Below are 57671 nucleotides of genomic sequence, written 5' to 3'. Positions count from 1 at the left end.
CCAGTAAGGCGAACTGTAGTTTCCGGTCATCTCTATAGCGATAAAAGCAATAAGTGAGACAGCGGCAAGCGAAATGGCCGCGGACGTCCAAGGGCTTCGCTTGAACATAAGCAGACCAATACTGAGTTCATAAAGCAGGTGTACACTAGCCAGTATTGCCAGATACACGTTCAGCGCAAGCGCAGACTGGATATCGGGCAGCTCAAAAATAGTCGTTAAGCCGTAGCCAGCGACAAAGTAAAGGCTATATAAGCCAAGTGCTAGGCGTAGTCGTGTGAGCCACTTGAGCGGTACATGTTGCATATCTGTTTCGTGGTGCCCGTTGTCTGTTAACCGTTACCATTATGTCACGTTATACTCTGTCAAACAACGGATGTTCTCTTGCCCGCCTGCCTCTGTTATGCTAGGATTTATCAGCTGTCAGCTGATAGTATCAAGTATAAAGTTGAAAGTTGAAAGTAAAAAAGCGACCAGAGGGTGACAGCAAAATATGTTAGTATTTTGCAGAAACCGACCGTCGGTTCTGATAATCGAGCGATTAGCGAGATTATATGCCGAAGCCGAGACAGCCAGTAAATATAAATAGTAGCTGTCCCGGCCTGAAGCTATACGAGGCCTTATACTAAGGTATCAGGCACAAATTTCTCGGATATGTGCGAAAATGTAAACACTTTCGCCCGCATCACTAGAAATTTGGCCTCATCGTCTAACGGTTAGGACATCAGGTTCTCATCCTGAAAATCGGAGTTCGATTCTCCGTGAGGTCACCAAACAAAGTCACCCACCCCGAGTGGGTGTTTTTGTTTGGTGGTCCGTCGACTGGCGGACGAATCGAACCCCAGAGTTCGCTAATCCCCCGTCGCTTTAGCGACAAACGGGCGGATTATATTTCAATATTCTCCGTGAGGTCACCAATCTAAAAACCCCACCTTTCGCGTGGGGTTTTTAGATTGGTTGGCGAAAAAGCTATTTATGATACGGCTGACCAGCAGATATAGTGCTGCCGCGGTAGATGGCCTCTAGTAGTATGACCATCGCTAGATCATGCGGGGATGCCAGGTTTGCAAGGTTAGACCTTGCAAAAAACGTGCAAACCCTGCAAGCCACAGAGTCTATATTCACTGCGCAATTTCTGCAATTTCTGAAGTACCGAGTACGCCAACCATGAGCGGGTTGCAATCGCCTGCTTACGGAACTAATATGGAGTTGCATTTATAATGTAATAGTAAAGGAATAAGTATGAAAAAGTACCTCGGACTGTTGATAGTCGGGGTTTTCGTTGTTGCTGGTGTGCAGTCTATTGTGTTTGCACAAGGCCGCCCTGATATATCGCAAAAGCGCGAACAAGCCCAAGCGACCGCCGCTGAGGCTCGTGAACGGGCACAGCCGCCCAAGCCTGACGTTGAAGAACGCAAGGCTCAGATCCAACAAGAGGTTGCACAAAGAAGAGCAACTATTCAACAAGAAGTATGTGAGCGTCGTCAACAGAATCTAGTACGGGTCATGCCGCGACTCGCCACTGGCGCAACATCGGTTAAGACATCAATCGACACGGTGTATGAACGAGTTCAAGGTTTTTACGAGTCAAATCAGCTGACAGTGGATAACTACGAAACACATCTGTTGAATATAGAATCAGCAAAGGCTAACGCAGAGGCATCGCTACAAGTTGTCAGTGAATACACATTTGAGCTAGACTGCGAGAACCAAAATGTTGGTGATCAATTAGCGGGATATCGCGAAGCGATTGCCGACGCACGAGAAAGTCTCAGGGCCTATCGGACAGAATTGGTCGCCTTGATAAGCGATTTGCGTGCAGAAGCTGTTCAGGAACAAGAGGCGAATTCTGAAGAAAGTGAAGATGAAGTGGAGGTTGAAAATGATGAGGAATAATCAACAAGGTTTTTCCGCTATAGCTATCATCGCTATATTAGTAGTAGTCGCCGTAGTAGCATTTGCAGGCTGGCGAGTATACGATGCTCAGGAAAACGGCACGGAATCGACGCCGGAAGTAACCAGTCAAGAGCGAACGCCTGCTCCTGAGGTGAGCGATAGTCAGGATCTGGAAGAGGCCGAGAGCTACTTAAAAGACATTGATGTCGATAGCGAATTGGACACGTCAGAGATAGACGAAGCGCTAAACGAATAAAAACGATTAGTGTCCTACTAAAAAGAGCCTCCAAGGAGGCTCTTTTCTTATTTATAACAAATAAATACTCTCCAACATAGTGCATTTCCAAGGCATTTCCAAGACCTGGTCTTGGAAACAAGGATAATGTTATATAGTATGTTTTATTTATGATAAGGCTGGCCGGCGCTGACGGTGCTTGCGCGGTAGAGGGCTTCCAGGAGGATGACCATTGCCAGGTCATGCGGGAATGTCATGCGGGATAGACCCATTTGGAAATCTGCGGCATCGATTACCTCTGGTTGCAGGCCGTCCGGTCCGCCGATGAGTAGGCAGACTTCCCTGCCATTCAGCGCGCGTTTGTCTAGAAATTCCGCCAGCTCCTTGCTGGTAAATTGTTTGCCGTCAATGACGAGCGCAATTTTGTACGCGTTGCCGGCTGCGGCCAGCAAGCTATCCGCATTATTATTCTTATCGGCGAGGTGCGTGACGCGCACTTGGTGATAGTGCTGTAGACGGCCTAAATACTCATCCCAACCAGATGCTGCATAGGCGAGTTTTGGCTTGCCAACGGTTACCATGTGTATCTTCATGCTCCTAGTTTACTCTAACTTTTTACGACTAAGCGCGTTTTAGGAGCAGTTCGAAATATTTGGTGCCGCCAAACGGTATTTTTTGCTTGACGACGTTCTTGCCTTCCAGCGAGTTAGCGGCAGCAATCATGAATGTGCCGTAGCGATTGTTTATCTCATCCACAGCAGTAGTTAGCCACTCCTCACGGTTGACTGATTCAAACAAGCTAGACTGGCTGCGGCTGCTTGGTGTGAGCATGTAGCAGGTAATGCCCATGGCGCTGATTATCATGTGCTTGGGGCGCTGGTTGAATAAAAAGAGCGCTCGCTGGTAGATGTCACGGTCGGTATAAAACGTGGTCTTAAACATTTTACGCTGGTACCAACTGTCGCCTGATTGGAAAGTTGCCCAGACTAGCACTCCGCGAGCGTCTACGTTGTTGTATCGCAGCTTTTTGCCGGTGGTGTCACACAAATACTGGAACCGGGGCAAAATGACGCTCTCGTCAGCCGTGCGAGTGTCCAGCACGTATTGCCGGCCAACGTTGCCGAGCTTGGTTGGCACATTGTCTACCTCGTAACCCCGTAACCGCTGGTACCAATCCTCCCCTACCACGCTATGGAACACTAAACGCCGCAGCACATCGGCTGGCGCGTCCAAAAACTGCAGCGGCGTGTAAATACCGGCCGCATTGAGCCGGGCCTCGTAGTGCGAGGCAATGCCGGTTAGATCGGTCAGTTTCATGTCAGCGTATACCTGGTGCAGGTTGCGGTGGTCTATCAGGTCTAGACCGTCGGGTTTGTGTAGTCCAGCTGCTGTTTTGGCCAAAAACCGGTTCGATCCAATTCCGACGTTGATGCGCATCCAGCTGCCGATTTCTTGCCGGACTCGCCGCTTTATTTCATGCCCAATGTCTTTAAGCGGGCGTGGGTTAATGACGCCTCTAGTGCCATGAAAATCAATCACTCCCTCATCAATACTTTTCATTTGCACATCCGGCGAATAATCCTTCATGATGGCGGCCAGTTTTTGGTAGACGTGGTGGTATTTGGGCGGGTCGGTTTCTAGAATAATGAAGTCTGGTATGAGTGCTCTAGCTTCATCTAGCCGCATGCCGACTTTTACGCCTAGTGCTTTGGCCTCGTAAGAGGCTGCAATTACGCAGCAGTATTTGGAGATGCGGTTAGTCACGCCAATTGGTTTGCCGCGCAAGGACGGGTGCGCTTGTTGCTCGGTGGTGGCAAAGGCACTGTTGAGATCGATGTGCATAATCTGAGCTTCTTCCCGGCTGATATCAAGCTGCATAGTGGCCCTCCAGTATGGCAATTAGTGTCCAGGTGAGCATCTCGGCGTCGAACTCTAGCCGGTAATCGTTGGCGCCATCACTCATATCAAACACATGAACCATGCGTTTACCCTTGGAAGTTGGGTGCCGCAGCCCCAGCTCGGTAAACAAGATTTCCTGGTTCTTGTATTTCATTTTGGCGGGCACGCAAATACTGCCTTCACTGCTGTGCGTCCGAAACACAGTAATGACCTCAACCCGCTCGTTAATAAGAATCGAATTATTCATATCTAACTACCAATTACGTGTAATAAAAGAGGTGCAACCAGTGTCCGCGGTTGCGATCGGATATTGTAATTGTAGCGTCACGTTTGTGGTGACGAGAGCCATCCTCCGTTGGCCTAAGCGTAGAAGGAAGACTAGGTAGTTAGATAAGCCTGTAAGTAGAAGTCAGGATATTCCCAAAGTACCTACACGACTACGTTGAGTATATACCCTTTGCCAAGTTCTAGGCAGTTTTTTCGAGGTTTGTCAGGCGCCGCTCATGCGTAGCAGCCTCTGTGTGTATTTGTTCGATTGCCTCGCCTACCCCGGAAAACCCGCTATGCATATCTTTGCTAAGGTCATCGATTCTCTGCTCAAGCCGCGCCTCCGTCTGGGAGACAGTAGCTTCGATAAATTGTTTCAAATCGTCTAATTGTTGGTCATCCATGTATCTATAGTAGCACTCAATTAATACTAAAAACACATATCTCGTCCAATTTCCCTAGTGATTTTTAGTTCATAAAATTTACGGCACTTTCATACGTACGTGTACGATATTTGAGATAGTAGTGAGGTAGAATAGGCTCATGGCGAGTATTAATGAAAAGGTGGCGTGTAAGCGCAAGCGGAGGTTTGGTAGCGACGCTGATGCTCAGGCCGCGCTAAAACGGATCAACCCTACCCGAGAACTTAAAAAGCCTACCCGCGTTTACAAATGCCCTGTTTGTTTTGGCTATCACCTAACAACGCAGCGTTAATAGCCTGTAAAATAAACGCGCCAGACGACTGGCGCGTTTAGTAAAACACCACAAACGAAAGCTTCTGTTAACCTTCTTTTCCAAACCTACTCCGCCATAGCGAACAACAAGATAGTTATACAATATTCTAGCTATTTCCAAGACCAGGTCTTGGAAATACTGGGAATTAGCATTACTACTGCGAAGGCCGGAAGAATCAAATACCCTGTTACTTTTTGTCCGCTAAAAAGTAACCAAAAAGCTCGTCACGACTGAAAAAACAAGAGTACGAAGCAGCACTGGTTGGCCGCGCCGGCAGAACGACAAGCGGCTCCGCCAGTTTTTCTAGTTACTTTGGCGGAGCTTGACTACCGGCTTGACTCGTCCAACCAGCACTCCTTCGCTTCTGTTTTTCAGATGTGACCCTCATTAGTTGTGTTCTTTTTAAAGAACACATAATTAACCGGAATGGCGAAGCCATTCCGGGGTCTGGCTCTGCAAAGTCCTGACTAGATGTTGTGTAAAAGAGGCGCCCTTGGGCGCGAGAGCTGTCTGACCCCTCACCACTCTCGAAAGAGATGGTGAGGGGGAGTTCCGACAGCATTCCCTTTTTGCCTGCCACCAGGCAAAGCCTGCTGCGCCGCAAAAAGAGACGAACCAGCGAGCCTGTTTTGTATCAACAGATACATCAAGGCAAAAACGCAGCCCAGCAGTTTTGCCTACTTTTGCTGCCAAAAGTGGGGAGGATGGAGTGCTGGCTTTTATGCAAAAAGTGATCAGGTTACTTACTCTAAGAGTAAGAGCTTAGGTGTCGAGTTGGTCGAGGAACTTAACGAGCTGTTTTGGGGTTATTTCAGCTTTAACGACGTAACCGTCAGCTTGATTTTCTATCTCGGCTTTGGCTTCATCACCCTGCTCCAGGTTGGTGGTGATGATAATTTTGCCATCCAACTTAGGGGTTATTGATGGATCGCGCAGTCGTTTCAAAATTTCAAAACCGGTCAAATTCGGCACCATCATATCGAGCAATATGATGTCGTATTTGTTTGTCTGGGCTTCTTTTAATCCTTCAACTCCGTCAATAACCACGTTAATTTCATAGCCGGCGCGTGTAAGAGCACGAGTGTATAGCTCGCCAATAAAATGTTCATCCTCAATACAAAGAACTGATTTGCCGGTTTGTGGCTGAGGCGTTGGTGTTGTATCTTGCTGCATACTGCTATTCTATCATCTTAGAGGTTGGAGTGTGGAGTATGGAGTTTGGAATAGCTCGTTTTATCAAATCTCAAGTCTCGAATCTCTTTACTCCTTACTCTTCCTTCCATCCTCTATCGTCTATACAATGAGTGATTTTTTATCCAGCCGTGGGCGTTGCGTACAATATTTTTGTCACCGCTCTTCTTCTGTTCGTCTAGCTGCGCATATGGGAGTAGACTAAAACCAAACGTGCTTCCCTCGCCTTCTTTGGATTTTGCCCAGATCTGACCGCCGTGAGCAGAGATTATGGCCTTACTTAGGTATAAGCCGAGACCCGTACCTCCTATCTGAGCTCGTGTTCGGTGGTTCCGGTAGAATTTTTCAAACAGATTAGGCATGACGCTTTCTGGTATTCCAACCCCGTAGTCAGTAATAGTAGTTTCTATCAATCCGCCTTTGCTGAGTCCGGATTTTATAGTAATTTTATCGGCACCCTGGCTATATTTTATGGCATTATCAATCAGGTTGTTGATGACTTCATAAATACTGACACGGTCTACTGCCACTGTTGGTAGGTTTGGTGCTATTGTGCAGTCAAGCGTTTTTCCGTGCACTTGCGCCTTGAGTTTCATGTCGTCTACCGCATGGCCAAGAACTTCATCCCACTTTTCTTCGCTGAGACTCAATACGAGTTGATTGTCTTCGACACGGGCTACGTTCAGTATGTTGTTCACGAAGGCCGTCAACTGGTTGGCTGAAACTTGCAATTTATACATAAAACCAGCCATCTCCTCTGAGGAGTTACCAAGCTCGTCCTCAAGAACTTCTATATATCCTCGAAGAATTGTCAGCGGTGTCCGTAGTTCGTGTACAGCCAGAGCCACAAAACTGAGTGATTGGTCGTCGACGTTATACCTTTCAGTGCGGTCGAACAGTGTGACAATAAACTCTGTACCGCTTGGATTATCACGGTTGTAATAAGCCGCCATGTCGCATTGCCGCAGCTCGGCTTTATCGCCTTTGGTTCTGATACGAACTCGCTCCCAATATGCGGTGTCGGTAACTTTGTTGGCCTGACAATCAGTAATCCATTTTTCTAGTGTGAACTCGTTTGGAAATTCCATATCAACGCTGTCATATAAGGGTTTGCCGAACATATCTGCGCTGTTCACTCCACAATACTCTACCCCTGCGGCACTAGCGTTGGTGACAAGCTGTTCTTTGTTGAACACAAATAACGGTAGCGGCATGTGGCTGACTATTTGAGCCGATTGTGTAACGTTCTGTAGGCGTTCAGAGTTTTCTTGGCTGCCTTCTTGAGCTTGGCTAGCCATCTGGTATACCTCAAGAGCTAGACTTGTCACAAGCTCGCGACCCGGCTTTATTGTTTCCAGATTTGGAGCTGGAGCACTGCTATGCTCAGGCGAAACGTGTAATATTGCTTGGCGCAAAAACTGCAACGGACGCAGCGCGTAATCTGTTAGAATTTGTGTTACAAAAATACTTGTTATTCCAACGAGCCCAAGCCCTCCGGCTGCTGCCAAAAGCGGGTTGACGCCGAGTATTTCATTTAAAAACCACGATCCGCCGATGCCAGCTGCCGCCACCGTAAACAGACTAATTAAAATTAATGACTTTACATGGCTTTTGAGTCTTGAAAAATTATCCACCCTAATACCTCACATTATGGCGAGTGTGTCACTTGTCCTGCGTTGTCGGCAAGTGTAATCCAGGTCTGACCCGGATTAAGCGCAAGTGGTTCGCCAGATTTTGTTTTAAAGGTTAGTTCGGCACTTCTGTTTGCTTTATGCCACGTTCCTCGGATAACTTTGCCATCCTGGAACACAAATACCTCGCCGCTGCCGCGAATCTTATATCTTGAGTATATGCCGGCGTAGGAGTGTTTGGCAACTAATGCCACCACCACGTCAGGTGAAATGCGCTTACCGCTAGTCTCGTCCATGTGTGGCTGGTTAGCCATGGTTCGCCTATAGGTATTCGACTCTGCATGGTAGTTATAGCTGGAATTATAGTTAAAACTAGAAATGTTGAGGTTTATGGTAGAAGCTTTGGGTGTTTTTGATGGTGCCGGCTCTTTTCGTAGAAAACCTTTGAAATTACTTTTATTAAAACCGGCTTGCTTATGGACTTCAAGCAGTTGTTGGCGGCTGGTGTACATGTTGTGTGGAGCGTATCGAGCATTGGAGCGTTGATAAGCTCCGGGGTATGTGAACTGATTGAGGCTGCGTATGTTTTGGTGGCTAATCTCATTCAGGGCGTGGCCGCTACCACCAACATGTGCGAGAGCTGCGTCAAATGGGACAACAAAGTCAAGAAAATGAGTTCGGGCAGATCTTACTGGGCCTATCGTTTTGGGCTTTGACTCCTGAAAAAGGGCTAAAAACCTGGTAATGCCACCTTCAGTGACTGCTTCAACCACTACACCGGCATCACGTAGACCGGATTGAGGTCGGGCTTCGGGGCTGTTTTCTATCATGATGCCGGTCACTGGTAGTTCCGCGAGTTTAATAGCTACTTCGACACCGGTCAGCGGAGATGGTTTAGTGGTCGGTTCTGGTTCGGGCTCTGGTTCGGGCTCTTGAATAACAACTGGTGCTGGCGGCGGGTCAGATTTAATAAATATAAAATATCCAGCCACACTGCCACCGATGAGTAGTCCGACTAAGCTAGTAAGTAGCAGAATACGCTTTCTTTTTGTGAGTTTATGCCACGTGGAAAACAAGCGGTCTTTAAACGATACGTGACTGATGTGCCCAATTTGGGCTACAGGAATACTGCCGCTTTCGTCAGCTACACTGGCACTGTCGAAGCTGTTGTGGTGTGTGTTATGTGTTTGTGTGTCGTGAGGATGAGGAGGGGGCGACCCCCTTTCACCATCCGTCGGTAACGACGGCTTGATATCGTCTAGCATAGATGGGCTACATTGTAGCAGTGTTTGTCACACAACCACAAGGACTATAAACTATACGTTGTGGCGAAAAATGCCACGCGCAATAAAGTTGTTGAGACTAAGCTTATGCTTGAAAAACAGAGTAAATTATCGTATAATTTTATTTAATGATTTTGAAGAAACAGCAAGACCCTGCTTCTGTAAACGTTGGTTCAGTATTACTGCTACAAGTGCCTCGAACAAACGAGAAGAAAGAGCTGGCAGCCGAGCAGATGTTTGCCAGCCTGCACGGCCTTTTAACATCGGCGCAAAAAAGCTTGTTTAAAAAGCCGGTACACGAACGAGTTAGTTTTGAAATTGCAGTAAAAGCCAAGCGAATCGGTTTTTATGTTTGGGTGCCTGATCACCTAAAAAGCTTTGTCGAGGAACAGATTTACGCACAGTACCCAACGGTTCATATATCTGAAGTTGAAGATTATTCTAAAGATGATGGTGCTCACTTTACCGCCCAGTTGGTTGGTGAATTAAAACTATCTGCAAACTCTGCGCTGCCGATTAAAACCTTTCCGAGTTTTGAGGTAGACCCCTTAGCAGCAATTACAGCTGCCTTAGCCCAATTCGACGAAGATGAAGAAGCATGGCTGCAAGTAGTGTTAAGACCCGCCTCGGAGACTTGGCATAAAAAAAGTGAAAAGTTTGCCGGCGGTATTCGCAACAAGGGTGCTAGTGGCGGCTCATCAGGAATAGCCTCTGCTTTGTGGGCGCCCCCAGAGGCGAAAGCTGGCGGACAGGCAGCCAAACTAGCCGAGCATGAGACTACCAAAGCAAGTGCGGCTGAAGAAAAGAGCCAGAAACTGGCATACGACGTTGCTTTGCGAGTAGTGTATCGCGGCCACGGGACAACCAGCCAGGCAAAAATGCGCTTCCAGGCGATTACTGCAAGCTTTAAGCAATTTAATACGACCTATCTTAACGGCTTTAAACAAAGTTACCTAAGTGCCGATCAAAAAATGATAGATCTGTACAAACGACGAGCCTTTAAGGGTACTGGTTTTATTTGTAATATCGAGGAAGTAGCTAGTCTGTATCACCTGCCGCATACCAACGTAGAAACTCCCAACATACTGTGGGCCAATGCTACTACCGCTGAACCGCCAGCTAACCTACCGTTGGTATCTGACAACAACAGAGACGAAGTTAGCCCGATTGCGGTGACTAATTTTCGCGGTCATAATTCAATGTTTGGCATGCCGCGGTCTGATCGCGGGCGTCATATATACATTATTGGTCAAACCGGTGTTGGTAAGTCCGGTATGCTCGAGCTCTTAACTATATCGGATATTTACAGTCCGTACGGTTTTGCGGTGGTTGATCCGCACGGCGATTATGCTATAAACACCTTAAAACGTATTCCGCCAGAGCGCGTCAATGACGTAATTTACTTTAATCCTGCAGATACAAACTTCCCTATCGCCTTTAACCCCATGGAAGTGTATGATGAGTCCCTTAAGACGCATACCACCTCAGAACTCATCGGTGTACTTAAAAGAATGTTTGAATCTTGGGGGCCACGGCTGGAATATATTTTGCGCTACAGCTTGCTGGCTCTACTTGATTATCCGCAAGCAACCATGCTGGATATTACTCGTATTCTAACTGACAAAAAATTTCGCGCCGAAGTTTTGGAATATGTAGAAGATCCGGTAGTACGGAATTTTTGGCTGGTAGAGTTTGCTAGTTGGAACGATAAATTTGCCGCTGAAGCTGTAGCTCCGGTACTTAATAAGGTTGGAGCCTTTACGGCTAACCCGATTGTACGTAATATCATCGGCCAGCCAAAAAGTAGCTTTAGTATTCGTAAGATTATGGATGAGCGTAAGATACTCATAGTGAACTTAAGCCGCGGGCTAATTGGTGAAGATAATGCCAGCTTACTTGGAGCACTTTTGGTGACAAAAATACAGATGGCCGCTATGAGCCGTGCCGATGTGTCACTTGACGAACGTTTGCCGTTTTATCTATATGTTGATGAATTTCAAAATTTTGCCACTGACTCGTTTGCGACCATTCTTTCAGAGGCTCGTAAATACGGTCTGAATTTAACTGTCGCTAACCAGTATATAGCTCAGATGAGTTTGAGCGTAAAAGACGCCGTGTTTGGTAACGTCGGCTCGATTATTGGCTTTAGGATGAGTGCCGACGACGCCCGGATAATGCAACGTTATTTTGAACCAAAGTTTTTAGAGTACGATCTTGTTCATATGCATAACCGGCATTTTGCATTGAGTATGACCATTGACGGCGAGAAGGCTCAGGCTTTCTCGGCGACAACTCTTAATTTGCCAGATTACGGTGACGATTATAGCTCTGCAATCATAGACAACAGCCGTAAACAGTTTGCGGTTGACCGTGATGAGATTGAGATATTTGTGAAAGACCGTTACTTAACTACCGAGCAACAAAAGGCTGCTGCCAAGAAAGCCGGCGCACCGCCAAAACCCCCTACCCCTTCATTAGAAAAGCCAGAAATGAAAGAAGCATCCGAAGGATCAACAAAACCGAAAGCCCCGCTCAGTAAAGAAGATTTAAACAAGCGGCTCGCTAAAGTCGCTACTGGCCTAAAAGATGCGCCGCAAACCGATAAAAATACTAATGATACCGAGGAAAAACCTAAGAAAAAGCGTCGCCGTCGCCGAAAGCGCAAGAATAAGGACGGAGCTCAGTCGTCTCCCCCTGATGGCACATCCAACCCAAACGATAAACCGCAACCACCTGAAGACGAGACTGTAATCCATCTCCGCTAAAGCTACGACGGACAGGTCCATCTCCGCTAAAGCTACGAAAAGTGTTCCAGGAGCATATACTTGCGCTTTATTACATTATATTGTACTATACATAGCACAATACCCGTTATCATAGGTCTATTTTCGACATACTCGGGATCATGGAGAAATTTATGGATTATGACAAGCCAGAAGCACCTTCGGCAGATTTTGCTATAGAACGTCTCAAAGTGTTATCGCAAATAAACCATACTCAGCGTGAGCTTGACAGGCTGGAGATGAGCTTGAGTGTACTTGAGAGTAGAATTGGAGATGTGGCTACAACAGACGTAGTTGCTGATCAATACGGCGCAGAGTAGTTTCGCGGCCGAGTACGGTCATGGTTTCAGCTAGCCCGGGGCTGGCCGGACTTTGGGTGGTAGCAATACGGATTAGACTAAACAGCACGGCAGGCTTAGTGTGTGTGAGAGTTAGTAAGGCATTGAGGCGGTTCTGTAAATCGTCTGTCGTAAAATCGCTTTGAGCTATCTCTTCCCGGGCGGTTTGCAGTAGTGTTTTTAAGTCGTCTTTTTCAAGCTTCTTAAGCTGTTTATGGCTGCTGATAAGCTCTGGGTTTACCGGTAAATCTTTAAAGAAGAACTCAGTTAGCTGTGGTAGTTCTGCCAAGAACTTCAGACGCTCCTGTACTAAGCCAATCACTTGTTTTTTGTATTCTTCATCGGCATCTTCGGCCTCTTCTGGCCAATAGTCTGTACTCTGGTATTTGGTTTTTGAATTTTCGCCAACTGATAGTGCGTACAGCGTTTTTATATCAAGTTGGCGTAAGAAATGCCCATTGGCCCACAGTAATCGGCGCTCATCAAACCGAGCACCGCTTTTATGTACCCGATCTAGGCTAAATTTTTCGATCAGCTCATTAACCGTAAAGACTTCTTGTTCTGTGCCATCATTCCAGCCTAGTGTGGCGATAAAACTGACCAGCGCCTCTGGTAAGTAGCCTTCTCTGGCGTAATCTAGAATGTCTTTGGCGCCGTCCCGTTTGGATAGTTTCTTGTTGCCTTGTTCGTTCATGATATGTGGTAAGTGCGCGAATTTCGGTGCCTTCAACCCAAGGGCGTGATAAATATCCATATAAATTGCCATACTGCTTAGAAATTCCTGGCCTCTTAATACATGCGTTATTTCCATTTCGGCATCATCAACTATATGGGCAAAATTGTAGGTAGGAAAACCATCTGACTTTACGAGGACAACATCATCGGTAGTATCCGGGTCAATAGTTAAGTTGTTGAACATTTTATCACCCATAACTTCATCAACTACAGGTGCGTTTTCGCCTTCCCAGTTTGAAAGAAACTTCGGATTAGATTTAAAGCGTAGTGGCATTGTGCCATCCCATGCTGGCGGTTTTTTTGGCCGGTGATTGCGGTATAAAAACGGCTGCTTATTCTTGATGGCCTCATCACGGAAGGCCTGAACTTCTGCTGTGGTGTATGGGTCGGCGTAAGCTCGTCCGCTGTCAATGAGCTTCTGCGCCCATTTTTTGTAGATGTCTAGTCGCTCTGATTGCCGGTATGATCCATGTGAACCGTCTGAGTCCGGCCCTTCGTCCCAATCTAGACCAAGCCATTTCAGGCTATCCATGATGTGAGCCTCTGCTCCGCTAACCTCACGCTTTCTATCGGTATCTTCTATGCGTAAGATGAATTGACCGTCATTTTGACGCGCCAAGAGCCATGCAAACAAAGCGGTACGAATACCACCAACATGTAAAAATCCGGTTGGGCTGGGGGCGAATCGTGTCCTAGTCATTGCATAAATCATACCACGACAGGGGTAGATGTGCGAGTTTTACTAGGCTTGGCTTGTGGTTTTTTGATAATCAGCGCTATGAGTTTCTTGTTGTCTTCGCAGTGACGGCGCAAGTCCTGTTGCGCCTGCTGCCAACGATAAGCCTGCCACAGCAATATGAAGGTCTTGTGCTGTTAACTCCAGGATTTGCTGAGTTTCTGCACCTGGGGTTATATCTAAGTCCACAGTAGACACTGCCGTTTCGCTATCTGCATTGATTGCTTGTGCGCCGAAATACGCACCACAGGCAAGAGCAAGGCCGCTCAAAATGTTACGAGACGTCTTTTTCCAATCAACAGACTCCGAAGTGATGGATTCATCGCTATACTCTTTTGACATACGCAAATTATAGCACAAAAATACCGAAATTACAAGCTGCTAGCGATACGTACTAATTGATCAGCGTTTAGAGCTGACTCGCCTTTAATTTGATACCAGGTACCACCGCTAACCCAGGCAGCATTGCTACCATCGTAAATATATATAGTTTTGTCGCCTTTTTGGAAGGTTTGGTACTGGTTTGTTTCGGTTGCTATGTAATTGTTAAGTAAAGTTTGGCTATCCCAGTCAGTCTTCTGCTGAATGAGACGGAACTGCCGTTCATCACTGTTTGACTTGTATCCTATGGCAATCTGCCCGCTACTGTATTGGACTGGACCTTGCAGTGAAAACCCAGCTGGCTGGTAGCTTGGTAATGATGCCCGAACTCCGGCACGAGTCGCAGCAACGTGTACAGCAATACCGGGGGCGCTTCGATAAGCTATGAATCCGCCTACAATCAAGACGACGAGTAGTGCCGCGCTTATGTTCATAGCTTTGGGGCTTAAGCGAAGCTTCCTAGCGACGTGGTGTCGCCTTGGAATCTTTTTAGCGTGCGGTTGCTCGTGGCTAGTTGCACTTTTGAGGGCTTTTTCAAAAGGGCTTATCGTCAGGGTCTGTTTTGGAAACCGAGGAGTATGACTTGGCGTAGGTTGGTCGGCATGGATAGGTGGCTGCTTGAGTGGTAGCTTCTCTACGGTTTGAGTGATCGGTGACGGGTTCCCGCTACCGAACTTACTTACCAACCTGCTCTTTGCAACTGCATGCGCACGAGCTGCTCTTTCGCTGTGCGCGCTAGTTTGTTGCGCCGGGTTGATTTTTGTAACATCCGATTTATTTTCTGCATGATGAGGGCTAGCTTGCGCTGGTTTTTTAACCGCGTGTCGCATTAATGTATTTGATTTGAGTTGTTTGTTATGTACGTCGCGAGCAGTTGTAGTAGCACGTTGACGCGGAGTTTGGGGTTGTTTAGAAGTCGTATGCTTGTTGCGACGCTTTGTAAAGCCGTCGACGTTACCGGCTTTTTGATTTGGGTTTTTAGGAGAACCCACGCCGTGGTTGTTGGCTGTAGACGTTTGTATCGGCTTTCCGGTCGAAGCATCATATTGCTTACCGTTAATTTCGATTATGTTGTGCCGTTGAGCCACAATTTTTACCCTCTTTTTGTAGTTAGTATACACATCTTAAACCTAAACCGTTGTTAGGAGCAAGTCGTTCCTAGTATCTATCTGGGAAAGTCCTGCTTTCATAACGCTTCTCTTGGCGCTATACTACCAATAGACAAAGTAACGTCTAATACGCAATTTATGGATTTTTTAGACCCCAAAAAGAAACGTGCACATAAAATAAGGCTCTATATCGGTTACGGACTGATGGCAGTTTTGATATTGAGTTTGGCGACGTTACTGCTTTTTCAAGCTTACGGCTATAATTACAACTTGCGCACTGGTGATATAACCCAAAATGGTTTGCTGTTTGTAGACGCTCAACCCGAACCAGCCCAAGTTATGTTAAACGGAGAAAATAAAGGAGCAACCGACCGACGCATGGTACTCCCCGCGGGAAGTTACACGCTTGATTTGTGGCGTGAGGGCTATAGAGATTGGAGCCGTAGCTTCCTACTCGGTGGTGGCAATATACAACGATTTGTATACCCTTTCTTGTTTCCTGAAAATCTCAATACAAATGTAGCGCAGCTTTATGGATCGCAACCTCCTAGGTTCATTACGCAAAGTCCCGATCGCCAATGGTTGCTTGCGCAGCGCACCAGTAGCGTGACTGTGTTTGATGAGATTGACCTAAGTGGTGAAACGGTTACAAGCTCTGCATTACTCATTCCGGAAGGTGTGTTTACTAAAGGTCAAAACAGCCGTATTGAGCTTGTAGAGTGGTCAACAAATAACCGCCATGTTCTGTTGAAGCATACGTTTGATGCTGGTACAGAGTATGTCTTGGTAGATCGTGAGCAACCAAACAATAGCGTAAATTTGAGTACAGAGTTTACTCAAACGTTTAGCAAAGTGACGCTTAAAGACAAGAGCCACGACGAGTTTTACTTATATAACAGCGCGAATCTTACGTTGCGAACCAGGACACTGCAAGACCCGGAATCTACACTCGTGTTACAAAATGTTAACCAGTATCACACCCACGGTAACGATGTAGTTCTTTATACGGCTGTTGATCCTAAAGACAATGAGACAGTGTCTTTGAATATACTAGACGGCAACGGCAAACATCAGCTAAAGGAGCTTGCTGACGCTAAAAATAATTTACTGGATATTGCTCGATATGACGGGGCTTGGTATGTGGTGGCTGGAACGCCCAAAGAAGGGAAAATTTATGTCTATAAAAATCCGGTCGATGCCCTTTCTAGAAACCCGGACAAGGCGCTTATTCCAGCGGCGATATTACGGATTGATGATGCGCGCTACGTCTCGTTTTCTGGCAATGCTCGGTCGATTGCAGCTCAGTCAGGCAGTAAGTTTGCAGTGTATGATGCCGAGAAGAAAGCTATTTCTCGTTATGATACAGATCTAGATGTACCAGACCAGCGTCAAGCGACCTGGATGGACGGACATCGCTTGAATCTGGTGAGCGATGGTAATGTTCATGTGTTTGACTTTGACGGCACTAATCAACACGGGTTAGTTCCGAGCTATGGCTCGTACCGTACGTTCTTTGATCGGGACTATGAAGCGATGTTTACCATAGCTCCTGCCCCAGATATTAACGACAGAGCTGCCCTACTCCGAGCTAGTCTAATCGTAGAAGACTAACCAGCTATTCACGTCAACAACCACCCTTTATCTTTATTCCAAACTAGTTCACTTTAGAAATTACCATTTTGCACATATGTGCATTTTTGTAAGAAACTGCGTGTTAGTACAATGTCAACATATGTAGGATATAGGGTACAGGGTGAAGGGTGCAGCACAAAAAGAAGCAGAGTCTACCAAACATGCGAGTAGTTGTGTGTTTTCGTAACCATGAGCTTCTTCTAACCCCTAGCCCCCATACCCCCACACAACCCTAAACCCTAAACCCCAGAACATTTCATCCTAATCTCTCCACCCTAAACCCTTCACCCTTAACCCTGTCTCCACCCTACACCCTATACCCTATACCCTGTACCCTAGCCCTTCCCTCTGCTATACTACCTACCATAAGCAAGTAGGCAAGACAGTAAGACAGCAAGACAGTGGAGCCACTATCAAACGGTTAATACAAACACTAGCCACAGCTACCAAAAAGACACTTAGCTTCATGGGCGAGCGGGTAGTCCCTATCCTGATTGCCGTACTACTGCTTGGTATCGGCGGTGCCGTGTTTGCTAGCCTAAACCCACCAGCCCCACCAACCGACCCATCCAGCCAAAGCTACACCCTAGATGACCTATGCAACCGCCTAGAAACCGGAGCCGCCGGTACTATGGTCGCAACCTTCACCGAACCAACCACCGGCCCAGGCGACACCACCCCAATGTGCAGCCTGGATGAACTGTTCGGCCTGTTGCCGGAAGCAGACGTGGATTGTGCTGAGCCAAGCCAGGTTATACCCGGTACGACCTACTGGAGCTTGTGCGCGGGCAGTGGGTTCGGCCCAAGCTTTAATTCGCCAGCTCGACTCGCAGCTACTGGTCAAAACACCTGCTATGACGCTGCTGGTAGTGTTATATCCTGTGCTGGCACTGGTCAAGACGGGGAATACCAAATGGGCGAAACCGCCAGCCCACGCTTTACCGATAACGCTGACGGTACCGTGACGGATAACCTGACTGGCCTGATATGGCTTAAGAACGCTAACTGTTTTGGTACCCGCACCTGGGAACAAGCCCTGAGTGATGCTAACGGTCTCGCGAGTGCAAGTTGTGGTCTTACGGATGGCTCTGTGGCTGGGGATTGGCGGTTGCCTAACATTTATGAATTGGAATCACTCCTAGACTTAGGTGTAACATCGGCACCACGTATACCCTCAGGCCACCCGTTTTCGGGTGTAGTAACAAACTACTACTATTGGTCGTCTTCTACCTACGTACCGAATGCGTCTCGTGCCTGGTTTGTGTACTATAATAATGGCACCACCGAAAACTACGGCAAGACCAACAACCACTCTGTCTGGCCCGTCCGCGGTGGCACCTCCAGTATCGCTTTCGCGCCACACAATCCGCCCACAGACCATATTGCTATGGATAACAGTCATGGCGGAGCAACCCTAGAAGATGCTGCCTTTGCTAGCTCTACCACTTGGTACCGTTCACTTCTGACCCGGCTCGGGAGTTTTCTGCCACGCAGTGGCGTAGCCCACGCTCAACTCACCCCACCCAGCGGCCCAAATAGCCCTACCTCACAGAAGCCCAGCCTCACCCAAATTTATAACCGACTTACAACCGGCACCTCCGCACTAACCCAAACCGGCTTTGTTGGTCCAACTTCTGGTCCAAGTACCACCACCATGTATAGCCTCAATGACATCATGGGAGTCATGCCAGCAGTAGATGATACCAACTGTGCTCAGCCAAGTGATGTCCTAGACGGACAGACCTACTGGGGGTTATGCAGTAGCGAGTGGGGGTACTTAACCGGAACGGCTGCAGATGTAGAACCTGACTGGCCAGCGCAACCTGCTGCCACCGGCCAAGATACCTGCTACGATGCAGGTGGCACCGTCATCTCCTGTGCTGGCACTGGCCAAGATGGTGAGTACCAGATGGGTCTTGCATGGCCAGACCCACGCTTCACTGACAACAGTGATGGCACAGTGACAGACAACCTGACAGGGCTCATATGGCTCAAAGACGCCAACTGTTTTGGTACACGCACCTGGACACAAGCCCTGAGTGACGCTAATGGTCTAGCTAGTGCAAGCTGTAGTCTTACCGATGGCTCTGTGGCTGGGGATTGGCGGTTGCCAAGCCGCCGTGAGTTTCGCAGCCTTATGAGCCACCAACATTCTACTCCAGCTCTCCCAGTCGGCCATCCGTTTTCTGGTCTGGTGCCCACCTGGTATTGGTCGTCTTCTACCTACGCTCCTAATACGTCTGACGCCTGGCACGTAGACCTGGGCGCCGGCCTCACCAACTCCCGTGGCAAGACCTTCAACAACTACGTCTGGCCGGTACGCTAGCCTAAGAGACAATGCGGGTCTTTTAATGGATAGTTTACAGTTAACAGTGGACAGTTTGAGGTATAGGGTATAGGGTTTAGGGTTCAGGGTGTAGGGTGCAGAAATTAGTGCCACAAACTGTACAAGGACGTTCCTTGTGCAGCGAGGATACAGCTTGTATCTTTTTTTGTGCCAAGGTCTGACCTTGGCATGTTCCTATTGTTAAGAACGTATTTTATTGTGTTTTTGATGCAGGGGGAATAAACGCGCCACTCGAGTGGCGCGTTTATTTTTCGCTTAAAAAACTCTCTAGCTTGAAAGCATGCCGACTATGCGGCTCCATAGGCTCGGAGCATTTGATGGTAAGATAGGCGGTTCTTCTGAAGTTGTTGACGGGGTGACTGAGCTGGCGATATTCTCGGCCGGATCAGGAGTGATTTGCTCACCGATCACCACGAGCCGGTTGGTGCTGGTGCCTGGCGGGTCGCAGGTTATAAGAGATACAGTAGACGGCCTATCTTGTGTCTCAAGTACCGATAAGTCATTTGGACTCACTACTTTCTTTTCATAAATTCGATAGACGTAACGCGTGCCTTCATAGTGCAGCATAAAGGTGTCCCCTTGCTTGAGGCGGTTTAACATAACAAAAGCAAATTTATATTTCCCGCTATTGAGGATGTTGTTGCTAGAATGGCCAAAAATTACCGCGTTGCCACGCTCGCCGGGATTCGGCGTTATACCATAGTGGACGACACCACGCTCCAAAGCTCGCTGAACAGCGTCCTCTTCTATAGACGGCTCATCGTAGACAACCGGAACCTCTACGTTAATTTTGGGGATAATGACGAGCGGATCGTCACTGATTTCTTCTGTATCGTCAACTATAATAGGAGTAGAGCTAACGGTTTGGCTTGGTGTGATAAATGGCGCAATAAACCGTTCATTAAAAAACCCAAACAGCATAAACACCATGACCAGGCTTCCCATACCAAGTCCAAACATGAGCGATCGAGCGTGTGCCGATTTTGGTGCTTTAGCTCGGCTGCTTACTCTTCCGATTAGTTGCCCTTTTATGTCAGACACGGTTCGTTTGTCTGATTTTGCAGCTGGGTTTTGCTGAGGTGCAGGGCTTTGTTGTGTATCGTGTTGCGAGCTTGGTGTTGATGATTGTGAGTGTTGTTGGGGGTGGAATGAATCACTTCTCCCGTGCTGCTCGTAAAATTCTTGCCAAACCTGGTGCTTTTCGTTATCGCTGAGCTGGGTGTAATATTCGTGCCAAGCGGTTTGGATTTCTGCCAATGACTTCCCGGAGGTGCTTAATTGATGCATGTATTGCTGGTGTTTCGAACGGTGTCGGTCGGCAGCTTCGGCTTCTTCTAGTTCCTCCTGAGCTGATGGTTCGGTTGCGTAAAGTTTGTTAATTTTTTCGCGTATGAAAGTCACGGCCGTATTATTATGGTCGTTGGATTCCAGCTCTGTATGTAGTGGCTCAACCACCTTGTCCTTTTTGGGTGGTTGCTGAAACAGAGGATTATCATTTGTTCGGTTTTCATCGCTTGGGTTCATAGATGCTCATGCTAGCCTTAACAGTGTAATTATATTACAATAAGCCAGTCTTTCCTAAGATAAGCTCGAGTCTGGAAGATGGCTTTTACAAACATTCTTTTACGTCTGTGCCGCGGTGGCGGAATTGGTATACGCGTGCGACTCAAAATCGCATGCCTTACGGCTTGAGGGTTCGAGTCCCTCCCGCGGCACCAGGCGTAAACGAATTAAAACCCTTGGGGCGTTTTCGTACGGGCGCGTCGCGATTGCGACCCCGGCAAAGCCGAACAAAATCGTGTTACTCACGGATTGATGTGACCCGACTTTCCGGCGGAAAGCCGGACGGGTCGGCGGGACGTGGCCGAGCCCCTCATCCAGTGTCACGAAGTATTTTTTGTCTATCAATAGTCTCAAGTAGTAATTGGCTACGTTTCTCAAGGCGTTGTTTTACGCTTAAGTAGTTTGGATTATCCGGTTCGTTTACTTCAAATTTACACTCGTGGATGATAGTACTTGCGGGCAGTTTGGACTCCCCCTCAAGTCGTAAATCTGGGTTTAGGCAAACCAGAGCAATGTTGTCGTCTGGCGGTGACTTTTGCTCCCAAGTATCGCTAGTTTTAGACTGTACTTTGTAGGTTAGTTCAGGTTCTCCTAGTTCGTCGGGATCAGTTAATACTGATATACCCCAACGTCGATTAACGCTTGCAGTGCTGCCTTGTCCGTGGTTCTCTGTCAGTAGAGAGGGTATTGCGCACCAGCTCCGATCTTTTAGTTCGTATATACCAAATCTTTTTAGCAGTAGCTTTAGGCTAATTTCTGTCATATTCCCAGCCAGCCTACTACGCTCGCTTTTGATGCCATTTACCTTTTGTGTGTTGTACTCAGACTCTTCTAAGCTTTTTAGCTCAGAAGACATTTCCCTATGTTTATAGCTATGCCACTCACCTACGCCAATAAGATCTTTGTAAGTTTTCTTTGCAATATATTCAGGAGGCAGGGTTTTATTTAATAGTAGCCATTGATATGTTTGCAGATAGGCTAGGTGCGTTAGGGACTTACCTGCACTGGATTCATGCCCTGCTCGAATTGTATCGTAGTTCATTATGCAGTTTTGCCAATTTGCTTCGGCACTAGAAAGCAGTTCAAGCCGTTTGTCGTCAAAACTATCCGGTAGTGCAAAAGCTTGTTCCAGCCTCGCTTCGCCGGCTTCACATTTTTCTTGTATTCCACCTCGCTCCAAGCGAGAAATCAATTTTTCGTCGCCCGCTGCTCCGCGCATAGCGTGCAGGCATTGAAAATTCACAATTGGGCTTTCGATTTCTCCTGAAAAAGGGGTGCGCATCATAGTTACCTTATTTAATTTATGACTTTTCGTCAAACATATTGTATATAGCTGTAGTCATAGATTCGAACGGTTTGTTTTTATTCTGCAGCCACCAGGTGCAGGTATGAGCTGCGGTTTTTACCCGCCAATGCTCAAGATCGTCAGTTAGCTTTGTGCTGCTCACCTGCCCGTTGCAAGCAACAATTAAGTTCTGCATGTGCTTAATAACAATATTGCACTCATGTGTTGAACTGAAGTCGTGCAGTACATCAACAAGCTGTACCAAATCCATCCCAAAAGTAACCGGGCGCGCATAACCACTCTTTTGCAGCAGTTTTTGTAGCTGAGCTATGGTGCAAACAATGGTCGTGTCTGGACGTTTGGTGATTGACTCTGGTGTATCGTGGAAGTATTCTAGGGCGTCTTTAGTTATCGTTAGTTGACCCGTGTAGTTGTTCGTGAACTTTTCTAGTATCACTGCTGTTTCTGAGTTTCTGCCTAAGTCTCCGGCGAGCAGTACTCCGTCTGCCCATTCTGACTGCAAAATAAGCTCACCGTAGGCATCTGCCGCAAAGCTGCCGCTTGGGGTGCTGGCGGCGAATTCGGCTTTGTCCAAAAAAGCTTTGATAATCTTTTTAATCGCATCGGGTAGTACCACGCGAGCCGATCCGACACCGGCTTTGCGCGCCTGATCATAAGCTTCTGCTGGAGCAGCAAAGCCGTGTGCATTGCCGCCAATAATTAGTAGTTTACCGGCGTGCATTTTATACTCCGGTCTGCTCCACATCAACGTTTCAAATAGCGGTTTGTCAGTTTGCTTTTGCCAGTACGTAGCGTCCATCTTGGGGCTCCAGTTTATAGATTACATTTTTGCGCTCAATAATAATCGGCCATTCACGCTTCTGCGCCTCTTCTCAAGAGTAGTTCATCCGGGTTGAATGCAGTTGGCTTTTCTACGAGCTCCAGCATCGCTACATCACTTTTACTGTCACCGATACCTACGCTGCCGTCATAGGTTAAGCTGTGTTTTTCGACTAACTTACGCAGTGCCGAGGCTTTATCGCGGCTAGCGAGCTCTTTCTCGCCGCTGAAGGCGCCCTTGTCTCTTAAATACCTGGTACCAATCCAGTCATCAAAACCATAGTATTTACCAATTTGTTCAATCAACTCATGGTGCGATCCGGATATAATAATTAGAAAATACCCATCAGAACGCAGTGTACGCAGCATATCTCGGGTGTAAACATATGTTTGATCCTTATACTCGTCGATCACTCCAGTTACCAGTTTGTCGAATTCTTTTGTACTGATGTTATGGAGCGCGTTCTCGTATATTTTTATCAGCGTGGACTCGTATTCTTTGAATGCGTCTGCGTGTTCACGGCGTTTCCAGACCATGCGTGCTTCTCGAAGCAGACGTTTAGCATCTTTACCCAGTGCTCCTTCACTCGCCAGCTTATCCACCAAAACGTGGTACAGCTGCCAGCGAATCAACGTCCCATCAATATCGTATGCCGCAAACTTCTTCATGATACTAGTGTAGCAAGATTAGTACTGATCATCAGCTTGGTCGGTGTCTGATCGTCCTTTCGGATTCGCTAACTGCTGCTTGACAATGTTGCTACCGTTTTCCATGATTTCACCTGGAATTGGTGTATCGAATTTTAGCTAAGTTCTGCTTGTTGCCAAGATCTGATATACAGCCGGTTCCAGTACCGTGGGCAACCCCATGTTCGAAGCCATCAATTGCGTGCATCTGATTGCTCTTCGCTCATTTGCCCTGAACTGCCTGTGACGCGCAATGACTCTATATTTCTGATTAAAAATCTGTCAAAGCCAGCAGATACAATCGCAGTATTCTCTTAAATGGTACTCCACTCAGCGGGTTTCTGCTGGATAGATCATTGGGTTGAGGATTGGTTCTACGTATACCTCTCCAGACACAAGAGCTACTAGACGTTCTTGCTGTGACTTTGTTCTGACGGGTAGAGTGTCTGTATGCTTTGTATTTTTTATAAATTTATTAAACGTCCTGAAAGGGCTTCTCATGTACTGCACGGTGCTTAATGCACTGACTGCAAAATCATATCCAAGCTGTATCCCACGCACATATTTATCTACTTCTTCGCTAGACAACTCTTCAATCATCATTCGTAGCTTCTTCTCTATAGATGTTTATATCGGTATCTATGATACTTGCAATTAGTTCGACGCTTGGTGTATACAGCACCTGCGATATCGGCTAACACCTGTACTTCATGCGTTCTGAGGTTATCATCGAGCAAGCCCTTCTATCATAAGGCTTAATATCGGGCAAGCACCGTAATCAGGTTAGTTCGCCTGTTTCTATGTAGCTCATAACTCATAACTGATACGTTATACACTGTTACAGCTTATATAACGCAAGCGCATAGAGATCCAGCCTTACATACACTGTTATGTGATAGATCTATTTATGGCGTAATCAGTCAACCAGGACGACTTTATGAAGAATGCGCGACAATTGCGACCGATTGCCTTCGCCGCGGAATGTTTTATCGATAATCCACAAGCCGTAACCGGTAAGCATTAGCAACTCGCCAAGTAGGGCTAGCTGGAACCAATTGACTGTCGGTACCGAACCAAATGTTATGTACCCGCCAATAACTATCAGTATAAACGAAGTAAATCGCAGCAATCTCCACCAAAAATATGATTTATTGCGTCTGACTTTTGTCAGTAAGGTATCAACCACGACGGTCGCGGCGCAGCCAATTCCGGCTAAGATAACGCCAAATATATGAATCCGGTATGGCCAAGGCTCCCAAGATATTGGCATTAGAGCGCAGCAATGTACAGGCCGACGACCGTCAGAGTCACAAGTCCGGTGATAGGACGGGCTCGCTTAAGTGTACGGCGCAAATAGTTACGCCATCGCCACAAACCATAAGCTCCAAAAAACAGTGACGCCGCTAGATATGGTGCGGTACGAACGTCACGGCCGAAGTCGCTAAACGCAGTTGACCATTGCAGCATGTCCGGCCTGATAGCAAAACAAACACCCATACCCAGCAGCAAAATCGACAAACCGCTCACACCCCACAGACGGTTGCCAAGCTTTTGCATGAGTCGAAAAATCATCACCTTATCGACGATAAAATGAACAGTCTTTTTGCCGTAACGTACCGTAATGCGCGGGACGGTCTGTCGGTGTTGTTTTTGCTTGCTTTTTGTTTTTGTAAGCGGCATATGGGCATCAGTATAGCAGTTTTTACGTAACCACTTTAGAGGTCAATAGCCGAGAGTCGGTAAAAGATATCAGTTTTAATACCTAAAAGCGGCAGAGGGCTTTGGGCTGGGCTAGCTCCTTATAGGCATCAACCTCTACGGCAATCACCTCGCCGGCTTGGTTTATGACCGAACGAATCATTGATTCCAGTTCGCTGATAGCTTTGGGTAGTTGCAAGACGATAGAGTGGACATCGCCGGTGCGTACGTTGTCAGCGGTATTACGGAAAATTGGCAAGTACAGTCGCTGAACTCTATCGGCGGCAGCGGCTTCAGTTATTTCGGAGTGACCCATGACCACGTGTTCTGGGCCGCTTGCTAGCAAGTTCTGCACTAATTCCTCGCGTTGATGTTGCTGGTGTTGCTGGATGATTTCTGTGGCTGCATCGTGCAGCATCTGCGGCGTGTGGGACTCAAAATTGCCGGTTAAAGCATGCGGCAGGGTGTGCTTGTAGTGGATAAATTTATGCAAATTACCCACTCTATTCTCGGTTCCGGCTAGTAATAACGGTTTGTCGTGACCGGATAAGTAGGCATCAGTTGCTCTAGCTACATCACGTAAATACTTTATGATATCGTCTGCTATTGCTTCGTCGGGTTCATGCCCGTGGAAATCACCGCGACTACCAGTGCTGTCTTTTGGAGCGCCTTGGTGTTGTAGCTCGTAGGAATATTCCATGTTAGCGAGCCTGTCCTGGAATGATTCTGGTAATTGAGCGTCTTCTATCTCATGTAATGTTCCATGAGCTGATTTTAGTAAACGAACCCTGGATAAATTAACGTCTAGTACATAAAACCCAGTAGCTATGCTGTGCATAATAATAAGCGGGCTGATGACAAACTCTTTATCAATATACGTAGCCTCGGTCGGCTCAAGCGGCAAATGCATAAACTCAAAGCCGTTTGCATCGGCAAACAGTGCCAACCCGACAGCTTGGTGCTTCCAGAACTGCGTATCATCAAGCACGTCATGAAGCGGCTTAAGTATATTTTTATGAGCATGCTTGTCGAATTTTGGGTCGTTTTCAATAGCTTTTAGGGCGTTTTTGAGGCGAGTTTTATCCTCGTTAATCGACGCACTATTGGATTTTGGGTGGGTCGGTATGTAAATGCTGAGTTTAGGCCCGGCGGATGTTCTTTTATGCAGAGTTTGTATGCTCTTACGTGTTAATTCCATGAAACCTCCCCTTTTATTAGGTGCATATTTACGGTCTTTACTGCTCGCCGTAAACACAGAGCTTCTTATTAGAAGCCTACTTAAAAGTATGCATGATTATCACAAGTGTTGCAGCCTAGTTTCTCTCATATCAACCAGATTTTTTGCCAAACTTCTAGGCTTTAGCATCGGTGGAGTGCTGGTAGCAAATACATCCGCCGAGGCCGGTTTGGGCTTCGTGGTACATTTGCGCCGGTATATCGAGTGTGTCACCGGGCTGCAAGGAAATGTCCTGGCCGTTGACGGCGTATATTACTGTGCCTTCGGCGCACCATAGCCGTTTGTCTTGTTTGCTTGCTTCACCGGGTATTGCTTCGCCCGGCTCGGCGGTCCAGCGGTCGGCCTGAATGTTGTGCTTTTCTAAGAAAAGTTCCAACTCTTCCTCGGCTGATTCGTATGCCCGTGACCATCGGTGTTTTCTAAGCTTCATGCCCTCATTGTCCCCTACTTCCGCAGCTATTGCTAGGGCAGAAGAAGAAAACCTAGCACAGCCTTGGCTTTCCTATTTAGCTCCCACACCTTCACAAGCTAACTAGCCCTAACTTGTCCAGCAAAAGTAGTGTTATTACAATCGATAGGAAAAGGATCACAGTCACGATCTGCCAATCCTCATCACGATGGAATCTCCCAAACCTGTAGAAATACTTACCACTGTAGTTTAGGTCGCCGCCACGTACGTTTTCATCACCGTACATATTCATATACATACGTATTTTCATATTTTCAGCTAGCTTAGCTTGCTCTAGTGTTACGTTACCTAGGTCCTCTTTGTAGGTTAGCTCAATTGGTTTATATTTTTTTGTCCACTGCGCACCAAGAAAACCGTTAACATGCTGCTGAAACCGCTCTTCTGGTGTTTTAGAAGTAATCCCAACGTAAAACTTGCCCTGCTCCAGCTTCAAAACATACAACCACCAGTGCTTCTGAGGGGTTTCTGTGTTTTCGCTCATGCTAGGAGTATATCACTAGACTTTGTCGAAGAAGGTTGAAATAGGATTCTTGAAGTTATCAGCAACCCCCGCATAATCCACCTTAATAGTATTACTACAGCGCGGAAACTTTTAACCAAAGGTATTACGAGTATCTGGCTATGTTATTTCTATTTTTCCCAAGGAAAGTTGGGGTGGCCGAAGTGGCCGAAGCGGGCGGTTTGTTCGTAGATTGGCCGTTTGAGATCGAGCGATTTGATGATACCGGCTGGCGTTAGGTCATAGCCCTCAACAACTTCTTGAGCTCCGTCAATAGTGACAGTTGCTTCTAGTGGTTGGTTGTAGCCTATGGCATATGCCAGGTGCACGAACACTTCTTGGGCTTTACGCTCCCGCAAGTAATCTACGGCGATTTTGCGTGCCATATAGGCGGCGGAACGATCAACCTTGCTGGGGTCTTTGCCAGAAAAGCAGCCGCCACCAATCGGCACGCTGGGGCCGTAGTTGTCTACCACGAGTTTGCGGCCGGTTAGTCCGGCATCGGCGTCAAAGCCGCCTTGGTGCCAATCGCCGGCGGGGTTAATGTGTAAATTGATAGTTGATAGATCATAGGTAATAGTTGATGAACTTGAGAGCCAATACTTTACTGCTGATTCGAGTTCAGGTTGTGGGGCGTTTTGGAAGCTAGCTACGATTGACTGTATGACGCCATCGCGGACGGTTACTTGCGTTTTACCGTCGTGAGGCAAGCGCTCATAAAGGGCTTGGTTTAATCTGCGGCTTAGCACGACTTCCAGTGGCAGTAGTTCGTCCGTTTCTGACGATGCGTAACCTACCATTATGCCTTGGTCACCTGCACCGCCGGTATCTACGCCGTGGGCGATTTCTGGACTCTGGGCAACGATACGTGTTTCCAGCTCTACGCCTGGCGCGAGCCGCTCAACAATCGGCGCAACGTCAACTTTGGCCGATGAAGTCACTTCACCAGTTATAAAAACTTTGCCGTGACCGCCAACAGTTTCTACGGCGACTCGAGCGTCGGCATCCTCAGCCAGGTAAGCATCGAGTATGGCGTCAGAAATTTGATCGCATAGTTTGTCGGGGTGCCCCGGGCTAACTGACTCGGCGGTTTTATAGATTGATTTTTTTACAGACATGAAAAAACTCCTTTTAATCTGTCCTGATTCGGGTCGATAAAGGAGCATCGTGTTGTGCTGATATCTTCCCCGAAAAGGGCTGAACGTAGCACCTTGGCTGCAAAAAGCTAGGTTGCTGGTGGGTCAACGGGTCAGATCCCTTGCCACTCTCTTGATATTTTTTAATTGTAAATTTACGGCTTACGCATCGTAGCACAGAATACTGCGGCGTTCTATACTATATGCATGAGTAAGATGATAATTGATGTGCGTGAACCAGAAGAATACCAAACGCGCCACTCGACTGGCGCGTTTAATATACCCCTGCTAGAGCTTGATAACGCGGCAGAACTTATGACACTTGATAAGGATACTGATATCGTGGTGTATTGCCGGACTGGTGATCGCTCAGAAGTAGCAAAGCAGCTACTTAACGCCAAAGGTTTTAATAAAGTTACTAACGGTGTAAACGCCGAAACAGTTGCCTGTGATTACGGCATTGGCTTAGAATGACCGGCTGCTAACTGGAAAGCTCTATGCTGACTGGGCAATGGTCTGAACCCATGACATCAGCGTGGATCTCAGCTTTTTTAACCCGGCTTTTTAAAGCCTCAGATACCAGGACGTAATCAATCCTCCAGCCAACGTTGCGTGCCCGCGCGTTGGCCCAGTGTGTCCACCATGTATAGTGCCCGTTGCCTTGCTTGAAAAGTCGCAACGTATCAATAAAACCGGCATGAATGAAATTATCAAAACCTTCGCGCTCTTCGTCAGTAAAGCCTTTTTTGCCACGGTTTTCTTTAGGGCGAGCCAGGTCATCCTCGGTATGGGCTACATTTAGGTCACCACAGAACACGACCGGCTTTCCGGAGTGATGAGCTGCCGTATCGTGCATCTCGCTCAAGCGAATCTCTCCGGTTTCTAATGATTTGCAGTATGCCAGGAAGGCTGGATCCCACTGTTTATGACGGAGCGGAACACGGCTTAAATCGTCTTTGGAGTTTGGGGTGTAAACAGTCACCACGTAAAAATCGTCAAACTCGGCAGTGATAACTCTGCCTTCACTGTTTGGGTCGCCGTAGTCATCGGCCGCGAGCTCGTATTTTTTGATAATGTCTTCTGGTAAACCGTTTTGGATAGATAGTGGTTTTATTTTGGTGAAGATTGCTGTGCCAGAGTAACCTTTTTTGTCTGCGCTGTGCCAGTACTCTTCATAGTCGGGCAGATCAATCTCGGCCTGTCCCTGCTCTGCCTTGGTTTCTTGTAGGCACAAAATGTCGGGTTGATGTTGGGCTACGAAGTCTTGGAAAGTCCCCTTTTTGATTACTGCCCTAATCCCGTTGACATTCCAACTGTACAATTTCAACTTACTCATCGCACCACCTGCTTCCTAGCGGAGCTAGTATCTCAATATAAGTAGCTTTAATAGTTTCATTTAGCTCAGTTAGCTCTTCTTGTACGATTTGTCTTACTTTTATTTCTATCCTGGTGTCAATAGTATCGAGCATTGAGGCGAATTTATCGTCGAGGTGTTCAATAACTTGTTTGGTCTTGTCATCGTTCATGCATGAAATTATAGCATCGGGACAGTATGTTCTGCTAAACTGTAAAGCAATGTATAAACGTGTTTTACTGAAAATTTCCGGCGAACAGCTAGCTGGAAAGTTCGATGGCGGAATTGACCCAGAGCGAGCCAACTGGTTGGCGGCTGAAATAAAAAAAGCCCAGGATAAAAATGTGCAAGTAGTAATCATGGTTGGTGGCGGTAATTTCTTGCGCGGCGCCCAAATAGCCGGTCACGGCATTAAGCGGGTTACGGCTGATCATATGGGAATGCTTGGCACTATGATGAACGCACTGGCATTAACAGACATATTCGAAGCGAACGGCATAAAGACCCGTTGTTTGAGTAATATTTTTGCTGAACAGGTGGCTGAAAAGTTTATCCACCGTTTAGCTGAAAAACACTTAGGCAAAGGCCGAGTGGTGATTGTAGCGGGGGGTATCGGCCGGCCGTATCTTACAACTGATACTGCTGCCGTGTCTATGGCGCTAGAGTTAGAGTGCAACGCAGTGCTTAAGGCCACAAAAGTAGACGGCGTTTACGATAAAGACCCGACTACGCATAATGATGCCGTAAAAATGGATTCTCTCAGCTACCAACAAGCTGTAGAAGACGGTGCAATCAGTATTATGGATAAGGCAGCCATGGGTCTAGCCATGGAGCATAAAATGCCGCTGGTTATATTTGACTTGCTCAACGGGGGTAACATCGCCAAAGTTTCTGCTGGTGAGCCCATCGGCACCACTATTTCTTAGATAGGCTGGATTTTCTGAAAGGTTTGGGTAACTATACGCTGACCCGCTCAAGAACTATCCATACTGCGCCAACTTTGGCGGCTACATTCTCAACGGAAAGACAGTAAAGTTCGAGCTTGGTTATCTTTATACGTTTAGTATACTAAGCTAATGTTGGAGAGGTGTCCGAGTGGCTTAAGGAGCACGCTTGGAAAGCGTGTGTGCGGGCAACCGTACCGAGGGTTCGAATCCCTCTCTCTCCGCCATAACAAAGACCGGGCAGTTGTCCGGTCTTTGTTATGTGGCAAGGGATGAGAACCCGTGCTGCGTAGCAGCGGGGTTCGGCGTAGCGAAGTGCAGAAAAGAAAGCACCGAAGGTATTTTCTTTTCAAGCGAGCGGAGGAGGCTTTTGCCGATATCCCTCTCTCTCCGCCATGAACCATACGGTTCATGGCTCCGCCACATAAATTTCCCTAAAATTATCTGAATAATTTTTTTACATTTCGACACTAAGCAAATACGAGCTAAGCTACACTATTGGCTCGCAAAAACTAAATAAAATCTAAATTACTACATTTACATCTTGTAGTGCATGTTGCAAAACAAGTATAGTAGTAGCAGATGCCAGTAATTGAACTAAAAGACGTCAGCAAATTGTATGGTCTGGGCGACGCTACTACGGTTGCGTTGGACAGTGTTGATTTGCAAGTTGACAAGGGTGAGTTTATTGCCATCATGGGTCCGAGCGGTTCCGGCAAGTCAACCCTCATGAATATAATAGGCTTACTCGACCGCCCTACTAATGGCCAATATTCGCTGAACGGACGTATTGTGGCGCGTATGACATCTGGGCGTCGTGCTCGATTGCGACGCGACCAGCTTGGTTTTGTGTTTCAGAATTTCAACCTGCTGGATAAGCTAAATGTTTTGGAAAACGTCGCCCTACCCCTGGCTTATAAAGGCATGACCCAATCTCGCCGGCTTAAACAAGCCGCCAATGTATTGGAACGAGTCGGCCTGTCTGACCGTGAGTATTTTACTCCTAAACAGCTCAGTGGCGGACAAACACAGCGTGTGGCTATTGCTCGCGCACTGGTTAACAATCCGAGCATTATTATCGCCGATGAACCGACTGGCAACCTAGATAGCGAGGCCAGCCGGTTAGTAATGGAGCTGCTGAGTGATATACATAAAATGGGCAACACAATTTTACTAGTTACTCACAACCCGGAATTAACGCGGTACGCCAGCCGGGTGGTATTTATGCGCGATGGTTCGGTTATAGCTGATCAAATATCTAAAGTCGGCGAAGTACCAGCTATGGCAAAACGACTATATTTTGTACCAAAAACAACTGAAGAGGATGATTTGGCTGGGGTATCGGCACTCATGTCGGCGATATCTGGCAAGGATGATAAGAAGAAAGCTAAATCAAAGACCAAGAAAAAGCGCGGTAAATCGTATAAATCGCGTGCTAAGAAAGGACAAGACTGATGTTTGGCGGTGACATCAAGATGGCACTATCCAGCCTGCGCAGCTCAAAGTGGCGCAGCTTGTTGACCGTGCTGGGCATAATTATTGGTATCGTATCAGTCGTGACCACAGTTTCTATTGGCGAGGGCGTCAAGCAGCAGGCGCAGCAACAAATCAGTCAACGCGGCGAAGATATTATTACCGTATTGCCAGGAACAACTGTACAGCGGAACGCAATTGGCGAAATAACCAGCTTGGATCCATTTGTTGGTCAATCGAGTACAGTTTTCTCAGAATCAGACTATGATGCGGTGGCCAACACACCAGGTGTTGTTTTAACGGTGCCTTTTGGGCAAGTAGTTGGTTTAGCTGAGACCAAGGAGCGTAGCTATCCGGAAGCGCGGGTTATTGCTACCACACCTGGTGCGCCAACCGTTTTAAGCCAACCGGTTGAGTATGGCGGTTTTTTCTCTGAAGATTCGCGGGATAACACTGCCATAATCGGCAAAACTGTCGCCGAGCAATTGTTTGGCGAGAACGTGCCAACCGGAAAATCGCTAGAGGTTCGTGACCGTGAATTCATAGTTAGGGGTGTATTCAGCGAGTTTCCCGGCGCAACACCGCTGTTGGCCGGTGCGGATTATAATAATGCAATATTCATCCCCTACCACGTTGGACAAGAACTAATGGGCGGCAGTATGCATATTTATCAAATGCTGGCGATGTCAGAAGATTCTGAGAGCACTGAGCAAACCGCCGAGGCTATAAAAACGTCCTTGACGAAGCAGCGCTCGGATCAAGAGGATTTCACAATATTGCGTCAAGAGGAAAGCCTGGCAATTACCAATGAACTCATCCACTCAATTACTAATCTGGTAACGGCAATTGCGGCTATATCACTGTTAGTTGGCGGCATCGGTATTATGAATATTATGCTGGTATCGGTCTCAGAACGTACACAAGAAATAGGGGTCAGAAAAGCGGTGGGCGCCAGTAATAGGCAGATTCTTGGTCAATTCATGACAGAAGCGGCGGTGTTGGGTATTTGTGGCGGCCTGCTTGGCGTAGTGTTTTCGGTATTAGCAAACTTCTTACTAAGGATATTTACCAACCTTCAACCGGTTATTACGCTAGAGATTGTCGGTGTTGCGGTATCGGTAGCCTTGTTTGTAGGGCTTTTCTTTGGCATGGCTCCAGCGCTTAAAGCTGCTCATAAAGATCCAATCGACGCTCTCCGATACTAAGCCGAGGCTTACTTGAAGCGGCCAGAGTGCGCTATTTAAAGAGTTTCGGTATGAGAAGCGGTGTTTTGCGCTTGTATGCCTGGTAGGATTTGTTGTCACCCCATCTTTTGTCTGCGTAGGTTTCAAGTTTTGGTGTACCGGAGACAAACCTTAATAAAATAAATATCCACAAGGGGCTAGCCAGTGCTATAAGTTGTTGGGTGCCGCTTATAGTTGATATTGCTAATATGTATATGCCGACCCACATGGTGATTTCTCCAAAATAGTTTGGGTGGCGAGAATATGCCCAGAGGCCATTCTGTATCCATTTGCCTTTGTTGGCCTTATTTTGTTTAAAAGTGAATTTTTGGTAATCAGCTACTGTTTCAAATAAGTAGCCAACACTCCAAATTAATACGCCTACCAATACCGCACCTGTAAACGAAGCTGTATCGCCGGATAAGAAGTAAATGCTCGGTAGCATGATAACCCAAGCAGAACAGCCCTGTAGCAGCCAGAAAGCTCCAAACTTCCAAAAACTTTGACGGATGTCGTTAAAGCGATTATCTTTACCGGTTGACAGTATGCGAATTAATAAAAAGGCAGATATTCGCACTGCCCAGAGAGTAACCAGCAATAAAAGTATAGCTTGAGGTGTGGACATAGCTCCTTGCGTGTAAGCCAATAAAGCTATCAAAAAGAATGTAAGACCGTAGGTAAAATCGGTTAATTTATCACTCTTTTTGCTGTACGCAATAGCAAATGCCGCAATATTGAGGGCTAATGCTAGTAGTAACGTGTAGATAAGTATCATAAATTAGTTTAATTATACACCTATTACATATTTGCTAAATATAAATGACTCCCTAGATAAACGGGAGCCTATTTATATGTTATTTTATTGTTTAACGAGTTACTGTGATGGTCGAGTCTTCCGTAGATGCTACGGTTACTCGGCTGTTTTCGACAGAAATCTCATAACCGGTGCTATAATCTGTCGCGTCAGTACAAGTCGCTGAAGATGCCGGATCTATAGACCCCACGGTTGGGTCGCGTGGTATGTCAGCTATAAATTCTGGTACCAAATCGCTACAAATATCAATCTCTGCCGGAGTAGCGGTAGCGTCAGTGCCGATAGGTGCAGCCGTAGCTGTCACGCCGGTTGGTACAGCGCCATCATTTTGCAATGAGTACTGGTTAACGGCGCTAAGGATAGCGCTTACGTCTGCTTGACGCTTTGTATTGTTAGAATCTTCGATATGTTGCCCTGGATTTATTGCGACGAGAACAATCGCTAGTAGTACCGCCAATATAGCAATAACAACCAAAAGTTCAATTATTGTGAAGCCGCCTTCACCTCTTAATTTCTTAATACTTGGTAATTTCATTTTTGTGGTGCCCTTTTTAATTGTATCTATAGCCATAAGCATAATGGTTTATACAAAAAAGTCAATCATTTAGGGGTAGTTTTTTGGTAAAACTTAGTTAATCCTTGTGGATATGTAAAAAGTTGGCGGCTTCTACCCATTTTTTATGCGAAAAGAGCTTACGCAACTTGGTTGCGTCGGTTTTGCTATTTAATTTTAGTCCGTACGCGGCGGCTGGGACTGCAGCGAGCAATTTATTGTTTCTTGACTCCAGCGTACTAGTAAGTGTCTCCAGCACCTCGTTATTGATACCAAACATAAATAGCTTTTGTGTGCGGGGTATTGTCAATACAAGCCGTCTGTCCTCTGGAAATGGTAATTGTTGAGCGAACTTCTGCTCTAATTGTTCGGTATCACTAGAAGACGCGAGCGGTTCGGAGGCGTGAAACACCATGCTCTGATCGAGTACAATGACTGTGCGTCGTTTGCGGATCCGGTTATTTTCTATAAACTCGCGGATCTGGTTGGCGAAGTGCGGTTTATCGATAATCTCAAGATTGCGCATAAGTTCATAAGGGATCGTAATCTGGCTTAAGACGCCTCGTTTGCCAAATAACACGAGTTTGTCGCGGCTCATAAGTAGTACGTTGTTTGGTTTGCTCGAAAACACAGTCTAAGGTATTTCACTCCAGCTTGTTATGTTTAGCGTGCCGCCTGATTGTTCAGCGGTTATTTCCACTGTCCGCTGGAAATCGCCGCTTTGCCCAACCGAAGTAATTGTTTTGGTGGTGGATCCGCTTACGTTTATTGTAGCAGTTCCGGTATCTAACGAAAGTGTTTCTCCGTCGTAACCTGGGTCACGCAGTAGTCGCAATAAAGCATTCTCTGCCCCGTTTTCAGCCAAACGGAAAGCTTCTTGTCCGGCTTTGAGACTGATTATCGCTTGGGTGTTGATGACTGTGATACTAACAGCTGCGCCGGTTATAGAAATGAACATAATCATAAACACCAGTAAGGTTATGAGAACGTGACCGGTTTGAATGGTAGTCAAGCTTGTGCGTCTTTGGCTCATTGGCGCATCCCGACTGTTGTGGTGAAGTTTTGCGTTTTTGCCCCGGATGGTTCGTCTATGCGGCTGGTTACGGTAAGATTAATCTTGATTGTCGGCGTATCGCCACTTGCACCGAGACGCTGGAACGAAAGGTTAGAAATCACCGTGTTGGAGCCGTTTAGGCGGCTGGAATCTGGCGGTTCTGGTAAATCTTGACGAACGAGCGTTAGTTCTTGACTAGTGTTAGATGATGCGACATAGGCCCAATTATCAAAATAGGCGATAGCGTTGGCGTTGTGCCCTCCCCCGAGCGTAGTACTGTCGTTCAGTGATGGCGCAGACAAGTTGCTGATATCGAGTAGAGAGACCTGCTGACCAGAGGATGACATGGCAAGTGAGGCGGTAGTGTCATTGATATGGAACCCGTTGACGTCAACACCTGTTTCGTAACTACCGGTGAGTGAGGGCGAGGCTGGATCGCTAATGTTCAAAATGAGGAATTCGCTGTCACTGCCGTTGTTGGCGGTGGATACGAATAGATTGTTGTTGCTCGTCTGTAGTTTGGTAACAACAGCAGTGCCACCAATATTGTATAATCCGGCAGCTGAAGGGTTAGATTTATTAGATACGTCAAGTACTATTATTTCGGAATCGCCGTTTTCATTGCCGAGATACGCATAGTTTCCAGAGATGGCAATTTCGTTAACATGGTATGGATATCCGACTTCGTAGCTGCCAACTGAACTGGCGGATTCAGGTATGGATATATCCACAATGTATAATTCTGCCGTGACGCTCCCAAAGCCCCAGAAGCAACACCAGCCAGATGTGCGACCAACATATGCGTAACCGTCGGATACCGCGACACCTAGGGCGTCCTCGGTATATTCTAGATCGACTGAGTTGGTGAGTGATGGAGATGCAGGATCGCTGACGTTTATTATGAGCAGCTCAGCATTGTCTGAAGGGGTTGTGAGATATGCATAGTCGCCCTCTAGAGCCATATCGTTGACGGTGACACCCGTGTTGTACGAGCCAATATTTAGTATGTTATTTTTGTCAGATACGTCCAAAATGTAAAGGTTGTCGCCAGTTAGTAAATATGCACGTTCATTAGCGTTGTCTACCTCTAGTTTAGTGCCACCAAAACTATCAGGCGTGTTATAACCTCCATCAACTGATAGGTACGACGTGTCCCCGGTATTTACTTCTGCGGTATCTAGGCGGATGTTATCGAGATCGCTTAAAGAGTATGTATATACTAATCCATCTATGGTGAGCTCCAGCGTGTCATTGGTGTCGCCAAGTGTCTCTGGGACGGAAACATCACTTGCGCGGCGTATGTCGTGTTCTAAGCGATTCAATAGATAGCGCCCGTCTTGGGTCACCGCCGACGCTGAATAAGATTCCTTGTGTAAGGAGACTAGACTTACTAGCATGTCGGTTAATACCATTAGCATCACAGACGTTAATGCTAAAGCAACGACTACTTCTATTAGAGTAAATCCGGTCTGTTTTCTTGTTTGCTGTTTAATCATGGCGAGTAATTTATTGTTATATTTTCTAATGCTGACGTGGTGTCTCCTGGTCCAGTGAGCAGTAGTCGATAGCGGAAATATCTACCGGATAGATCAAAAGGCAGCGAATTATTATCGGTATAGTAGCTAGTTGGTGTTCCGTCCGGTCCAATAAAATCCCAGGTAGCATTGTCGTTGTTGGCCGCGACCTGTAGACGCAGTGTAGTACCAGGTGGTTGTGATGACTGGAATGACAGATAGTTGTATCCAGCTGTAGAGCCGCTGTCGAATGTTGGTGAAATGTACTCGCCCTCTTCCTCAAACCCGCTGCCAGTTATGCTAGGGACTACTACGGTTAGCTCAGAATTGTTGGTCGATGACGCGATGTAGCCGTAGTTGCCGAAAAAGACGCCTTGGTTGGCGGTGTTACCTCCAATACCAGTGCCATCCATCTGTGATATGTTGCTAGGATCGGCTACATCTATAACACGAATTTGAGGATTTGTGCCAGATAATGCTAACAATAGCTTATCACCTAGTTTGTGAATGCTATTGACGTTCCTGCCAAGATCCAATGCGTCCAGTAGAGACAGTGAAGAGCCATCCGTACTGAGAGTGTAGAGCTCTTGCCCTCCGTTATAGTTAAACCGACCAAAGTATACAGTGTCATCAGCAACAAACACTGCATTGCCAGCTATTGTTCCTGGTGCGTTGTAATACGTAGAAACGGTAGGGTTGTTCTTGTTGCTTACGTTCAGGACTGCAAGCTCGGCAGCTGTGTTGTCTATGGCTACGTAAACATGCTCTTCGTAATAATACAATGAGTTTATATTTGAACCTGTATCGTAACCGCCCGAAATAGATGGTGATACAGGGTCACTGATGTCAACGATACATAGTTCGCAAGCTCCGCCAGCCGTGCTTGGTGATTGGCTCACGTAAGCGTACCCGTCTACTACATGAATGTTAGTTGCATCGGTTGTACCGCCGAGGTTTAAATTAGTAGTAAGAGATGGAGAGTTGGGGTTGCTCACATCTACGATTTGGAGTTCAGTGGTGTTGCCAGATGTTGCTAAATAGGTATGATCTCCGTCTACATGTATGCCATTAATCTGTGAGCCTGCCCCATAACTACCAAGGAGAGATGGATTGGTTGGGTTTTGCACACTAAAAATGTATAGCGTTGCTCCGGTTGAGAGGTAGATACGTTCTGTGAGCGAATCTGCATATATACGGTAGCCGTCCGTGTTACCAGGGGTGTTATAGCCGTTTGCAGTAGAAACGTCTTCCCAATCAAATGTTTGGCCGGTAGCAAGAGTTACGCTACCTCCACTGTCAAATGAAGCTGTTGTACCGTTGAAGCTTCCACTGGCAAAATCGGCATGACTAATTTGCTCCCAAACATCGTTTTCATATCGGCTAAAGTAAAAGGTAGTACTAATGCTGTCAGGTCGCGGCGTTGTCCATTCAACACTAACTGTGATTTTTTTAGTAGAGGCGTCTGGGCTAGTTTGTGTTGTATAAACCTCGTTTGCTTCATTTGGTAAAGAATAGTGAGTATTGCTAATTGGCCGCTGTGTAGTGTTATTTGGCAATCTCCAACCGATTTGGGCATGGTCGCCACCGCCAGCTTCTTTGTAGTTCGCTTCAATGTAATAATATTGGCCTGCGTTGAGCGTGACTGGAGCTGAGGTTTGGGATGTGTACTTATTCCATTCACCTGCATTTGTCCAGCCATCTACAGACGCAATAGTGCTGACATTGGCTGGGTCAGTGTCAGCACTGATACGTAGCTCGGTGCCGTCGTCACCGTTAACGTAAAAAATGTAGTTACCATCTTCAGGTGCACAGAGGAGCGCCGACAAGCGACCTCCGAAGTTATCGTCGATGTTTATCGGTGTTGTCAGAACCGTATCGTTAATGCTTTGAGTGCTGGTTGGATTATCCGGAAAGTTCGCGCTATCGTAAAGCTGTGAAATTGCTGTTCCGCTGATATTGTCATATTTTTCAAACCGTGCGTTACCTGTTGGAGTGCAAGTAGTAATCTCGTCGTCTGGGTCTGCTTCGAGTATAGTTCCTGTATCATCGCGGTAGGCATCTTCAATGACTATTGATTTTGTGTAGCCGTCAACAGTTTCAGCTCCACTCATGAGCGACCAGCCAGTACTAGTAGATGCTATATGATAGGTGCCATTGGTGCTGATATTATCCCAGTTTTCTTCACGGACACTACGTAGCACTTCGACGGATTCCTGCACTAGTCCACTTGCCAGTAAATGCTCTTCAGTTTGGGCACGACCTTCCCTAGAGACAATAATAGATGTTAAAAGTGCAGGTAGCATAATGGCTGTTAGTGCGATTGTAATAAGTACTTCTATGATTGTTTGACCTCGTTGAAAGTAATGGAAATTAATATGCTTCATAGTTTGTTTACCGTTGTTGCGCCAAATTTATTGATAGAGATTACGTTGGTTTCTCCAGATAGTTGGCTATTGACTGTGATTGTTGCGTTACCGTCATTGAGACCACTAACCTCCCCGCTCCCCTTCAAGAATAATAAACGATTACTCGGTAGCGTGGTGCTTAGCGTTACGCTATTGTTCAGTTCAATTGTGAAGCTGTCAGAACCGATGTCGGTCACTACATCTGATTCGCTTGGTTGTGAATAGCGATTGCTAACAATCGGACGCTCTAATGTTCCGTCAGGTAACATCCAGCCGATTTGGCCGTGATCGCCTCCAGAGCCCTCTTTGTAGTTAACTTCAATATAGTAGTACGTGTCAGCCAAAAGATTTACAGGTTCTGAAGTTTGTTCTGGGAAAGTTGTCCAGTTGTTCGCCGGTGCCCACGTTGGAACTGAAGCAATGACACTGACGTTGGCTGGATTTGTATCAGTACTTAATCGTAATTCTGTCTCGTCATCACCAGTTACGTAAAAAATGTATTCCCCGCTATCCGGTGGGCACAGAAGTGCCGAGACTCGTGCGCCAAAATTGTCATCAATATTAATCGGCGAAGAGAGATTGATACCACTGAGTATTTGCGTGCTACTAGGATTACTCGGGAAGTTCGGACTGCTGTAGAGCTCCGATAATGCTGTCCCGTTTATTCCATCATATTTTTCGTAGTAGGCTGTTTCGCTTGGGTCGCAGGCGGAACCACCCGAAAAAAGGGTGTATTCCTCGTTATGCACAATAATCCCTTGATCCTGTGTTGTATTACTGGGGTCGGTATGGCCATTCATAGCTTTTATTTGTTGGCTTTTTATATCAGATATAAGTTGACTCGTAGTGCTCTGTACGTCTGCGGTAGTCCTTGGTCCAATTACTCCCATAGATGAGATTGCAAGTAGCACAGCCAGTAGTGATATGACAACCAACAGCTCAATAATTGTAAATCCTGGTTGCGATTGTGTAAGTTTACGCTCCATCAACAGAACTACCTAGGTATTAATTTGACTAATAAGCCCATAAATCGGTGCAATAATTGCTAGCATGATACCTCCAACAAGCAAACCTACCACCACTAGTAGTATTGGTTCCAGCAAAGCAATAAAGGTTTTGAGTGTGCGGCTAACTTGGTTTGAAAAGTATGTGCTTAGTTCGCGAAAGGTTGTTTCCAGTGTACCGGATTGTTCGGCGGTTTGCATGAGTCTTATCATGACTGGAGGTATTACGTCTTTATCGAGCGTGCGCAAATCGGTAGACATTGGCTTGCCGGCTTCGACATTTTTTGCCATGTGATCAACCGCTCTAGAAATGTCTTTTTTTAGTACAGATGCTTTGGCAAGTGCCAGACCCTCGGATGCGGTTATCCCAGAGCTAAGCAACAAACCCATACTGCGGGTAAACCGCGCCAGATCAATCTCGCGACCCAATTTCTTAAACCCCGGCAAGCTAAGTAGCATATTGGCCATAGCGTGTTTTTTAGTCTTAATTAAGAGAATAAGCAGTGTCACGATAAGAACCGTACCAAGCCCGACAAAGATAAGGTTGTTAGTAAAAAAGGCTGACATTTGTATCAGCACGCGTGTAGCGAGTGGCAACTCAACGTTCAAGCCTAGGAAAACCTCTGATATGCGCGGTATGACGAAAGTTAGTATAAGTATCATAACAGCGGCCAGTATCCCCATGACGAAGGCCGGATACATGAGGCTGGCTTTAATCTTGTCGTTAAAAGCAAGTTCTTTGCGGATGTTTTTGGTGACGTCCTCCAGGGTTTCAACTAAGGTTCCGGACTCTTCACCGGCGGCAATTAAGTTTATAGTAACTGCATCAAATGATTTGGGCATTTTCTTCATAGCAACCGATAGGGAGCGGCCTTCATGAAGCTCATCACGGAACATATTTAGTGCGTTGCGTGAAGCACCCTTATTATCTTCCAGAAGCGAGTCAACCGCCTCAGAGAGAGATATACCGGCGTGTAGCATAGTAGTAATATTACCCAGAATCTCCAGTTTGTCTTTACCCGATAGCGTCACACTCATGCTCTAGTTGCCCTTAATATTTCCTCAAGCGTGGTAATGCCTGAGCGTACTTTTTTCATTCCATCATCCATCATGGTGGTCATGCCTTCTTTGACAGCTGCAGCGGTGATAGCCTCCGAGCTCGCCTTGTCGGTAATTAGTTTCTGGATAGCAGGAGAAACTTCCAAAACCTCAAATACGCCAACGCGGCCGCTGTATCCTGTTTCGTGGCAGGCACCACAGCCCTTGCCTCGGTACACTCTAACTGAGCCGGTCGCGCCAAAATGTCGGGATACTGTCGCCGGGTCGAGCGCGGCTAGTTGTTTTGCGGACACGTCGTCACCGCTCCAACCAGTTTTGGTTCGAGTAAGTTCTAAACTAGCCTTACAACGGTCGCATATTTTTCTAACCAGTCTTTGGGCAATAATTACGTTTACGCTTGTGGCGGCCAAGAAAGGCTCGATCTTCATATCAATCAGACGCGGTAACGTGGTTGCTGCATCATTGGTGTGCATAGTAGAGAGCACTAAGTGGCCAGTCATGGCCGAATTAATTGCAATATTGGCTGTCTCTTCATCTCTAATTTCACCGACGTAAATAATGTCAGGATCTTGTCTTAAAATTGAGCGAAGTCCATTGGCAAAAGACAGATTGGCCTTTGGGTTAGCTTGGATTTGATTCACACCCTTGAGTTCGTATTCTACCGGGTCTTCAATAGTAGCGATATTTTTTTCGCGGACGTTTAGAATTTTTAATATGGCATACATGCTTGTGGTTTTACCGGAACCCGTCGGACCAGTAGAAAGCACCATACCGTACGGTTTAGCAAAACCGTCGCGTACCTTTTTAAGGTCGGCTTCTTGCATACCTAAATCTGTTAGCCCAAATTGGCGCATATGTGATGCCAGCAAGCGCAGAACGGCCTTTTCGCCACCAATCACCGGGACAATCGAAACGCGTATATCGACGTCTTTTTCGTCGACTGTCACTCTGGTTCGACCATCTTGGGCGCTAAAGTGTTCGTCAGTACGCAATCGAGCCAGTACTTTTATACGGGTTACAACTTGGTCGTGCAATCTTCGTGGTAATTTAACGACATCGTGCAGTACACCGTCAATCCGAAACCGCACATATGATTCCTCTCTGGTAGGTTCTACGTGGATATCAGATGCTTGGTTAGTAAAAGCGTATTCAATGATAGTTTCAACAATATGAGCAACTGGTAAATCGCCCCCCTGGCCTTTTTGCTGCAACATATCCTTAAAAACGGACTGCATTTTTTCTTTGTATAACCGGAGCGTTGAGCTCACGTCTTGCTCGGTTACGTAGTACAAGCGGAACTTTTCGGCTCCAGCTTTTTTGGTTAAATTGGCAAACAAGGTCTGGTTATCCGGTTCTGAGGTACCAATCTTTAGCTCCCCGTCTTTGAGCTCAAAGGTTATTACCCGGAACTTCTCGGCCGTTTCCTTGGGGGTTATTTTCAATATCTCTTCTGGAATATTCAATTGCCCAAGAGTAATAAAGGGCAGCTTATACGAATAGGCGATTAATTTACCGAGGTTCTCATCGGTCATTAATTCGGATCGTTGTAGAGACTCATAAAGTGAAATACCACTGGTGGTGGCATTATCTTGAGCTTTCTTTAGATCATCAGCTGAAACATAATCCAGCTCACTGATGAGCTTTACAAGTTGTTTGTCACTGATTTGCATGTTATCCCACCCATACCTCGATCTTTGTCTTTCACGGTTTTAAGCAATTGCGCTACGATGCCTCTAGATTTGTCTATAACAAAGAATTAACTTTGTCTACCAACGACTCCATAGTCATGTCGCTTTTTATAATGTAGTCTGTTGCCCCCAGAGACTTAGCTTTATCCATGTCTTCTTTTTGGCCTAAATTGGATGTCACGATAATCGGCAAGTCTTTTAAATTGTCTTGGCCGCGGACTTCTTTTAGTACGGCAAAACCATCTTTGCGTGGCATTACCAGGTCAAGCAACATAATATCAGGTACACTGGTTTTGAGCTTTTCGATAGCTTCTTCTCCATCAGAAGCGGTATCAGTCTCAAACCCTGCTTTGGTTAGTTTAGCACGGTAAGCACTTGTTAGGAACTTGTCATCTTCTACGACTAAAATCTTGGCCATAGCTTACAATCCCTTCTTTTGTTTCTTTTCTTTTTTAACAAAAGAATCAACAGTCTCAATAATTTCGTCTAATCGATGCTCAGCCTTGAGTATATATTTCTTTGCTCCTAATCCCAGTATAGTGTGGACTTTTTCTGGGCCGGCAGAGTTACTTACTACAATAACCGGTATATCCTCCCACTCCTTCTTTTCTTTCATGGTTTCCATGAAGGTTAGGCCGTCGATATCGCCGAGATAATAATCAAGCCATATAACATCGGGCAAAGAATCAAAGTTACCAAGGTAATCGATAGCTTGCTTGCCTGAAGAACACGACACCACCTGATAGCCGGTTGCGCGTAGTTTCTTGCCTATTGCTTGGAGGAGCAGCGTTTCGTCCTCGACCACCATAATGGTAGCGGCTGGAATTTTCATGGTTCTACTGTATCACACAACCAGGGTATTCATGTAGTGGTTAGTAGTGTTCGGCTAGCTTTCTAGAACTGACTTCAAGGATGGGTCTACGCTAAACTCTTCGGCGATTGTTTCCCGAAGTGATTGACGATCGAACTGGCGGACTGGCTCGTGTTCAATAAGATATCGTTCGATGTCCAAGTAGACCCGCACGAGCGTCGATTGCTCGGTTTTGGATAACTCACGGGTATGGTTCATTTGGGCAGTTATCTCGCGAACCGGATCGAGTATGGGGTCGATGTCTGCCGGATCGGTCGCAAGCTTGGATGTATAGGTTATGACATCTAGCAACGAAAGACCCTTATCGCTAACCGTGGGTTTGTCGGCCGGTGCTTTTGAGGCGGTCAACAGGCTAAACTCGTAACCGGCTCGGATGAGAAGCAAGCCTGTTATTATGAGCGGTATAATTGCAAGACTAAAATCGGGATACCAGTCACCCGGTACGTAAATTTCGTTGGGTTGCCCAACATTTTCGTAGCGAGAGGTCACGAATACGAGCAAAACAAACACGTAGTGAACGCCGGTTAATGCAATCATTATCATTGATCGGTAGAGCCACTTCATAGCTGGTTTATAGGAGTCGCTGATTTTTTCGGTTATTTTGAAAAATAACAAAGCTGTGGCAAGCGCATTGCTAGATACCCAGACGACTAACCCAACCGATAATTTAATTGAAGCTGTATCAAGCCAATTATCCGGATTATGGGGCAAAAAATAACTTAACCCAGCGAGTGCAGTTGCTGTTAATATGATAAGCGTAGGCGAGTTTAGGACCGTTTGTAGTTTGAGTATTTTAGCTATCCTACGCGCCCCAAAATACATAAACAATGCTGCAAGTACGTAGGGAATCATAAACGCCCCGCTATTAACGATGAGCCAAAAATTAAAAACAGTTGCAATAGGTATTTGTATTTGGGCAATTGCGAACAAAATAACACCGACACAGAACACTACGTAGGCTTTCTTTATGGTCGTACGGAAACTTTTTAGTGCACTTAGGTAAAATGGTACGGCTCCGAACATAAGCAGTGTTGCGGCTACCGAAAGACCAGCTGTTACCGGCACGCCCTTGTCTGGTGGCTGGTTCCAGAATAAAACGAGCGCCAAAAAACCAAACAGAAAAGAAACCAGTATAGTCAATGTTGCGATTTTGCGTAGAGCTGCCTCGTTTTTTGCTAACGGCATACGCACTTCCCTCCTTATGGCTTCAGGCTATGATTATGCGGTATTTTAAACAATTGTCCAGTGGTTTATATTGTTATGCTTTGTGTTTCTCGTTAGGAGGCAGTTTATCCCAAAAAGCTTTATCGGAGTGATCCTGTAGATTAAATGTCGTCTCTATATATTGACGTAGACCTGACACCGTGAATGAACGTAAGTTTTCTTGAGTGGTAAGGTACTCCTCAATAGCGAGATATGTATCTTTTAGTTTATCTAGTTGTTGCGTAGTAAAACTCGTCTGTTTCTCGGATTCTGAACTGATTTCCCGTACAGTATCAAGTAGAACGTCTATATCACTCGGGTTAGATACTAGATTTGCACTAAACAGTACAATGTCTAGTCCCAAAAAATTACTCGGTTTGATTTTCTCAGATGACTCGACAATTTTTGTAAACCAAAAACCGGCTAGCAAGAAAAACAGACTGCTGAAAAAGAAGGGCGATGAAATTATATTGTAGTCATAAAACCAATTACCCTCCGATAAATACAAGTAAGTAGCCAGATAAAAGAGTGCCGAGGGTAGCATTGCTAAGAACGCCCAAAATAGCCACCCCATTGTAGCTCTGTAGGCGCTGCTGGTTTTCTGTTTAATAGTGTACGCAAGCCCGGCACAAAATACCTCAAAAACCATGTCGTAAGTTATTAGTGCGATGGTAGCCAGCAACACAGCTTCCGGTAGCGTAGAATCTGTTCGAGGCAGGAGTATAACGAACATACTGGTGGCAATGGCGGTGAGAATAAGTAAAGGCACCGAAGACCACGGAGTTTTAATACGGAGTAAAGTCGAAATTTTGCGCATTCCCCAAAACATTAAAATAACAGACAATATAAACGGAATACCGCTCAGTCCTGACTCTACGATTGCCCAATCTTCGGTAAGAATTACGTACGGAATCTGAGCTTGGCCGAGGCTGAGCAAAAATACGCCGGCTCCAAGTGTGGCGTAGTGTATTTTGAGTTTATTCGAGAAGTTGCGAAGCCCTGTAATGAATAGCGCGATTGCGCCGATATTAAGCACAAGCGGTAAGACACCGATTATGAGAGCAACTTGCGAAGAGGTTGCTTCGCCACGAAAAGCGTACAACGAGATAAATACGCTAGCTACGGCAGCGACGCTGGTTAAAAGTAAGATAATTTTTGGTATGTTTATGCTGATTTTGTTCATAATTTTTTAATCTAGTGAAACTTCCCCTTCCTTGGCTTGCATGCCGCTCATCGGCAAAGTAAACCAAAATGTAGTCCCCTTACCTTCCTCGCTTTCAAACCAAATTTTGCCGCCTGATGATTCGACAATTGACTTGACCAGATACATGCCCAGCCCATTACCGTCAGTTTCAATCTTAACAATATTCTCAGCCCGGAAAAATTTTTGGAATACTTTTTTATGCTGAGCCTTGGGTATCCCGTATCCGTTATCGGTGACTTGCGAAATGATATGGTCGTCTTTGCGTGATATAAACACCGAAATTTCACCGCCCTTAGGGGTATATTTAATGGCGTTGGTTAGCAGGTTGAGATACACCTGGCGAACCAGTTTGGGGTCTATGTTAATTTTGGGAAGATTTTTATGAGCGCTTATTAGTAGTTTCTGTTCTTTCTCATCGGCGCGTTGTTTGAGCTCGGTAACTATGCTGTTGACCAGCTGGCTCAAGTCGGTTGGGACTGGGTCGATAATGATACGACCCGACTCAATACGTGAAATGTTAAGTAGTGAGTTGACTAGTTCAATCATACGATCAGTTGAATCGTAAATATTTTGCGCAAACTCAGACTGTTCTTTTTTTAGCTTGCCAGCATCGCCGGCCAAAAGCATTTCAGAGAACCATTTTATAGCCGATAAGGGGGTGCGTAACTGGTGGGACGCCAACGATATAAACTCTGTCTTCATGCGGTCAACCTCACGGTCTTTGGTAACGTCACGTAGCACAATAATCGCACCATGTGTTTCTCCGTCAACTTCAACCGGACTGACACTTACGTTAATATCAAGTTTATGTTTTGAGGCTAGCTTAACGCTATAAACGTCTTCGATAATCGAGCTTGATTTTAGTGCTTGTTGCACTGGATGCTGTTTCTTATCTATGTCGTGACCATCAACGCCCTTCAGTTCCAATACGTGGTCAATATTTGATCCAACCAGCTTGTCCTCGCTCTCTATATGCAGCAGTTCAACAGCGTTGTCGTTAATAAGAACGATCTCTTCTTTTTTATCGACGGCAATCATGCCTTCACTCATGCTTTTCAGGAGAGCTTCATCACGACGTTTCTCTAGTGCAATACGTTGGTATGAATCACGCAAGCGCACCGCCATCTGGTTGAAAGCATTTTCTACTTGACCGATCTCGTCTTCCGATTCTACGGGAATAGGCCGGGAAAAGTCACCGCTGGCAATACGATCCGCGCCAGTTTTAATGTTTGTTAGCCGCCTAACAATCAACATGCCAGCTAATAGGCTGGCGATAACAGTAACCAGTACCGGCAGCATTGCGGCAATAATCGATTGCCTGGCAAGTTCAGTCGTCTCACTGTCAACGCTACGTCGGTCTTCTGACAAGTTGTCCATCTCGAGAGATATGCTGTCGCTAATCAAATCGTTGAACTGCGCTTGAGTCTGGCGTAATTGCTGCAGCGGGAGTTGATTGTTCACTACTAGAGTAGCTTGTCGGTAAAAGTTATCCAGCAGGCTTTCTGTATCGCTAATATTAACTACATGAATGTTGCCGCGTTGATTTTGTATGCTGCGGTTAAACAATTCAACGTCTTGTTGTGCTTTTATTTTATTTTGCTCTATGGCTTGGAGTTTTTCATCCTCGGAAACGCTATCCAAACTAATAAATGCAACGGTAGAAGATACGCCGTGGCGCAGGTCGTGAAGCGTTTGAACACGTTGCACGTTGTTATTAATTACTGAGTCGAAAACCTGTTGGGTGCGCGACACAGCGGCATACTGGAATGAAACAGCAATAATAGCAAGTCCAGCGATAGCCACCACTAAGATAGCAAACAGCTTTCGTAATGACTTATTTTTCATAACTAATCTTTAGATTAAGTTTATTTGAATGCCTAGATTGATAAAGGTGAGATAAGTTGCATACAGCTTGTTGCGTTTGCTTGTTAACGGGTAGCTTTTTGTCATGCATTGCTATCATTTTATACGTAATTGCTCCAAAGCGTAAGTTTTTTACGGTCGTTTTAACAACTAATAAGTATTGTCGCTCGTGGTTGTTAAAAGAGACTTGCGCTGTTAGCTAGAATTATCCATCTAATCGTTCTCTTTAGTGATGAGTTCGTTAATTTTTACGCCAGTTTGCTCGAATACAGCGTCACGAAGACGTTTTTTGTCGAGTTTTTGCAGCTTATCATCGTTAATAAGATAGTTCTCGAGCACTTTATAGACCGAGAGCAACCGTTTCTCTGCCTCGGCAGACGGCTGTTCGCCAGGTTTTAGCTGGGAGGTGATGCTTCGAACCGTATCGAGTTTGGGGTCGATTTCGCGGTTATCACTGGCTAGAGACGAGATATAGACTATAACGTCAAGAATTGACGACTCTTGGTCGCTACTTTGTTTTGGTTTATATCCCAGTAACTCTTCACTGGTATCATCTTTGGTGATGTTTTTAAGTTGACCAATCCGGCTAAAGCTATAACCGGCACGCATAAACAGCCAGCTGCTTACTATGAACAACACAGCGGTAACGGTATAGTTGTAATACCAGTGATTAAGAGGTAATGTTAATAGCACGATACTATATGGCACGGCAACTAAAAAGGCCGCTAACATGGCTTTATAGAACCACCTTAGTGATGTTTGATAAATTTTGCCGATGACCTTCTTGATTTTAAGCAGACCCCAGGCACCAAAAGCAAACACTACTGCATTGAATGTATTGACGGTTAAAGATATAACGTGTGATTGGTGTTCGATGGGTTTGTCAACATACGGGATGAACGAGAATAGTATGCTTGCTATTACCCAGACTGCAAGTAAGGCGAGCCAAGATGTTGCTAGTCCCTTTATGTTTAACAGGCGTGCAAAACGGCGTACACCGGCAAACAATAACGCGCCGGAGGCAAGATAAGGTATAAGAATCCCGCCGCTGGTAATCCATTCTCGCAGTCCAAATAATTTAACGATTGCCAGTTGCATAACGGCGATACCTAGTACCACCATTCCGGTACTAATTAGTATGTATGCAATGCGTTGTTTTGACTTGAAATATTTTATACCAGCCAAAAAATAATACGCCGCCCCAAAATGGAATAATGTTGGCAACAGAGCAACCATAAACGAAAATTTGACTGCAGTTGATGGGTTTGTAACAAGTACATAGCTAAGCAGACTTAAAATAACCATTGTGCTGGTTATCGCCCAAAATATTATTTTTGAATTACTGTCCATGGCTTTGGCTTCCATAGTACTATCTCCATGATTTACAAAATAGAAATTACCGCAATTTAACCTTATGCACAATTGTAGCAGATTGCGCTCCGATTAGTAACATAACGTGTATCTAAGGCTACTAAAACCAATGGATGCATAACAATGACCTAAACGCGCCAGACGTCTGGCGCGTTTACTTTTTATGTCTATTTTATTGTTTCAGGCGGCCATAAACTCTTTTTTAAACAATAAAAAAATCGGGCAGTATTTGCATAAGCTGATTGGTATAATAAGTTTATGAAATGGCTTTGTTATAGCATTATTCTGCTTTGCCTGATGGTGACTGGCGTGCTTGCTCAAGTAGTGACGGCCGAAGACCAGCCCGTCTATCAGTTGGAGTTAAACGATGATATTAAAGCTGGCACAGTGTTAGACGTACAGCGAGCTATTAACCAAGCTTCAGAAGCTGACGCTAGCCATTTAATTATCTCCCTAGAAACGCCAGGCGGCTTGCTCCAGTCAACCCGCAGTATTGTGGAGGCGATAACCGCTAGTGAGGTGCCGGTGGTTGTTTATGTAAATCAGCCGGGTGGCTGGGCATATTCTGCGGGGACCATTATTCTCTTGGCGGCCGATGAAGCTATTGTGCATCCAAATGCTTCAATTGGTGCGGCACAACCTTTCTCCCCCGATGGCGGTAACGAAATCCAGGATGAAAAAGTCCAGGAGGCCACGGTCTCATGGGTTCGCGGTTTAGCTGAAGAGCGTGGTCGTAACGCCGATATTGCGGAGCAGTTCGTGTCGGAAAATCTAACCCTGCGTGGTAGTGAGGCTTTGGAAGCTGGTGTTATTGATATGACAGCAACCGATATCTCCGAGGTTCTGACATATCTGGACGTGAGCGGCGCGAACCTGGTAACTATAGAACCTACTTTGACCGGACAAGTCCTCAATACTTTATCTGATCCGTTTTTGGTGTCATTATTTTTGTCACTTGGCGCTCTTGCTTTAGTGTTTGCAGTGCGTTCTGGTGAGTTTGAAATCTCGGCGGCGGTTGGACTAGTGCTACTGCTGATAGGTCTTTGGGGTATAGGTATTATTGAGTTTACGTTCTTAGGTATTGGCCTACTTGTTATAGGTGCAATCTTGGTTGCCATTGAAGTGTTTGATCAGCCGGGTTTTGGTATTTTTGGTATTGGCGGTATGGTTGCCATTTTCGCTGGTGTGCTGACATTGAGCCAAGAACCGTTTTATTCCCCGAATATCATAAGCTTGTCCGGTATCATAACGCTACTTACCTTACTGTCGGCAGTTGTTGCCTTTGCGTTTATTAGTCGAGCATTGGTGCGGACAATTAAAACCACGCCGGTAAGCGGTAGTGAGGCAATGATTGGCCAAGAAGCTGTCGTGACCGAGAAACTGACTCCCCGTGGACGGGTAAATATTAATGGTAAAAGCTGGCTAGCTGAGCAGAAAAAAGGTGTGAAAAGTCGTGCAGCCAAAGGCGTCAAGGTGTATATTATAGGTATCAAGGGTAATACCGTGATTGTTGATAACGTTAAACCACGTAAGAGGGAGTAAACCATGGCTGATTTGTTTGTATCACTTTTTTGGCTGATTATTTTAGCGGTCGCTGTGTTGCCAGCGGCGATTCGTATTACAAATGAGTATGAACGCGGGGTTATTTTCCGGCTTGGCCGGTTTGCGGGCGTCAAAGGCCCCGGTTTGTTCTTTATTATTCCGATTATTGATCGTATGGTAAAGGTTGATTTGCGTGTAGTTACCATGGACGTCCCGCCGCAAGAGGTTATAAGTGAAGACAATGTGCCTATAAAGGTTGACGCGGTGGTGTACTTTAAAGTTTCTGACCCACAGAAAGCGACGATTGATATCGAGAACTTTCGGATGGCAACTTCACAAGTGTCGCAAACAACCTTGCGTACTGTTACCGGTTCGTCAAGCTTGGATGAGATTTTGACCAATCGCGAAAAGGTCAATCAACGCCTCCATAGTATTATCGATCAAGCCACAGATCCGTGGGGTATTAAAGTCACTTCGGTTGAAGTAAAACACGTCGAGATCCCATCCAATATGCAGCGGGCTATTGCCAAGCAGGCAGAAGCCGAGCGGATGCGCCGAGCTAAAATTATCTTGGCTGAAGGCGAGTATCAGGCGTCAGATAAGCTCCGTCAAGCTGGTGAAGTACTTAACGCCTCCCCTATTGCACTAAGGTACTTGGAAACCTTGACCGACGCTGCCAAAGAACCAAATACTACAATATTATTCCCTATGGAAATGATCAGTTTTGTTAATGATCTGCTAGAGAAGCCCAAGAAGAAATAGTTCATAGTTGACAGTTAAGTTTGTGCTGTTTTATAAGGCTTGACTTTCAAATTTTGGTGTGTAGTATAAGTCTTTGTGCCTAGAGCTATGTGAGGTAGCAGGCTGCTATGACCGGCATCGTCAGTAGCGTGACGTCCGGAAATTAAGTATGAAGCAAACCAAATTTTAGGAGGGTTAAGTATTATGCGTATGACCGCATTTTTGGCGGGGATATTTTTATGTGTGCTAATTTTTATGGCACACACTCAGAGTGCACAAGCGCTCACACCACTTGAAACAGTGACGAAAGACGAAACACCAAGCAAAATCCGAGAGTTAGCGGTTTTGGATGTACGTGAGAATCGCCGCCAGGATGATTCATCAGAAAACAAGCCAGAGCCGGTTAAGTACAAAGTACAGGAAGACGATTCGCTAAGTAAAATCGCCAAACGTTATGACACAAGTTGGCGGCGGTTATTTGATAAAAACACACATTTGGAACATCCGGATATCATAAAGGTAGATGAAACTATTGTTATCCCTAAAGAAGACGAAGAACTAGAGGAACGCGAATTGCCCTCTCCGCCTATTACTACAGATATTTCACAGGAGCCATCGCGTTCAAGTGTCCCGCAGCCAAGCTCGACAGCTGAACAATCAACCGCTTCGAGTCGATCTGTCTCAAGCACCAGTACCGCCCGTGGGTCGGCCAGTGGTAACTTATATACCTATGGTTATTGTACGTGGCATGTAAAAAACTTACGGCCTGATTTGCCAAACAACCTCGGCAACGCCAACACGTGGGTTGCACGAGCAAGAGCTCAAGGTTTACCAACCGGCTCAACGCCGCGGGTTGGTGCTGTCGGTCAACAAGGTATGCACGTGGTGTACGTTAAACAAGTACACAATAATGGCACAGTAACGGTGAGTGAGATGAACTTTAAGGGTTGGAATGTCACCAGTTCACGTACAGTAGCCGCTAGTAACTTTACATATATCTACTAAATAAAAAAGCGTGCTATTTTTCTTGGCGGCGTATAGTAACGGTGCCGAGTAGTAGTACACCGATTCCAAAAGCTAACACTACTAGCAGGTTAATGGTTAGATCAGCTGTCCAGTTGGCGTGTTGTGCAACTTCCCGCATGGCATCAACAGAATACGTCAAAGGCAATAAATTAGAAATCCTTTCTAGCCCGCTGGCCATTTGATCACGTGGCACAAACAGGCCGCACAACAAGACTTGCGGCATCAAAATAGGCATTACTAGCTGGACTGCCTGGAACTCGTTGCGGGCAAAAGCACTCACAAACAAACCAAGTGCGGTTCCAAGAAAGGCGGCAAAAAACGAGGTTACCAGTACCAGGCCTAGTCCACCAGCTACGCTAACGTCCAGTACGGTAAGAGTGTAAATAGTTACGATGGCTGCCTGAACCAGCCCGACAATAGAAAACGCTAGTGCATAACCAAACACAAAATCCAGTTTAGAGATAGGTTGGGTCATGAGTCTGTCCAGGGTGCCCGATGTACGTTCTCGCAGTGTTGCGATTGACGTAATTAAAAACATAATAAACAGCGGGAATATTCCAAGAAGCAGCGGAGCCGTCATCTGATAGATATGTGGCTGCCCATCAAACAAAAACTTTAGTATAGTCATGAGGAGTATTGGCACGCCAATCACCAATATCATCGTTCGCGGGTCGTGACGTAATTGTTGGAGCACGCGTCTAGTAGTGGCGAGTGTTCGTAAGGGGTTCATGTATTGCTCCTGACAAGTTTCAAAAAGCTTTCCTCTATTGTCTTAGTGTTGGTTTGACGTTTCATATTATCCGGAGTAGCGTGGGCGACAATTTTACCGTGTCTAATTAATAGTAAGTCGTCACAGCGCTCGGCTTCGTCCATCACATGGCTAGAAATAAGTAGAGTTAGCCCGCTTTCTGCCAGATTCCGAAACATTATCCAAAGCTCGTCGCGTAGTAACGGGTCAAGCCCGACTGTTGGTTCGTCGAGCACCAGCAATTTTGGCTTGCCGATCAATGCAATGGCAAGTGATACCCGTTGTTTTTGCCCTCCGGAAAGACTGCCAACTAGTTGCTTACTCTGCTGCTGTAGACTCATGGTATTAATAAACTCTTGGGTTTGTTGTTTAGCTTGTTGTCTTGGAAGGTTCATCATACGGGCAAAGTACTGCAGGTTTTGGGTGACTGTAAGGTCATAATAGGCTGAGACCTCTTGAGTTTTATAACTAACTTGACTCCTGAGGCTAGCCGAACCCGCCGGCTCATCGTATATAGTTATCGATCCGTCGGATATTTTTTGCCTACCGACTATGCTTCGGATGAGCGTTGTCTTGCCTGCTCCTGACGGGCCAATAATGCCGGTAATTTTGCCTTTTGGGATTTGAGCCGAAACATCATTTAGTGCCGTGAATGAATCAAAGTTAACTGATACATTACTGATATTAATTACTGAGTCATTCATAATTATATTTAAGTATAACCGGTTATTTTCACTACGACTAATACTAAGTTACAAATATGACGGCGTAGTCTACTCGTAAGCGAGTAGTGCAACCATCCCGCCGGCTACGTGGACGAGCTCGTGACAATGGAACATCCAATCACCTGGGTTGTCAGCGGTAAATTCGATATCGTAAATTTCGCCGGGCATCATGGGTTGGGTGTTGCGTTTTTGGATAGCCGCTACAGGCACATCATTTCCGTCCATAGCAACGACTTCAAATTGATGGCCATGCAGATGCATAGGGTGTATAGCACTTGAGCTGGCGTTAATCATGCGGACACGGACTCGGTCGCCTTCTGATACAGTTAATACTTCTGGTTCAGGAAATATTTTACCGTTTATTGGGTAGACGCCAGCTTCAGGTCGTTCACCAAGCATCATGATGAATTCTTTGTCGATTGGCGGCGAGTCAGCAGGTTCTATAACCAGTGGTCCGGATAGTCCCATGTCAACCTGCTGATGTTCGTCGCCGTGGTGCGAACCGTGCGAGTGATAAAATTTTGTCCCGGCTGGATCAGCGGTAAACTCATAAATAAACGTTTCGCCCGGTTCGACCGCAGCTTGGGTTACATTAGGCACACCGTCCATGGCATTTGGCACATCAACACCGTGCCAGTGTACGGTTGTGGCTACCGGCAGCTCATTTTTAAATATAACACGTACTTGGTCGCCTTCGGTGACACGTATTTGTGGTCCGGGTATTTGCCCGCCAAATGTCCACGATTCAAGCTGTACGCCATCGGCATATTCCCAGACAATATGTTCTGCGGTAAGTTCAAACTCTTTAACCCCATCGACTTCCTGGTAGTCTAGACGCTCAACGGCATCCTCAGCCGAGCGTATTGGTAGATCCCCTTCATATGGTTCTACTCCCCTATCAATTGAACCGCTGTGGTCGGTATGGAAGGTATTGTTCTCGTTACCGCTAGCATGCACGGTTATGACAGCCTCGTGTCCGTTATGGAACCGGCAATGAATACGGGTATCTTCAAGTGTTTGGGTAACCTCTAGGACAGTTTCTTCGCCGGGGTTTATAACCTCATCAAAACCAAGCTCGTCAACGGTCACGGAATGTCTAAGGTTGCCAACATTAGTGAATTTGATGGTATCGCCAACCGCCGCTTCTAGGTATCCGGCAGGTATTTCTGAACCCTGTTGCTCAAAGTACATTTCCCCGACGTGGACAGTAATTGTATTGGAGCCTGTGGCGTCCATAGAGTCATCGCCGTTTAAAAAGGTGGCGTATAGCTGAACCGCGAACGCCAGGGTAAGAATAAACAGAAGCGTACCAACAACTTTCACGTAGCGGCTTTTTAAAATCAGCTGGACAATGTCGTTTTGTTTAATGGAGTGGAACATAGCTAGTTTTGATAACCCCTGTTGTTAACGTAGGCTGTGCGATTGACCTTGTTATAACTGGATTCGGATGAAGCAGAGTCATCTCCGTTGTTAGTTATTAACATAAAACCAAGCGCGAACACGACAATCAAAGCGATGGTTATAAGGATTTTGTTTATCTTGGTTATTTTTTTCATACCTGGCGGCGTACTCTTGCTCAACGGAAATATACGTTTGCCGCGCAGCTCCGAGAATATTATCCAGTAGATACCTATATATCCGGTAAGAATAGCCCCAAAAACAAGTAATAGGTAGGCGTTTAGGATTAACAGGTAAGAAAAGTCAGTAACTTGCATAACTTTACCCAATATCAGAACAGTCACCCAGGATATGCCAGACAATCCGCCGGTTGAGGCAAGCAGCCACAGCTTGCTGCGGATTTCCTCGGAAGCCAAGCTTTTATCAGCGTGTCGTTGCAGTATCGGCAATATTTTTTTATGGAAGACTACGCCGTTTATGGTAAGTATGGCAACGATTGTCATCTTAACCCAAAATAGCTGGCTGCCATCGGATAAACTCAGGTAGTGCGGGTGTAAAGCAACGAGCGATAAGCCGCTTAGGATTAGGAGCCCTAAACCGGCAACAACAACCTTAGAGATTATCTCTATAAGCTGCAGCTGCCCTTTGGTTATGGTGCGATCCCAGATGCTTCGTAAAAACGTTGCGTCGGTTGTCAATGCCCCGCCAACACCGAGGGCGATACCGAGAACATGCAAAATGATCAGGTGTTCGGTGGCGCGTAGTCCGTGCATGTATGTTGGAAACGAACAGCATTATTTAACGGTAAGCTCTCTTCAGACAAGCGCGCGAAACCTTACCGACGTAAAACGGTTTAGCTAGAAACTGTCGCCCGCATCAGAGCTTATTGATTAGGGCTGCAACTTGTTAGTATTGCTGAGTTTTTGCGTGTAAAGGTTATACAGTGCTGCTGCTATAAATACAACCTGAAGAATAATGAAAACTATATCTCCAATTGCAATGCTGTATATCTCAAGCAACACGCCTCCGGTTATAAAACTATAGTTTTGCTTAGTCCTGTCGCTTGTAATATTCCGGCACCAGTCAACGAGTCAGCCCGAAACCGCCAGATAGCTGCATCATATCCATCTAAAAACAAACCTGTAGCAGTTGCTCGTTGGTATCTTTTACTATTTGATTTTAACCACAGTGTGAGCCTATTAAAAAGCCACGAATAGTCCGAAGTGATTTGCACCAAGCTAACACAATCCGCCACCGCTCGCCTCCAGTGTCATAGCAGAAATAC

56 protein-coding genes, 3 tRNA genes, 1 pseudogene and 1 riboswitch (1 of these 61 running past the window's edge) are annotated in these 57671 nt (G+C 46.1%); of the genes and pseudogenes, 16 read left to right on the top strand and 44 right to left on the bottom strand.

Annotated elements, in window-relative coordinates:
• Positions 1-303, bottom strand: partial view of an ATP-binding protein gene (locus U5K77_00365; GenBank protein MDZ7744202.1) — the beginning only. The gene continues 1410 nt to the left of window position 1, outside the view; only the first 303 of its 1713 coding nucleotides appear in the window; it begins with the start codon at positions 301-303; the stop codon falls past the left edge of the window.
• A 392-nt stretch (positions 304-695) separates the two neighbouring features.
• On the opposite strand from U5K77_00365, the gene U5K77_00360 reads away from it, so the two are divergent.
• Positions 696-770 (top strand) — tRNA-Glu (locus U5K77_00360).
• 196 nt (positions 771-966) lie between these two features.
• Here U5K77_00360 and U5K77_00355 read toward each other — a convergent pair.
• Positions 967-1212, bottom strand: a complete 246-nt coding sequence (locus U5K77_00355) for a 23S rRNA (pseudouridine(1915)-N(3))-methyltransferase RlmH (GenBank protein ID MDZ7744201.1) — start codon at positions 1210-1212, stop codon at positions 967-969.
• Between the two features lie 27 nt (positions 1213-1239).
• Here U5K77_00355 and U5K77_00350 point away from each other — a divergent pair, with 27 nt between their 5' ends.
• Together U5K77_00350 and U5K77_00345 are read left to right on the top strand one after the other, a co-directional pair.
• Positions 1240-1893: a hypothetical protein gene (locus tag U5K77_00350; protein ID MDZ7744200.1), complete on the top strand. Its 654-nt coding sequence runs from the start codon at positions 1240-1242 to the stop codon at positions 1891-1893.
• Complete coding sequence (locus U5K77_00345; GenBank protein MDZ7744199.1) at positions 1880-2149, top strand: hypothetical protein; 270 nt, start codon at positions 1880-1882, stop codon at positions 2147-2149. The genes U5K77_00350 and U5K77_00345 overlap by 14 nt, the downstream gene beginning before the upstream one ends.
• 143 nt (positions 2150-2292) lie before the next feature.
• On the opposite strand, the gene U5K77_00340 is transcribed toward U5K77_00345, so the two are convergent.
• The 7 genes from U5K77_00340 to U5K77_00310 form a co-directional block, all read right to left on the bottom strand.
• Entirely contained in the window at positions 2293-2721 is a 429-nt protein-coding gene (locus tag U5K77_00340) for a 23S rRNA (pseudouridine(1915)-N(3))-methyltransferase RlmH (GenBank protein MDZ7744198.1), read from the bottom strand.
• A gap of 28 nt (positions 2722-2749) precedes the next feature.
• Complete coding sequence (locus U5K77_00335; GenBank protein MDZ7744197.1) at positions 2750-4006, bottom strand: hypothetical protein; 1257 nt, start codon at positions 4004-4006, stop codon at positions 2750-2752.
• Positions 3996-4274 (bottom strand): hypothetical protein, encoded by a 279-nt coding sequence (locus tag U5K77_00330; protein ID MDZ7744196.1) that lies wholly within the window; start codon positions 4272-4274, stop codon positions 3996-3998. The genes U5K77_00335 and U5K77_00330 overlap by 11 nt, the downstream gene beginning before the upstream one ends.
• Before the next feature lie 220 nt (positions 4275-4494).
• On the bottom strand, positions 4495-4698 hold the full coding sequence (locus U5K77_00325; protein ID MDZ7744195.1) for a hypothetical protein: 204 nt from the start codon (positions 4696-4698) through the stop codon (positions 4495-4497).
• 1093 nt (positions 4699-5791) lie between these two features.
• On the bottom strand, positions 5792-6202 hold the full coding sequence (locus tag U5K77_00320; GenBank protein ID MDZ7744194.1) for a response regulator: 411 nt from the start codon (positions 6200-6202) through the stop codon (positions 5792-5794).
• A gap of 113 nt (positions 6203-6315) precedes the next feature.
• On the bottom strand, positions 6316-7854 hold the full coding sequence (locus U5K77_00315; GenBank protein ID MDZ7744193.1) for an ATP-binding protein: 1539 nt from the start codon (positions 7852-7854) through the stop codon (positions 6316-6318).
• A 14-nt stretch (positions 7855-7868) separates the two neighbouring features.
• On the bottom strand, positions 7869-9116 hold the full coding sequence (locus tag U5K77_00310; protein ID MDZ7744192.1) for a DUF3048 domain-containing protein: 1248 nt from the start codon (positions 9114-9116) through the stop codon (positions 7869-7871).
• A 146-nt stretch (positions 9117-9262) separates the two neighbouring features.
• Here U5K77_00310 and U5K77_00305 point away from each other — a divergent pair, with 146 nt between their 5' ends.
• Together U5K77_00305 and U5K77_00300 are read left to right on the top strand one after the other, a co-directional pair.
• Entirely contained in the window at positions 9263-11899 is a 2637-nt protein-coding gene (locus tag U5K77_00305) for a type IV secretion system DNA-binding domain-containing protein (GenBank protein ID MDZ7744191.1), read from the top strand.
• Positions 11900-12039: 140 nt separating this feature from the next.
• Positions 12040-12237, top strand: a complete 198-nt coding sequence (locus U5K77_00300; protein ID MDZ7744190.1) for a hypothetical protein — start codon at positions 12040-12042, stop codon at positions 12235-12237.
• Here U5K77_00300 and gltX read toward each other — a convergent pair.
• Genes gltX through U5K77_00285 form a run of 3 tightly spaced genes read right to left on the bottom strand, consistent with a single transcriptional unit; the run spans position 12197 to position 15228 of the window.
• Positions 12197-13690 (bottom strand): glutamate--tRNA ligase, encoded by a 1494-nt coding sequence (gene gltX / locus U5K77_00295; GenBank protein MDZ7744189.1) that lies wholly within the window; start codon positions 13688-13690, stop codon positions 12197-12199. The two genes, U5K77_00300 and gltX, sit on opposite strands and share 41 nt — an antisense overlap.
• Positions 13691-13732: 42 nt before the next feature.
• On the bottom strand, positions 13733-14068 hold the full coding sequence (locus tag U5K77_00290) for a hypothetical protein (protein ID MDZ7744188.1): 336 nt from the start codon (positions 14066-14068) through the stop codon (positions 13733-13735).
• A gap of 29 nt (positions 14069-14097) precedes the next feature.
• Positions 14098-15228: a DUF4367 domain-containing protein gene (locus tag U5K77_00285; protein ID MDZ7744187.1), complete on the bottom strand. Its 1131-nt coding sequence runs from the start codon at positions 15226-15228 to the stop codon at positions 14098-14100.
• A 126-nt stretch (positions 15229-15354) separates the two neighbouring features.
• On the opposite strand from U5K77_00285, the gene U5K77_00280 reads away from it, so the two are divergent.
• Positions 15355-16827 (top strand): PEGA domain-containing protein, encoded by a 1473-nt coding sequence (locus U5K77_00280; GenBank protein MDZ7744186.1) that lies wholly within the window; start codon positions 15355-15357, stop codon positions 16825-16827.
• 487 nt (positions 16828-17314) lie between these two features.
• Positions 17315-19174, top strand: a complete 1860-nt coding sequence (locus U5K77_00275) for a DUF1566 domain-containing protein (protein MDZ7744185.1) — start codon at positions 17315-17317, stop codon at positions 19172-19174.
• A 288-nt stretch (positions 19175-19462) separates the two neighbouring features.
• Here U5K77_00275 and U5K77_00270 read toward each other — a convergent pair whose 3' ends face one another.
• Positions 19463-20719: a sortase gene (locus tag U5K77_00270; GenBank protein MDZ7744184.1), complete on the bottom strand. Its 1257-nt coding sequence runs from the start codon at positions 20717-20719 to the stop codon at positions 19463-19465.
• A gap of 109 nt (positions 20720-20828) precedes the next feature.
• On the opposite strand from U5K77_00270, the gene U5K77_00265 reads away from it, so the two are divergent.
• Positions 20829-20913 (top strand) — tRNA-Leu (locus tag U5K77_00265).
• Between the two features lie 155 nt (positions 20914-21068).
• On the opposite strand, the gene U5K77_00260 is transcribed toward U5K77_00265, so the two are convergent.
• The 10 genes from U5K77_00260 to U5K77_00215 form a co-directional block, all read right to left on the bottom strand.
• On the bottom strand, positions 21069-22076 hold the full coding sequence (locus U5K77_00260; protein ID MDZ7744183.1) for a hypothetical protein: 1008 nt from the start codon (positions 22074-22076) through the stop codon (positions 21069-21071).
• Positions 22060-22863, bottom strand: coding sequence for a hypothetical protein (locus U5K77_00255; GenBank protein MDZ7744182.1), 804 nt, complete (start codon positions 22861-22863; stop codon positions 22060-22062). The genes U5K77_00260 and U5K77_00255 overlap by 17 nt, the downstream gene beginning before the upstream one ends.
• Positions 22864-22916: 53 nt before the next feature.
• Positions 22917-23552, bottom strand: coding sequence for an HAD-IB family hydrolase (locus U5K77_00250; GenBank protein ID MDZ7744181.1), 636 nt, complete (start codon positions 23550-23552; stop codon positions 22917-22919).
• 348 nt (positions 23553-23900) lie between these two features.
• The gene (locus tag U5K77_00245) at positions 23901-24173 is read right to left on the bottom strand and encodes a hypothetical protein (protein ID MDZ7744180.1); all 273 of its coding nucleotides are present in this window, start codon (positions 24171-24173) and stop codon (positions 23901-23903) included.
• A 313-nt stretch (positions 24174-24486) separates the two neighbouring features.
• Complete coding sequence (locus U5K77_00240) at positions 24487-24840, bottom strand: hypothetical protein (protein MDZ7744179.1); 354 nt, start codon at positions 24838-24840, stop codon at positions 24487-24489.
• Positions 24840-25250, bottom strand: coding sequence for a hypothetical protein (locus U5K77_00235; GenBank protein ID MDZ7744178.1), 411 nt, complete (start codon positions 25248-25250; stop codon positions 24840-24842). The genes U5K77_00240 and U5K77_00235 overlap by 1 nt, the downstream gene beginning before the upstream one ends.
• Before the next feature lie 82 nt (positions 25251-25332).
• Positions 25333-26466 carry a hypothetical protein gene (locus U5K77_00230; protein ID MDZ7744177.1) on the bottom strand — a complete coding sequence of 378 codons (1134 nt, stop codon included), beginning with the start codon at positions 26464-26466 and terminating at the stop codon, positions 25333-25335.
• Positions 26467-26620: 154 nt separating this feature from the next.
• Entirely contained in the window at positions 26621-26935 is a 315-nt protein-coding gene (locus U5K77_00225) for a hypothetical protein (protein MDZ7744176.1), read from the bottom strand.
• Between the two features lie 91 nt (positions 26936-27026).
• The gene (locus U5K77_00220; protein ID MDZ7744175.1) at positions 27027-27455 is read right to left on the bottom strand and encodes a GIY-YIG nuclease family protein; all 429 of its coding nucleotides are present in this window, start codon (positions 27453-27455) and stop codon (positions 27027-27029) included.
• A gap of 149 nt (positions 27456-27604) precedes the next feature.
• On the bottom strand, positions 27605-28591 hold the full coding sequence (locus U5K77_00215) for a methionine adenosyltransferase domain-containing protein (protein MDZ7744174.1): 987 nt from the start codon (positions 28589-28591) through the stop codon (positions 27605-27607).
• A 57-nt stretch (positions 28592-28648) separates the two neighbouring features.
• Positions 28649-28752, bottom strand: a riboswitch (SAM riboswitch).
• Between the two features lie 64 nt (positions 28753-28816).
• Between U5K77_00215 and U5K77_00210 the strand changes: the two genes are divergently transcribed.
• Positions 28817-29083: a rhodanese-like domain-containing protein gene (locus U5K77_00210; protein MDZ7744173.1), complete on the top strand. Its 267-nt coding sequence runs from the start codon at positions 28817-28819 to the stop codon at positions 29081-29083.
• A 7-nt stretch (positions 29084-29090) separates the two neighbouring features.
• Here U5K77_00210 and U5K77_00205 read toward each other — a convergent pair whose 3' ends face one another.
• Together U5K77_00205 and U5K77_00200 are read right to left on the bottom strand one after the other, a co-directional pair.
• Complete coding sequence (locus U5K77_00205; protein ID MDZ7744172.1) at positions 29091-29936, bottom strand: exodeoxyribonuclease III; 846 nt, start codon at positions 29934-29936, stop codon at positions 29091-29093.
• Position 29937: 1 nt separating this feature from the next.
• Entirely contained in the window at positions 29938-30135 is a 198-nt protein-coding gene (locus tag U5K77_00200) for a hypothetical protein (protein ID MDZ7744171.1), read from the bottom strand.
• 49 nt (positions 30136-30184) lie between these two features.
• Here U5K77_00200 and pyrH point away from each other — a divergent pair, with 49 nt between their 5' ends.
• The 4 genes and pseudogenes from pyrH to U5K77_00180 all read left to right on the top strand — a co-directional run bounded on the left by pyrH (position 30185) and on the right by U5K77_00180 (position 33585).
• Entirely contained in the window at positions 30185-30889 is a 705-nt protein-coding gene (gene pyrH, locus U5K77_00195; protein ID MDZ7744170.1) for a UMP kinase, read from the top strand.
• A gap of 155 nt (positions 30890-31044) precedes the next feature.
• Positions 31045-31134, top strand: a tRNA-Ser gene (locus tag U5K77_00190).
• 355 nt (positions 31135-31489) lie between these two features.
• A pseudogene (locus U5K77_00185) lies at positions 31490-32149 on the top strand (ABC transporter ATP-binding protein).
• Between the two features lie 212 nt (positions 32150-32361).
• Positions 32362-33585 (top strand): ABC transporter permease, encoded by a 1224-nt coding sequence (locus U5K77_00180; protein ID MDZ7744169.1) that lies wholly within the window; start codon positions 32362-32364, stop codon positions 33583-33585.
• A gap of 31 nt (positions 33586-33616) precedes the next feature.
• Here the strand turns inward: U5K77_00180 and U5K77_00175 are convergent, their stop codons facing one another.
• The 15 genes from U5K77_00175 to U5K77_00105 all read right to left on the bottom strand — a co-directional run bounded on the left by U5K77_00175 (position 33617) and on the right by U5K77_00105 (position 50200).
• The gene (locus tag U5K77_00175; protein ID MDZ7744168.1) at positions 33617-34378 is read right to left on the bottom strand and encodes a DUF1295 domain-containing protein; all 762 of its coding nucleotides are present in this window, start codon (positions 34376-34378) and stop codon (positions 33617-33619) included.
• 91 nt (positions 34379-34469) lie between these two features.
• Entirely contained in the window at positions 34470-34988 is a 519-nt protein-coding gene (locus tag U5K77_00170; GenBank protein ID MDZ7744167.1) for a type II secretion system protein, read from the bottom strand.
• A 61-nt stretch (positions 34989-35049) separates the two neighbouring features.
• Complete coding sequence (locus tag U5K77_00165) at positions 35050-35568, bottom strand: hypothetical protein (GenBank protein ID MDZ7744166.1); 519 nt, start codon at positions 35566-35568, stop codon at positions 35050-35052.
• Between the two features lie 36 nt (positions 35569-35604).
• Positions 35605-36003, bottom strand: a complete 399-nt coding sequence (locus tag U5K77_00160) for a hypothetical protein (protein ID MDZ7744165.1) — start codon at positions 36001-36003, stop codon at positions 35605-35607.
• Complete coding sequence (locus U5K77_00155) at positions 36000-37520, bottom strand: prepilin-type N-terminal cleavage/methylation domain-containing protein (GenBank protein MDZ7744164.1); 1521 nt, start codon at positions 37518-37520, stop codon at positions 36000-36002. The genes U5K77_00160 and U5K77_00155 overlap by 4 nt, the downstream gene beginning before the upstream one ends.
• A complete protein-coding gene (locus U5K77_00150; GenBank protein ID MDZ7744163.1) occupies positions 37517-39922 on the bottom strand; it encodes a PA14 domain-containing protein in 2406 nt (801 codons plus the stop codon). The genes U5K77_00155 and U5K77_00150 overlap by 4 nt, the downstream gene beginning before the upstream one ends.
• On the bottom strand, positions 39919-40929 hold the full coding sequence (locus U5K77_00145; GenBank protein MDZ7744162.1) for a PA14 domain-containing protein: 1011 nt from the start codon (positions 40927-40929) through the stop codon (positions 39919-39921). The genes U5K77_00150 and U5K77_00145 overlap by 4 nt, the downstream gene beginning before the upstream one ends.
• 12 nt (positions 40930-40941) lie before the next feature.
• A complete protein-coding gene (locus U5K77_00140) occupies positions 40942-41985 on the bottom strand; it encodes a type II secretion system F family protein (GenBank protein ID MDZ7744161.1) in 1044 nt (347 codons plus the stop codon).
• The gene (locus tag U5K77_00135) at positions 41982-43676 is read right to left on the bottom strand and encodes a GspE/PulE family protein (GenBank protein ID MDZ7744160.1); all 1695 of its coding nucleotides are present in this window, start codon (positions 43674-43676) and stop codon (positions 41982-41984) included. Before U5K77_00135 ends, U5K77_00140 begins: the two co-directional genes overlap by 4 nt.
• A 73-nt stretch (positions 43677-43749) precedes the next feature.
• Positions 43750-44112, bottom strand: a complete 363-nt coding sequence (locus U5K77_00130; GenBank protein MDZ7744159.1) for a response regulator — start codon at positions 44110-44112, stop codon at positions 43750-43752.
• Positions 44113-44115: 3 nt separating this feature from the next.
• Positions 44116-44526: a response regulator gene (locus tag U5K77_00125; GenBank protein MDZ7744158.1), complete on the bottom strand. Its 411-nt coding sequence runs from the start codon at positions 44524-44526 to the stop codon at positions 44116-44118.
• Positions 44527-44580: 54 nt separating this feature from the next.
• On the bottom strand, positions 44581-45750 hold the full coding sequence (locus U5K77_00120) for a hypothetical protein (protein MDZ7744157.1): 1170 nt from the start codon (positions 45748-45750) through the stop codon (positions 44581-44583).
• 73 nt (positions 45751-45823) lie between these two features.
• Positions 45824-46951, bottom strand: coding sequence for a hypothetical protein (locus U5K77_00115; protein MDZ7744156.1), 1128 nt, complete (start codon positions 46949-46951; stop codon positions 45824-45826).
• 6 nt (positions 46952-46957) lie between these two features.
• The gene (locus U5K77_00110) at positions 46958-48817 is read right to left on the bottom strand and encodes an ATP-binding protein (protein ID MDZ7744155.1); all 1860 of its coding nucleotides are present in this window, start codon (positions 48815-48817) and stop codon (positions 46958-46960) included.
• Positions 48818-49048: 231 nt separating this feature from the next.
• Positions 49049-50200 carry a hypothetical protein gene (locus U5K77_00105; GenBank protein ID MDZ7744154.1) on the bottom strand — a complete coding sequence of 384 codons (1152 nt, stop codon included), beginning with the start codon at positions 50198-50200 and terminating at the stop codon, positions 49049-49051.
• 264 nt (positions 50201-50464) lie between these two features.
• Here U5K77_00105 and U5K77_00100 point away from each other — a divergent pair, with 264 nt between their 5' ends.
• From U5K77_00100 to U5K77_00090, 3 genes are all read left to right on the top strand, one after another.
• Positions 50465-51748 carry a nodulation protein NfeD gene (locus tag U5K77_00100; GenBank protein MDZ7744153.1) on the top strand — a complete coding sequence of 428 codons (1284 nt, stop codon included), beginning with the start codon at positions 50465-50467 and terminating at the stop codon, positions 51746-51748.
• A gap of 3 nt (positions 51749-51751) precedes the next feature.
• Positions 51752-52510, top strand: a complete 759-nt coding sequence (locus U5K77_00095; protein MDZ7744152.1) for a slipin family protein — start codon at positions 51752-51754, stop codon at positions 52508-52510.
• A gap of 234 nt (positions 52511-52744) precedes the next feature.
• Positions 52745-53494, top strand: a complete 750-nt coding sequence (locus tag U5K77_00090) for a LysM peptidoglycan-binding domain-containing protein (protein ID MDZ7744151.1) — start codon at positions 52745-52747, stop codon at positions 53492-53494.
• A 13-nt stretch (positions 53495-53507) separates the two neighbouring features.
• Here the strand turns inward: U5K77_00090 and U5K77_00085 are convergent, their stop codons facing one another.
• From U5K77_00085 to U5K77_00070, 4 genes are all read right to left on the bottom strand, one after another.
• Positions 53508-54245 carry an ABC transporter permease gene (locus U5K77_00085; protein MDZ7744150.1) on the bottom strand — a complete coding sequence of 246 codons (738 nt, stop codon included), beginning with the start codon at positions 54243-54245 and terminating at the stop codon, positions 53508-53510.
• Positions 54242-54967, bottom strand: a complete 726-nt coding sequence (locus U5K77_00080) for an ABC transporter ATP-binding protein (GenBank protein ID MDZ7744149.1) — start codon at positions 54965-54967, stop codon at positions 54242-54244. Before U5K77_00080 ends, U5K77_00085 begins: the two co-directional genes overlap by 4 nt.
• Before the next feature lie 69 nt (positions 54968-55036).
• Positions 55037-56368 (bottom strand): multicopper oxidase domain-containing protein, encoded by a 1332-nt coding sequence (locus U5K77_00075; GenBank protein ID MDZ7744148.1) that lies wholly within the window; start codon positions 56366-56368, stop codon positions 55037-55039.
• Positions 56369-56370: 2 nt separating this feature from the next.
• Positions 56371-57159 (bottom strand): hypothetical protein, encoded by a 789-nt coding sequence (locus U5K77_00070; GenBank protein ID MDZ7744147.1) that lies wholly within the window; start codon positions 57157-57159, stop codon positions 56371-56373.
• Between the last annotated feature and the right edge of the window lie 512 nt (positions 57160-57671).

It is taken from the genome of Candidatus Saccharibacteria bacterium (genome assembly GCA_034521515.1).
GTDB lineage: Bacteria > Patescibacteriota > Saccharimonadia > Saccharimonadales > JAXHMH01 > JAXHMH01.
The sequence above is the reverse complement of the archived record's forward strand: the minus strand, read 5'-3'. Positions and strand labels throughout refer to the sequence as shown.

Excerpts from the sequence above, each read along its gene's own strand:
- U5K77_00320 (MDZ7744194.1), bottom strand. The coding sequence starts at position 6,202 with ATGCAGCAAGATACAACACCAACGCCTCAGCCACAAACCGGCAAATCA.
- U5K77_00325 (MDZ7744195.1), bottom strand. The coding sequence starts at position 4,698 with ATGGATGACCAACAATTAGACGATTTGAAACAATTTATCGAAGCTACT.
- U5K77_00165 (MDZ7744166.1), bottom strand. The coding sequence starts at position 35,568 with ATGAGCCGCGACAAACTCGTGTTATTTGGCAAACGAGGCGTCTTAAGC.
- U5K77_00155 (MDZ7744164.1), bottom strand. The coding sequence starts at position 37,520 with ATGATTAAACAGCAAACAAGAAAACAGACCGGATTTACTCTAATAGAA.
- U5K77_00100 (MDZ7744153.1), top strand. The coding sequence starts at position 50,465 with ATGAAATGGCTTTGTTATAGCATTATTCTGCTTTGCCTGATGGTGACT.
- U5K77_00270 (MDZ7744184.1), bottom strand. The coding sequence starts at position 20,719 with ATGAACCCAAGCGATGAAAACCGAACAAATGATAATCCTCTGTTTCAG.
- U5K77_00145 (MDZ7744162.1), bottom strand. The coding sequence starts at position 40,929 with ATGGAGCGTAAACTTACACAATCGCAACCAGGATTTACAATTATTGAG.
- U5K77_00115 (MDZ7744156.1), bottom strand. The coding sequence starts at position 46,951 with ATGAACAAAATCAGCATAAACATACCAAAAATTATCTTACTTTTAACC.
- U5K77_00350 (MDZ7744200.1), top strand. The coding sequence starts at position 1,240 with ATGAAAAAGTACCTCGGACTGTTGATAGTCGGGGTTTTCGTTGTTGCT.
- U5K77_00230 (MDZ7744177.1), bottom strand. The coding sequence starts at position 26,466 with ATGGAATTAACACGTAAGAGCATACAAACTCTGCATAAAAGAACATCC.
- U5K77_00180 (MDZ7744169.1), top strand. The coding sequence starts at position 32,362 with ATGTTTGGCGGTGACATCAAGATGGCACTATCCAGCCTGCGCAGCTCA.
- U5K77_00310 (MDZ7744192.1), bottom strand. The coding sequence starts at position 9,116 with ATGCTAGACGATATCAAGCCGTCGTTACCGACGGATGGTGAAAGGGGG.
- U5K77_00070 (MDZ7744147.1), bottom strand. The coding sequence starts at position 57,159 with ATGCACGGACTACGCGCCACCGAACACCTGATCATTTTGCATGTTCTC.
- U5K77_00225 (MDZ7744176.1), bottom strand. The coding sequence starts at position 26,935 with ATGAAGCTTAGAAAACACCGATGGTCACGGGCATACGAATCAGCCGAG.
- U5K77_00090 (MDZ7744151.1), top strand. The coding sequence starts at position 52,745 with ATGGCACACACTCAGAGTGCACAAGCGCTCACACCACTTGAAACAGTG.
- U5K77_00210 (MDZ7744173.1), top strand. The coding sequence starts at position 28,817 with ATGAGTAAGATGATAATTGATGTGCGTGAACCAGAAGAATACCAAACG.
- U5K77_00125 (MDZ7744158.1), bottom strand. The coding sequence starts at position 44,526 with ATGAAAATTCCAGCCGCTACCATTATGGTGGTCGAGGACGAAACGCTG.
- U5K77_00240 (MDZ7744179.1), bottom strand. The coding sequence starts at position 24,840 with ATGCCAATATCTTGGGAGCCTTGGCCATACCGGATTCATATATTTGGC.
- U5K77_00300 (MDZ7744190.1), top strand. The coding sequence starts at position 12,040 with ATGGAGAAATTTATGGATTATGACAAGCCAGAAGCACCTTCGGCAGAT.
- U5K77_00095 (MDZ7744152.1), top strand. The coding sequence starts at position 51,752 with ATGGCTGATTTGTTTGTATCACTTTTTTGGCTGATTATTTTAGCGGTC.
- U5K77_00080 (MDZ7744149.1), bottom strand. The coding sequence starts at position 54,967 with ATGAATGACTCAGTAATTAATATCAGTAATGTATCAGTTAACTTTGAT.
- U5K77_00105 (MDZ7744154.1), bottom strand. The coding sequence starts at position 50,200 with ATGGAAGCCAAAGCCATGGACAGTAATTCAAAAATAATATTTTGGGCG.
- U5K77_00215 (MDZ7744174.1), bottom strand. The coding sequence starts at position 28,591 with ATGTCTGTAAAAAAATCAATCTATAAAACCGCCGAGTCAGTTAGCCCG.
- U5K77_00255 (MDZ7744182.1), bottom strand. The coding sequence starts at position 22,863 with ATGGACGCTACGTACTGGCAAAAGCAAACTGACAAACCGCTATTTGAA.
- U5K77_00085 (MDZ7744150.1), bottom strand. The coding sequence starts at position 54,245 with ATGAACCCCTTACGAACACTCGCCACTACTAGACGCGTGCTCCAACAA.
- U5K77_00130 (MDZ7744159.1), bottom strand. The coding sequence starts at position 44,112 with ATGGCCAAGATTTTAGTCGTAGAAGATGACAAGTTCCTAACAAGTGCT.
- U5K77_00235 (MDZ7744178.1), bottom strand. The coding sequence starts at position 25,250 with ATGCCGCTTACAAAAACAAAAAGCAAGCAAAAACAACACCGACAGACC.
- U5K77_00345 (MDZ7744199.1), top strand. The coding sequence starts at position 1,880 with ATGATGAGGAATAATCAACAAGGTTTTTCCGCTATAGCTATCATCGCT.
- U5K77_00160 (MDZ7744165.1), bottom strand. The coding sequence starts at position 36,003 with ATGAGCCAAAGACGCACAAGCTTGACTACCATTCAAACCGGTCACGTT.
- U5K77_00135 (MDZ7744160.1), bottom strand. The coding sequence starts at position 43,676 with ATGCAAATCAGTGACAAACAACTTGTAAAGCTCATCAGTGAGCTGGAT.
- pyrH (MDZ7744170.1), top strand. The coding sequence starts at position 30,185 with ATGTATAAACGTGTTTTACTGAAAATTTCCGGCGAACAGCTAGCTGGA.
- U5K77_00110 (MDZ7744155.1), bottom strand. The coding sequence starts at position 48,817 with ATGAAAAATAAGTCATTACGAAAGCTGTTTGCTATCTTAGTGGTGGCT.
- U5K77_00340 (MDZ7744198.1), bottom strand. The coding sequence starts at position 2,721 with ATGAAGATACACATGGTAACCGTTGGCAAGCCAAAACTCGCCTATGCA.
- U5K77_00245 (MDZ7744180.1), bottom strand. The coding sequence starts at position 24,173 with ATGATGATTGAAGAGTTGTCTAGCGAAGAAGTAGATAAATATGTGCGT.
- U5K77_00075 (MDZ7744148.1), bottom strand. The coding sequence starts at position 56,368 with ATGTTCCACTCCATTAAACAAAACGACATTGTCCAGCTGATTTTAAAA.
- U5K77_00305 (MDZ7744191.1), top strand. The coding sequence starts at position 9,263 with ATGATTTTGAAGAAACAGCAAGACCCTGCTTCTGTAAACGTTGGTTCA.
- U5K77_00175 (MDZ7744168.1), bottom strand. The coding sequence starts at position 34,378 with ATGATACTTATCTACACGTTACTACTAGCATTAGCCCTCAATATTGCG.
- U5K77_00335 (MDZ7744197.1), bottom strand. The coding sequence starts at position 4,006 with ATGCAGCTTGATATCAGCCGGGAAGAAGCTCAGATTATGCACATCGAT.
- U5K77_00275 (MDZ7744185.1), top strand. The coding sequence starts at position 17,315 with ATGGGCGAGCGGGTAGTCCCTATCCTGATTGCCGTACTACTGCTTGGT.
- gltX (MDZ7744189.1), bottom strand. The coding sequence starts at position 13,690 with ATGACTAGGACACGATTCGCCCCCAGCCCAACCGGATTTTTACATGTT.
- U5K77_00355 (MDZ7744201.1), bottom strand. The coding sequence starts at position 1,212 with ATGCAACTCCATATTAGTTCCGTAAGCAGGCGATTGCAACCCGCTCAT.
- U5K77_00140 (MDZ7744161.1), bottom strand. The coding sequence starts at position 41,985 with ATGAGTGTGACGCTATCGGGTAAAGACAAACTGGAGATTCTGGGTAAT.
- U5K77_00200 (MDZ7744171.1), bottom strand. The coding sequence starts at position 30,135 with ATGAACGATGACAAGACCAAACAAGTTATTGAACACCTCGACGATAAA.
- U5K77_00250 (MDZ7744181.1), bottom strand. The coding sequence starts at position 23,552 with ATGAAGAAGTTTGCGGCATACGATATTGATGGGACGTTGATTCGCTGG.
- U5K77_00170 (MDZ7744167.1), bottom strand. The coding sequence starts at position 34,988 with ATGGCTATAGATACAATTAAAAAGGGCACCACAAAAATGAAATTACCA.
- U5K77_00150 (MDZ7744163.1), bottom strand. The coding sequence starts at position 39,922 with ATGAAGCATATTAATTTCCATTACTTTCAACGAGGTCAAACAATCATA.
- U5K77_00290 (MDZ7744188.1), bottom strand. The coding sequence starts at position 14,068 with ATGTCAAAAGAGTATAGCGATGAATCCATCACTTCGGAGTCTGTTGAT.
- U5K77_00120 (MDZ7744157.1), bottom strand. The coding sequence starts at position 45,750 with ATGCCGTTAGCAAAAAACGAGGCAGCTCTACGCAAAATCGCAACATTG.
- U5K77_00220 (MDZ7744175.1), bottom strand. The coding sequence starts at position 27,455 with ATGAGCGAAAACACAGAAACCCCTCAGAAGCACTGGTGGTTGTATGTT.
- U5K77_00330 (MDZ7744196.1), bottom strand. The coding sequence starts at position 4,274 with ATGAATAATTCGATTCTTATTAACGAGCGGGTTGAGGTCATTACTGTG.
- U5K77_00280 (MDZ7744186.1), top strand. The coding sequence starts at position 15,355 with ATGGATTTTTTAGACCCCAAAAAGAAACGTGCACATAAAATAAGGCTC.